The sequence below is a fragment of the uncultured Paracoccus sp. genome (assembly GCF_947487305.1).
GTDB lineage: Bacteria > Pseudomonadota > Alphaproteobacteria > Rhodobacterales > Rhodobacteraceae > Paracoccus.
In genome coordinates, this window is sequence record NZ_CANKWH010000019.1 from 1 (window position 1) to 53,360 (window position 53,360).

A 53,360-nucleotide genomic window follows, 5' to 3' on the forward strand; every position below is an offset into this window, starting at 1 on the left:
GATATCAGCGCGTCTCATGGCCCAACATGACACGCCAGGAAACCAATGGGAATCCTATGTCAGGTGGAGAACACTAGTGGCTTCTGCAGTCTGCGCGAGGGTCCGTTATCTCGGTGTTGCTGCGGCTGCCTTGCGGCACCGACTTCTGACGGCTCTTGACTGACCGCTTTCTCGATTTCGCTGCGCTTGCCATGCCGCACCGCCGTCAGGCCGCTTCCCGCCCGACCTGCTGGTTGATCGCGCAATTCATAGATCATCGTTTCGTCCTCACAGACGATGGCGCGCGGCGAGGTCGCGCGCGTCGTTGTGATGATCCAGCATGGCGCGAAAATATTCGTGGCGGTCGCCACGCCGATCCGGATCGAACCGGGCACGGGGATTGATCTTACTGGACGCCGCACGGATCACGGTCCGGTGGCTGGCGCTGACCGGGACATTCAGGCGGCAATAGGCGGAAAAGCTGTGCATGGCTGTTCTCCGTTATAGGGTGATGCCGGGTTTCAGATTGCCGTCCCGGTCGAGCCAGCCTTGTGCGTCGGCGCAGGGAATGCAGATGCAGGTGCCTGCTGTATCGCCGGGCAGGATGATCGGGGCGAGATAGGCCATCGGATTAACGCTGCCGCATTTGCGGCAGGTCAGGGTGGCGAGGGGAAGGGGGCCGCTCATGCGGCCACCTCCTGTTCGCTGAGGTCCGCTGGCGCGGTGCGCATCAGCCAGTCGGCGGCTTTCTGGGCCTCGGTTGCGGCCTTGAAAATGAACCGTTTGTCGTCCTTGAGGCACCGCAACCAGCTTTCGACATAGGCGGCTGTCTGCCCGAAATCCGGCGTCACGCCGATCTGGGCGCAGACCATGGCGCTGCCGATTTCGGCAACCAGTTCCTCGAAAGCGCGATCAGTGCGCCCGTTGAACCGGCTGAAACGGTCCAGCCGATGCACAGCACCCGTGGCGTGACAGGCTTCATGGGCCAGGGTGGCGTAATATCCGGCGGCGTCATGAAACGTCGCGACGGGCGGCATGTGGATGAAATCACCCGCCACATCATAGAAGGCTTCCGGCCGCTCGCTGCTGCGCCGCGCGATCCCGCTCGCCTCAAAGAAGGCGTCAAGTGCCGGATCGGTTTCGGTGCCGAGATCGCGCGGGGCCTCGATGGGCTTGGCCTGAAAGTCTTCGGGCAAGCCGTCGATTTGGTCAGCATTGAAGACGCGATAGGCTTTGGCATAGCCGATGGTCTTTTCTTCGCCGGTCTCGGCATCAGTGCGATCAACGGTGCCATACTTCACGACCGTTGCGGATTTCTCGCCCTTGCGGACCTGCGCGCCTGCCTCCTGCGCCTGACGATAGGTAAACCAATGGGCGCTGCGATAGCCCTGTTCAGCGGCCCGCGCCCAGAGCATCAGGATATTGATACCACGATAAAACTCGCCGGTGCTGCGGCGGGGAAAGGGAATGCCGCCCTGATCGCCCGTCCATGGCTTCCGCCAGACCGGGGTGCCATCCTCGATGCTGGCAATGATCTGGTCTGTGACATGCTGGTAAACATCGAACTGGGCCATCATGCGCCCTCCTGAACGGGGCGCTCCACGGCGCTGACGTCGATGCCGCAATCGTCGCAGGTCGTATCGTCAAAGACGTTGGAGAGTTTCCACTCTTGCGTCTCGACATTCCAGCTGGCGCAGGCGTCGGCCAGAATGTTCTGGCCTCCGCAATGCGGGCAATGAATGGTGATGGGGTGATCGGGTTCAGGCGCGGGCATGGTCAGCCTCCACGGTGAACAGGACGGATTCGCCTTCGACGCGATAGTCTATCTTGCGCAGCAGCACCTGTTCCAGCGCCTCACGCGGCACGCCGGGATAGGTCGCGGCGATCACGTCCAGCAGCTGCGGACGATCTTCCTCGAAATGGTAGCCGTTGATCGCCCATGCGATCAGGCCGGGGGTGTGAACGAGGGATGACGATCCCAAGCGATATTCAGCCATTTGTGGCCTCCTTTTTTTTTGCGACGATCCCGCCTTGGTCTTTGCCGTGGTCGGGGTGCCCATAATCGGGCGGGGTTTCTGGCGAGGACGCGGAACGCGCGCCTCTCCTGAAACCCTGCCTCCCGGCGAGGGCAGGAGGGGGACCCGATCAAGGGTCGGCGGTAGGGGCGAGGGGAGGGGGATCACCCGGCCTGCACGGAGCGCGCAGCGCGAAGGAAGGCCGGGGACACCCCTCGCCCCGTGAAGCCGCCGCGCCCTTGAACGGGGGAACCGGCGGTTCCCATGACGGCTGCGGAACGCGGCCCTGCCAAAGCCGGGGCGTTCGGCATCGCCCGAATCCCCCGGCTGGCGTCGCCCGTGGCACACGGGCCTCCATCGATCTTCCTGGCCGCAGGCCGTCGCGTGAGCGACTGGATGGAACGGCAAAGGGGCGGCTTGCGCCGCCCCTGTCGTTCACTCCTGGTCGTCGTCCCGTTTCGGGAAGGCGACCATATCGACGCCGGGGAACATGTTGTGGCGGACCTGGATGGAGGTGATGTCGCCGGCGGCGTTGCGGTTGATGAAGAGGACACCGCAGCTGTCCCAGAAGTTCTTGCCGTCTTTCTCGCCGGTTTTCACGCGGAGCTTCATGCTTTCGTTGGCCATTTGGTTTTCCTTTCCTGCTTGGCGTTTCGATGAAATTTCTGGGACGGGGCAGGAAGAGCGCCGGTCAATGGCGAATTTGCCTCGCGAGGAATGGCCGAGAGGCCAGGGGAAATTCGTCGTTGAAGGCCGCAGGCCGTCCGACGCGCTGCCCTGTCATATTTCATCGATGAGAAACGCCTTCGCTGGAAAGGACCGGGGAGGCCACGACAGCAAGCGACCGCGGAACCCGTGAGCGAGAAAGACGGCAAGAACGGGACCGCCTACCCGTCTCTGGTTCAACCGCAATGCTGCTAGCGTCACTGCGCCGGACTACGACCGCCACAACCTGTTCCTGTAGGAGAGATTTTGGCGCATCCGAACAGACGGACCGGGATTAGCAGGATCGGCGCAAGCTGCCTCATGATCCGGTTGTGACCGCGACGGCCGAAGGCCAGCCCGCGTCAGCGGCCGTAACCCGAATGGGCCAAGCCAGTCAGGACAGGGCGCCCAGGACCGGCGCGCGAGGATCTGGCTCGGGACGAGACAGACCGCAGGCGCCGCAGCCGGGCGCATCGCCCTGACTGGCTTGGGTCGCGCCTTCGCGACGAGGACGCGGTGCCCGCTTGCGGGTAGACGCCACTATTGATCTTGAATCATTTGACAACTGGATCGTTGACCAATGACCCCTGCGTCTACGAAACTCCTATCCGCGACCCAAGAAATTATGCGTTGCGTGTTATATGCTCAGGATGTTATAAATGGCGAAGAAACGAGTCGAACACAGCGTAGTCTTCATCACAAACTTCATGACCGAGATTGACGCGGCGATAGCAAGCCTCTCGCCTGAATGCTGCGCCGGCTACGCCTTGGTCCTGGACGAGCTTATCTGCATGACACCACCAAAGCTGCTAAAACCGGATCATCATTGTGGATCACTTGAGAATTACAGGGTGAACACATTCAAGCTTCCCGGTTGTCCTGATTGGCGGTTGGTTGAGTCTCGGTTGGTGCAACCATCCATGTCGGTAATTCACGGACCGATCAGATGGGTTGCGAAGGCGGATGTGGCAGCGATGGGTTTGGCACGGCGGCATCTGACTTCCTCGTAGGAGAAATAAAATTGAGCAGCAATGTGAAGATTGAGAAAGCGATCACTGGACTGCGGGACCTCGCGGAATTGGTGGAAAGCAAGGCGCGAAGTGCGAAGAAAGCGGGCTTTACCAAGGGAGTGGTGCTGGATCGAGAAGAAGCACTGGATCGGCTAAAGAAGGCAAACCCGCAAGGTGCAGCTTTGCTGGAAAAGTCTCACCTGAAGTATGATGTCGCGAAAACCCTGCGGGCATTGCGTCGTCATATGGACTTCAGTCAAGAGCAGGTCGCAGAGGAATCAGGCATGCGCCAAGAGGCAATTTCCCGGATTGAATCGCCGACGGGATCAATGCCAACCTTGGAGAGCCTCAAACGCTATGCCGAGGCCTGCGGTGCGACTTGTCAGATCGAGATTTCGGTGGACGGATTCAGCAGCAAGATCAAGTTGGCCTGATGTTTCCGGCGAGTTGTTCATGGTGGTTTCAGCTAGCCACGGCATTAGGGACACTGGTGTTAGCTGTTCCTGTGTTCAAGCTGGACCTTGATCGTGCGCGTCTTCTGACGCTAAAAGGGCTGTTTTCCAACAGGAAACGCCAGCGAGATGACAATTCCCCGCCGCCCATTGGGCTGAGCGGTAACAATGCACAACATCCGAGAAAACCATTGATAACTGCAAGTGTCGACGAGGTGACAGATCATCTCGCCCGCACCAAGGAACGAGCGGTAGCAGGTCAGCAAGCCAAAGTCGATAATTGGACAGCGTTTCAGCGACTATGTCTCATTTTGGGGTATTTACTGGTCTTTCTTGGCAGCTTCGGAGCACTATTTACGGCACCGCCCACGGGATAGAGACGGAGCGGCTTCTGACGATGACCCTCCCCATGGGCAGCGAAATCCAGCTTGCGGCGGGCGAGGGCCAGCGCGTTCTTCACGCGCTGGCCGCGTTGGCGCAGACGCCGGTTGGCGCGCATGTCACGATACGGGCGCTGCGCACGACAGATGGCGAAGAGCTGTGGCGATCGCCGGTCGCGGGGCTACGCTGATGGCCGCACCCCCAAAACCCGCTGACCAACTGACCGGCCCGCGCAAGCTCGGACCCTATGCTGATCGGGACCTCGATTGTCAGGAAAGCCTTGAGGCCAGATTCCTTGCTTTGGTCGACCAGGCGGAAGCAGTCGGATGGGTCAGGACCGAGATCTATGATGCGCTGATCGAGTTGATCGAAAACCATGCCATTGGCGATCACACGCTGGAGGCCGACATTGATGCGGTGCAGCGAGCTATTCGCGACCGGCGCTGACGCGCCGGCGGCGCGTCTCGGCGCGAAGCGCACGGGCCTGGCCAGTCCCCGGCCCAGAGCCGGGGCCGGCCGGGGCAACCTGGGGCAGCATCCAGGCAAAAAGAGACCCCGCGCGAGGCGGGGCCAGTTGAACCTTCGTCGCAGAAGGAATTCTTTGTTTTGAGCCTTCATTGCGGAGTGGCCGTACAGCCACTCAGGAAATTAGTAGGCGTACTGCGAGTAGAGCAGAATGCCGACGATGATGGCACCGTAAATCATGGTCTCCTCCTCTATGATGCCGGGCAAGATCGCCGCGACTTCCTGTGTCTGATGTTGCCATGGTCGGGCATCATTTCAACTTTGGGACGGCTATAGGCACCGAGGACGAAAGCCGACGAAAATGTGACTGTTCGAGAGCCGAGGGTTTAATATCGACAGTAATCCGCACGATATTAAAAAGAATAATTGAAACATTACTGACATCCGATCTGAAGGTCATATGGATTTCGTGATGAAAGCGCCACACAGGGTGAGTTTCGATCACCCGTTTCAACGTATCTAATCATCTTTATTCGGCTCAATCCCGTTCGCGCCCATGGGGGTCGATGATCCAGCCAGTGCCATCGCGCCGGATGGCGGCATCCGCCCCGTGCTGCCGAATGAACGCCCGATCAGCGTCAACGCCGCGCGCATCGTGCAGATCGGCGGCACGGTGGCCGCTCGGGCGCTTGCACCAGGCACCAACAGAGGCGTGGCAGGACGGGCAGGGCACAGCCAGAACCGGATGCCGGTATGCGGTGAAATCGACCGCTGAACTGTCGCCAAAGCTGTCCCAGATCGCCTGTGCCAGCACGCGGTCGGCGCTTGCCCGACTCTGATCCTTGTTCAGATCAGCAGAGGCATGAAGGGCGGCAAAAGCCGCCCGGCGCTCGGCCTCGGAATGGGCGGGGATGGCACCTGCAACATCGCTGGCGCGCAGGATGGTCATGATCATGGCTGGCCGCCGATGCTGATGCTATGGCCGCGCGCATTGACCGGCTTTGGTGTGAAGGTCAGGGCGTCGATGCTGCACCGGCCCACACGCAGATCATGCAGGAAATCCAGCAGATAGACCGGATCGGCGGGGTAGGGTGCGCCGTCCCACGCGGCCCGGACTTTCCGGCGCATCCAGGGCGGCATAGCGTCGATTTCGCGGCGGGCCTGCCGCCATCGCTCCGCACGCCATTTCCGCGTGCGGGATTCGCTGACCGCCCAGCTTTCCGCTCGGGCCTGCATCACATCGTCAGGGCTGCGCTGGCCGGCGGCGATTTCTGCCGCGAAGAGCGGCATGGCCTCGCGTTCGGCCTTCTGCTTGCGGACAAGGGCGGCGCGCTTGCGGGCGGTATCGGTGAAGGGGTGGCGGGTTGATTTGATGAGGCGCATGGCTCAGCCTCCATCGACATATTTGGTTGGCAGGCGCTCGATCTCGGCCCTGATCCGGCGCAGATCGGCGATTTCCTCCTGATCGCCTGCCGCCTCGGCGCGGGCCAGATCATCGGCCAGCCAGGACAGATTGTCTTTGCGGGTCGCGTCCGGGCAGCCAAGGGCGTGACCGACGCGGTATCCGCCACCACAGCAGCAGGACAGTCCGTGCCATGCCTTTTCCTTCTGATAGTCGCTCTGCTTGAATTCATCGGTCATTGGTCGATCCTCCGTGATGGCACGGGGCGCGCGTCTTGCGCGCGCCCCGCCTTGGTCACTCCATGCCTTCGGGCAGCCAAGCGGCGATCCGGGCGTCCTGTGCTTCGGTGACACCGCGCGCGGCACGGATCACCGGATCTCTGAACAGGGCTTCCAGCATTTCGGCCTTCTCAGACTTTTTCAGCTTGGCAAAGGTGGTGGCGGTCGGATGCTCTTCTTTCAGGTCCAGCAGATCGCGCCACAGATCATTGAGATAGGGGCCTCCCACGCGGCTGAAGAAATTCGCCGCCGTGGGGGTCCAGACCTCGCGGATCGCGGGCTTCGTGTCCTTGTCGATCAAAGCGCGCAATTCATCGGAACCGCCGCGATAATGGGCCGCAAGATAGCGGGCCAACTCGCCGCGAATGTGATCCTCGCCTTTCTTGCGGAAAGCGCGAAAGGATTTGGCAAGGTCTTTGCCATACATATCGGGCGGCGCGTTGGTGGTCAGGCGTTCGTCCAAGCCATAGCCTTCCGCTGCCGTGGTCGGCCAATTCGGCACGTCCTCAGTCGAAAGCCCAAGCGGGTTGCGCCATTGCAGATCATGGCTCAACTGATAGGCCAAGAGCGCGATCAGCAGATCGGGATCGCGCAAGACGGCGTGTTGCCGTGCGCCCTTCGCCACGCGGTTCAGATCCTCGCGCAGCGCATTGCTGATGGGCGATTTCGGCTCGGCATCAGCGGCGCTACCGGTCTGCCCGCGCAGGGCGGCATGGCCGGTCAGAACCTCCGCCGCGATGGCGGCTTCCCGATCCTCGGGCCGGACAAAGGCCGCTTGCACGGTCAGTTGTCCGTCGCGAGCCACAAAGATGAACAGCCCGGCATGGTCGCGCTGCGTGTCGGTGAACTCACCGGCAGAGATCGCTTCCAGCGCATCCAGTTCGGCCTGACCAGCTTCATCCAGCGCGTCGGCTTCCGCCAGTTCGGCCAGTTCGTCATAGCGGCTGGCCTGTTCCTCGGTCAGTTCGCCCTCGACGCGATAGATGCGGTCCAGCTTCGACGTGACCTCATAGGGGATATACTGGTCGTCGCTCGTCTCGACCCATTTCCAGCCATGGCCGAGCATTTCGGCGTCCATGGCCAGTTTTTCGGCATAGAGCCGGTCCAGCAGATCGGCATCGGCCAGAAAGACCTGATCCGCGAAAAGATCGCGGGTCAGTTCACCGCCCGCGCCCTCATAGGCATCCAGTCCGACATAGATCGCGCGGCGATCATCCTTGCCGATGGCGTCCGGTTGCAATGCCTGTTTCAGCCGCCAGTCGGACACATCCTGACCCCGCACCCGGTCCAGCACCTCCAGTGCAAGGCCTTCGCTTTGCGCCACGGTGAAGCAAGCCGCCGCGCCGAGGGTGATTTCACCGGCTTTCAGCGCGTCCAGCACCGGGGCGGGAAGGGCAGCAAGGGCGAGGCGGCGATAGACATGCTGTTCTGTCTGGCCGAATACGCGGGCGATTGCCGGGACGGTGCTGCCGCTTTCGGCCATCCGTCCATAGGCACGGATTTCGTCGGCGGGATGCAGGGCCTCGCGGGCGGTGTTTTCGATACTGGCCCATGCGCGGGCGGTGGCCTCGTCGGGCGCGATCCGCACCGGGATTTCGGCCAGCCCGATGGACGCCATGTCCTCGGGCGGGATTTCCGTCATGGCCAGCAGGCGACGCCCACCGGCGACGATGCCAACCTTGCCGTCCTCGTCCAGATGACCGGCAAGGTTCTGGATCAGTCCCGCGACCTTGATGCTTTCCGCCAAGAGGCGCAGGCCATCCCAATCGGAGCCTTTCCGGGTGCGGGGGTTCATGGGTGAGATATAGAGGCGATCCATCAGGAAATACTGGATCGGGGCCTTGTCGATAGCACTCTGTTTCATGGTGTATATCCTTGTTTGCGACATTGGTTTTGTGGTATCGGTGCCCCGGCCCGTATGGGCCGAGGCGAGGGGTCAGATGACCCCGTGCTGGATCAGGAAGGCGCGGCCGATCTTCGCGGAATGTCCGCCCTTCCTGATGAGCGCCCACGCTTCGGTGACGCGCTGTTCAAGCCATTCGTTCGTTCTTCTCACCTCCTTTCACGCTGTGATGGGGGGGGACGTTGGCCGCCCCTCCCCTTTGGCCCGCTCGACAGGCCAGCCCCGGCCCGACCGGAGCAAATCGGGCCGGATTTCGCGGATCAGTATTCAGAGGGCAGAAGGATGGTCAGAACGCGGGTGGTCCGGTCCAGATTGGCCGGATCGCTGGACCCGTATTCACAAGCCTCGTCATAGAGATCGATCTTGAAATAGATGCGGGTGCCGTCGACGGTCAGCGCCGCAAAGTCCCGCGCGCCGAAGGGGTCATTGTCCTCGGTAAAGTCAGTGAACATCGACACGGACAGCAGGCAGAGGTTGACAAAAACGGGGCCTTTTGCCTGAATACCGGGGGTCAGCATGACACGCGCTTCCATCCCCGCCCGCATCCTGATCAGCAGGCCAAGCCGCATCTGATCGTTCTGCTTGGCGATGGTGGCGGTTTCCTCGGTCGGAAAATCGCGGGCCTTGCCGACCGTGTGACAGTTCGGGCATTGGCAGGGCTGATCAACAGCCTCAAACCGATGCGAACAGGCGGCACAGACATAGACCGGCTTGGTATCCACAAGCATGGCATTTCCTCTTTGCGACGGGCGGCGAGGTCTTTGCCCCCTTCCGCCAATGGGCGGACCTTCCTGCTCTGTTTTCTGAAAGGCCCATGCCTTTCGGAAAGCAGAGCGGGGAGGGCGCAGCCCTGCCCGCGGCCCTGGGGCTGACTGTCACGGGGTCGGAAAGGCGGGTGGTGCGGCCCGCAGGCGCAGCCGAGGACACGGCCCGCCTAGACAACGACGCGCGGCACGCGCGGCGCTTGCCCCTTGACCGGCAGACGCAGGGATGCGTGGCGGACGAAACAAACAGAAAGGTCGTCGGGGCGGGGGTGAGCCGGGCTTGCCCGGTCGATCCCGCGACCCGGCTTCAGATGATCATCATGGGCCGAGCCCTGGCGCGGTCCTCCAATGGATCTTCTTCAGTTCAGTGGGGCACCCCGGCAGGTTGCCCACAGGCTGACGCTCGATCCTTGACGTCTCGCTGTCAGCCTGCAAGCCCCTGCGCTGCGCTTCGGGCTGGACAACCTGCCGACAGCGGTGCGCCAGTACGACGTGAACATATGGTTCGGTGGGCCATGCCTCGGCTACTCGGCAAATGCCTAACCAAAGGTCGTTTCACAATGTAGGAATTTCATATATGAATCAGCTATTAAGTCGCCAAGAACGGCATCGCGACCTGCCTTGCTGAAGCAATTCAACCTTAGGGACACCACGTTGCGTCTGACATATCTCTGTGCGATTGCGGCTATTATAGCGCCATTTTCAGCATCTGCTCTCTCTTGGCGCGATGCCATCGAAGCGAATGAGCGGCGTGTTGAAGAACTTTGGCAACTCGCAGAAAGCCGCGGATTGCCAGGTCGTCATGTCGGCAATCTATACAATGAATGGCACGCGAAAGAACACACATGCTCGATCCTAGGCAGGATGTTGGGGAAGGCAGATCTCATAACTGAAATCGAACAGTCAACAGAAACTGACGTCTCCCAAACAACCGATCATGAAACCGGGATCGCAGCACAATCGCTTAGCAATTGGACTTATATCGCCAAAAGGTTGTTGGAGGACAATAAGGCCGAGAGAATTCGAGAGTGGAATCTTGACTGCGTTGGACACCTAGGAATACCAAACGATGCGTATATTGGCGAGGAAAATACCCAGACGTTTTATAGTGTACAGGGCGAGACGCTGCGAATCATGGGTGATGTAGAAGCTGGTTTCAGTGATCAAATAAAAGCAGTCATACGAGCAAACCCAAATATAAAAACTGTGGCCCTCGGAAGCGGCGGTGGGAGTGTTGCAGAGGCGATTGAGACCGGCCTTTTTATTCGCGAAAACGGCTTAAGCACAACTCTTTGGAACAATTGCTACTCTGCTTGCACAATCGTTTACATAGGTGGGGTAAAGCGTGATATATGGTCACCATATCCGGACCTATCCTTCCATCAAATCAGCAGAAACGGTGCTGCGATCCCTTTTGACGATCCCGCTTATTATCGGCTAGCTGCCTATGCGACTGTAATGGGTGTTGATATGCAGACATTTATTGGCCTGACGATGAGCGCCCCACCTTCAAGCTTCACCACGCCACATGTCGATGATCTTTGTGCTGCCAAGATTGCTACATGGGTTCAGCGCCGCTGCTGGTAAACCGATAGTTGGCGGGAGATCATGACATGGGTAGAATTGCTATCGGCATCGCACCTAACCGCTCGAATCCACCCTATGCCGGCACCGGCAACGCCGGCATGTCATCCTCCTGTGCGGGCCAGATCCACGCCGGATAGACGCCTTCCCCGGCGATCTCGACCAGTTCGCGTTCGAGTTCGGGTTCGAGTGCTTGCGACGGACAGTAAAGCGCAGTTGGCGGCGAGGTATCGAGAATGACGGCATTGGCGATCGGGGCGTCCTGGCGCATGTTGTACCGCAGGCTTTTGGAGAAATGGCGATCGCGCATGGCATCGATAAGACGCAGCTCGCGATCATGGTCGAAGGGAATCCATTGTGCGGTGACAGGCATGACGGCGATCTGCCGGATCTCGGCATAATTGCCGCGCATATTGAAGGTGGCGATGACGATGGAATGCGCCCCGTCCACGGCTTCCACGTCGCGGATCTTGTCACCGGCGATCTTGTCGAAGCGGGCGCACAAGTCCTCATCCATGAAAAAGGCCATGTCGGGCAGGTGCTTGAACCGAATCCTCCGGCCATATTGGGACGGCTCCATGTCCTTCAGCTCGGCCACAAGGACGCCAAGAGGCATGGGCTTGCCCTTGACCGGCTGAAGGTGATGCAGGAAGCGCCGACGCGCGGCGGCTAGTTCGTCCTTCTTCTCGGCGGAAAACATGGGCGGCACGAACAGGACCGAGGACAGCGGCATGGATTTTGCGTTGGCGCGCTCGGCCGCGGCGGTCAGCTCGCGGTGAACGATCCACCAGGACCTGCGCGCAGAGGCCGGTCGCCACATGGTCAGGCCGGCGGCATCCCAGAGGAAATGCAGCAAGCCAAGCAGGCTCAGCTTGTTCGGGCTGGCCTCGGCCACGGTCGCTTCATGATCGCCGGCATCCGGCGCTACGCCGCGCCGGCCACGAACCGATAGCGGGAAATCCAGCTTGAGGGTGGTTTCGCCGTTGTCATCGGTGGTGATGGCCTTGCCCTCGACCTGGCCGAGACCGGATAATTCTGGCGGCGTGCCGAAGCTGTCGCAGGACGGGTCATGTGCATGGCCGGTGCCGGGCATCCGCTTCAGGTAATACTCGCCCTGGATCTTGGCGACATACATGAGCGGAGATGCTGGCGAACAGAGACAGGCGTGCCTGGACTTGGACTGATGCGCCGTCGCGAGGATGCCTTGCCAGTTCGGCGATGCGGAATCGAAGGTTTCAGATCCGAGCTGATAGCGGCTGGCGGGGACGGCAATATCGGCTGAACGCATAAAGATCACCTTTCGATAATCACTGACCTCGGAAATTGCAAAAATCTAACTGGATGTGTATATACCCATCATACATGAGAGGATATACACATGGCAATCCTGATCAGAGGAGACGAGATCGACGCATTGGTCGAGAAATACTGCGCCATGACGGGCCAGAGCAACAAGAGCGAGGCGGTACGCAGCGCGCTGGCGGCACAGATCGAGGCGCTGGCAGCGAAGGAAAGCCTGGCGGACCGCGTTGCGAAGATCCAGCGGCAGGCGGCTGACGGTGGGTTCGTCGCCCCGAAAGGCTCCGACAAGGCCTTCATGGATGAGATGTGGGGCGAGGACTGATGTTTCTCGATGCCAGCGCACTGGTCGCGGTGCTGCTGCGGGAATCGGACGGCATCGCGCTTCTCAAGGCGATGGAGGCCGCGCGCGGCAAGCTGCGGTTCTCGCCGGTGGTGCGGATGGAAGCGGTGCTGGCGCTGGTGCGCGCGCGGATCGAGACGCGCGGCAAGGGGCCGGCCACTGCCGCCGACTACGCCGATGCGACCGGGCTGGTCGATCAGCTGCTGGAAGCCCTTGAAGCGCAGGAAATGCCGATCACCAGCGAGATCGGCAAGGAGGCGATCGCCGCGCTGGCGATCTATGGCAAGCAGGTCGGTCATGCGGCGCAGCTGAACATGGGCGATGCGCTGTCCTATGCTTGCGCGAAGGCCGAAGCGGTTTCGCTGCTCTACAAGGGGCGGGATTTCAGCGAAACGGATCTGGCATAGCAAGTCGGATAAGCACCGACCTAAGAGGCAAATCCGGTTGATCAAGACGCGGGCGGGTGCAGGCGCGGGTCCAATGCGAATGGCTCTTGCTGAATGTCATCCAGCGGAAGGCCACCTAGCCGAGCCTCGAATACCAAGTTCCAACTGTGCTGGGATACGACACTTGGCACCAATATCCCATCATGAGCACGCAGCAATCGGCTTCCATGCAATTGTTGACCGGCACTAGGAACACCCGGACGCAACCAGTTGGCATTAGGCAAAGCCTTCGCGTCGACGACGTAGAGCATCGCGGCATCCACCCGCGCCGAAGTTAGGACGTGTGGTTCGGTGTCAAGAACCTCAAAACCTTTATGAACTGCTACCTCAAGAATAGCGACAGCTGGATCAATCGCGCAATATACTACAGGTAGACCCTTGCTGCTCCATCTTCCTCCTACACGAAAACTGCCAGCACCACTTGCCCAAGTACCCGCATAACGCTGATGATCCAAGCGCCATAGTCTGAGTTCACCCGAACCTAACGGAACTGGCAGCGTATTCACGTATAAACACCATACTCGATCCGAGTAAGATATTCCTCGATAACTTCTTGCCCCGCCGCCGTGCTAAACAAGTCAATCGGCCGACGCTGATCTAGACCAATAGCCGGTAGCGCCATCCATCCTAATGCTTCTTCTTTTGAGCCAAAGACTTCCGAGGCCGACGCCATCGTTTCCGCAAATTTCCATATGCGGTTACTGAGTTCGACCCCAAGTTTAACGTCAGGGCCGCCAACGTACTGATAGAAGGATTCCCGGCTTACTCCAACAGCGACACTCAGCAGATCTTCTTTTTCTATGAGGAAGGGGAGTTCTCCTACCAAGATACGCAGCGCAACTGCCGGCAGACCGAGCGCGATCATGTCGTGTACGTCAAGTCGACTGTTAATGTGTCGACCAAACACCTTTTCGCCACCGAGCAAATTTATCGCGTTTCCTAAAACTCCGCCTGCGTCAACATCCCTGTTCGTGATCGTATGCTGCCCGCCAATGTCCGACGCATCATTACTACCTTCAGCGAGTGACTGTGCACGCAGGGTGGCCAAATTTCCGTTCCCTTAAGTGTAAAACGGGTATGATAGTCGGCTGGAGGCGCTCTGGCGCTGTTCCGGCACGGTTTGTTACGCTGCTGGAGCAGCCTAACGCTAGAGAAACAATTCGTCCAGCCATGTGTTCTTGTGGTCTGCGATCTGTGCCAATACCCATCTGAGCGAGACTTGCGGGTCGCCACGGCCATGGCTTTGCCTTAGGGGCCGAAGGAATCACGGATCACTGGAGTAATTGCGGGGCAGTCGCTGGCGTAACCGTACTCACATTTGTTGGGGCGGAAAAATTGTCATGTACGAGCAAGCCTATAAACGCTCCTGATGCGGATGAGATCGAGGCCACGAAAGTGTCGTCAAGTCAGATGAATGGCCCGTCCGCGCACAGGTCTCTTAGATGCTAACTTCATTCACAAAAGCCTGGATCGGTGCCGCCCCCGCTTCGACCCTCTTTTAAGAAAAGGACCGCCCGAGGGCGGCCCAAGTGAACCTTCGTCGCAGAAGGAAACCCTGAAAAGCGGGATCGGTGATCCCCTTTCGTTCTCGCGCAAAATAGCCAACGCAGCGAACTGCGTCAATCGCATTGCCAGATGGCACGGTCCTGGACCGGCGCGGTGCTGCGCAGCAGCTCGCGCGTCCGGGCACGGGCCTCTTCCTCGGCCTGCGCGGGACGGCGGGCAGCGTCCTTCTGCTTCGCGAAGGGATCGCCATGCAGACCCAAGAACACCGGCGCAGCTGCAGTATAGGACTGCTCGAACACCTCAAGCGAAAGGCTGTTGCCGTTGATGACGCGCCCGGCGATGCCGCGTGTGCTGATCTGGATATAGGCCATGTGGAAGGTGCTGCGCGACAGTTCGATCGCCTCAACCCAGATATGCCGTGCCGGGTCAAAGCCCTAGATCTCCAGTGCATCGGCCAGCGCCAGAACCATGCCACCGGCACCGGCGGCGGGTTCTGACACAGTGATGAAGCCCTGCGCCTCAATCTGGCCAGCGGTATCGCCAAGGCTTATTTCAGCCATCAGGCGGCTGACCTCATAGGGCGTGAAAAACTGCCCGAGGCCGGCATCGAGCGCGCCAATCTCGGCCGCAACCTGGCCAATGAAGTCGATGCCGCCGCCAGCAATGGCCTCGATGGCGGTGGCCATCATTTCGGGCATGCGCCGCACATCGTCCTTGTTCGGAAACCTGCCGACGCAGGCCATATAGTCCGCTTCAAGCCGGTCCCGCTGATCGGCGAAGGGCGAGGCGCGCTTGGCCAGCGCGCAATAGGCAATTTCGCAGAAGAGGCGAAAGATCTCGGTGCGGGTTTTCGACCGGTCGAACTGATCGAGGGCGCGCAGGAATGCGGTCACGCCGGGATGGGCCATGTCAAGAACCTTGTGGGGATGGGGCAGGGCGCCGCGCCGTCAGGCGCGGCGCGCGGGCATCACTGATCGCGCGATGCGCTCAGGGCCAGCATGATCGTGGGCCTGTTGGCGGCCACATCATTGCTGATCTGATCATAGGGCTTCGACCAATCGACCGGCGTTTGCAGAAGTGCGTCCATGATCGCGAAAGCACCTTTCCGGGTGGGGCGATCGCCGCCCCGACCGCCGCCGATGCTCATGCCGGATGCGACATGAACGACCTTCCAGCGTTTGTGCTGCTTGAAAACGCCAAGCCCAGACCGGCAATAGGCGGTCACTGTCTGGTCGCCATAGATACTGTTCGGGATGGTGATCATCTGTTGTGCATGGGTCATGACATTGATCCTTGAATGTCAGGGATTGCGGGTGCCGCCGCGCCATCGGGCACGGCGCTGCCGGGTCAGATGCGGATCCAATCGCGGGACATGATGTTGCTGATGGAATAGCGCCCGCCGTTCTCGGTGCTGATGAACACCGTCCGGTTGCTGCGCCCCCATTTTTCTTTTGTGACGCGGAAGGTCTGCAACTCGGCGCCATCCGAAAACCGCAAGGGCGTTGACAGGCGGATCACGTCACCGGCTTTCAGGCGGCGGTTCGTGCGTGCGGCATAGTCGCGGCAGCGTAGCCGCCATGCGAGGGCAAAATCGGCATTGGTCGGTGACAAGAGGTCCAGTAGCTTCGCCGGGGCCTCGGCCTGATTGGGTCCGCTGGTTTCGTCCATGTCCTTATAGCCCCACTCGCCCTTGCTGGTTGTGGTCAGGAACACGGCGGCGAAGGTATAGCCGCCCGTAGCGTCGGTCTCGAAATGCCCGGTCGGGTCGCGCCCGGTATCCAGCCGACCAACAGCAGGTTCAGCGCGGATCGCCGCATACCAGACCGAGCCCTTGCGGCTGATCAGGACGGGATAACCCCGTCCTTTCTCGCTGTCCCAGGTGCAGAGCCGGGCGATTTCATCGCGGATGCAGGCGGGGGTGTCGGGATAGATGAGCCAGCCCATATCAGCCCCTCCGCGTGTCGAGGGCGAACAGGATCAGGTCACGCAGTTCTTCCAGCGGATGCACATCAGCATCATCCATACGTGCGGCAGGATCATTCTGATCGGGGATTTCATCCAGTATGCGCTGTGCCAGCAGGTCGACCAGATCGGGCAGGCGGGTATTGGCATAAGCGTGTGACAGGTCGCGGTATTCGACCAGTTCGCCGGTCAGGTCCACGATCCGGGCGAGGGTTTCGCCGATCTCGCCCCAAGGGGCATCATGGACAATCTGCCATTCTTCGGCGTCCCGGTGAAACCCATAGACCGACCAGAAATCATGCTCGCCGGGATCGCAGACTTCGATACTGCCACCCATGTCGCGGACGGGGGACAGGCGGAAGCCTGAGAAGGCAAAGATGGTCGTGCCGCACGGCAGCCCGTTGAAATGCTGCGCCAGCGCGGCTTGGTCAATCTGCTGACCAGCCCGGCGATACCGAACGGCGCTAACCCATTTGCCAGCATCGGCTGCCTTCGCGCGCAGATCGTCCAGCGTGAAGGTGCCGAGATAGTCCCCGGTCACATCGAACGCGGCCCAGAGATTGAGCCAGCGGCCTTCGTTACGGGTCAGGCCATCAAAATTGTGAAACATGGTCATCTTCCATTTTGCGACGGTCCCGCCTTGGTCGTTGCCTTGTGCGGGGTGCCCATCATCGGGCGGGGTTTCTGGCGAGGTCGCGGGGACCGCGCGCCTCTCCTGAAACCCTGCCTCCCGGCGAGGGCAGGAGGGGGACCCGATCAGGGGTCGGCCGTAGGGGCGAGGGGAGGGGGATCACCCGGCCTGCACGGAGCGCGCCGCGCGAAGGAAGGCCGGGGACACCCCTTGCCCCGTCAAGCGGACGCGCCCTTGAACGGGGGAACCGGCGGTTCCCATGACGGCTGCGGAACGCGGCCAAACAAAAGCCGGGGCGTTCGGTTTTGTCCGAATCCCCCGGCTGGCGTGGCCCGCGATATGCGGGCCTCCATCGATCTTCATGGCCGTCCGGAAATGCTTGTCCCGTGATCAGAAGTTGCTGATGATCATTCGATGACACCGACCCGACAATTCATCCTTGCCGCACTCTTCATCGCCACGGCTTCGACAGCCGCCCTCGCGCAGACGCGCGTGGTGGATGGCGATACCTTCGATCTCGACGGGCTTCGCATCAGAATCAATGGGATAGATGCCCCGGAATTTGGGCAGCGCTGTGGCGATTGGGATTGCGGCCAGGCGGCGCTGGAACATCTCGACGCGCTGATCTCGGCAGGCACGGTCAGTTGCGAGGCGCTGGACCAGGACAAATACGGGCGCACAATTGCGCGCTGTGACGTCGAGGGGCAGGATCTCGGTGACGCCATGATCGCGGCGGGCCTGGCCCGCGCCTTCACGCGCTATTCAGATGATTATGTCGGTGCAGAGGAAACCGCTCGGGTCGCGGCGGTCGGGATCTGGCAGGGTGATTACGAGACGCCTTGGGATTTCCGGGAACGGAAATGGGCCGAAGCCGCGCAGAAGGCGCCGGAGGGCTGTCCGATCAAGGGGAATATTTCGTCGGGTGGCAAGATTTACCACGCGCCATGGTCGCCGTGGTATGGAAAGACCCGGATCAATGTCTCAAAGGGCGAACGCTGGTTCTGCTCCGAGAATGAGGCGATCGCAGCGGGCTGGCGAGCTCCGGTCTGGCGGTGAACATTGTTTTTGAAATTGTCTTTCAAAGCATAGAGGACGAGCAGATGACGAGACCCAGTATAAGTTCCAGCCTGCTTGCAGCGAGCCTTGTTGTATTGGGCGCATGCGCCCCCGCCCCTGCGCCAGTCGGTTACCAGTATCTGTCCACCCCGACACTTTGGGGGGAATTATCGCGCGCGAGTGACACGAAGGAAATTATGCTGATCGAGTCGGAGCTGGCTGTCAGGGGGCAAACACGATCGCCCGACGGCACGGAATATATAGGACGTCGTACAGCTGGGACCGTTGGCAGGACAACCTATAGTCGCATGGTTGATAATATGGCTGCTGGTTCAGGAGCATCGCCGAGCAACGACAAAGATTGCTCTGATTTTTCGTCAGGTGCAGCCGCACAGCGCTTCTTCATCGCCGAAGGCGGCCCGACAAGAGATCCACATAGGCTGGATGGCGATGGCGATGGCAACGCCTGTGACTGGGGGAGGTCCCTCAGCTCAAGCGTGTCGAATTATCGGCGCTACACGACATTACAGAACAGAGCAATAAGGCCGTCATATACCCCGCGCAGGCAAAGCTCTTCCACCTGCTATACTGGCCCGAGGGGCGGTACATACACGATCACGGCGAGCGGCAATAAAAACTATAGCGGTTGCTAGATCTGAGCGCTGACTAAGCGATTAGCCCCGCCCGAAGAACACCGGATATGGCACATGTAGGCGGAACGCAGATGCGCCCGCATTGTCGTTGCGTCGGCCGGTGACGTCGGTTGCGTGGCGCGGCCCAGCTGGGCGGAACCCGACTAACCAGATATCGACTGCTTGACCCCAATGTGACAGAGCCGAACGCAGGGGCGACGATGCGGGTGATGTGGATGATCCGCGCGGACAACGTTGCGCTTGACGACTCACCCCGTGTGATCGCGCAGAATTTCTCGGCGCGTGATTCCAGCTCACAAGTCACGACGTCAGCCCGGTGGAAATCCTGTCAGGTTCGCGCAGGGCCTGCCTTGGCCGTCCGGAGATCAGTGGATCGTCGGCCGGGTGATTGGTCTCGCCGCGCGCATCTGCCGTCGGGCCCGGCTGCAGGACAGGACCGCCTCATGGATCTCGGTTTCCATGATCCGGGTCAGGTCACGCATATGTCTGAAGGTTGCCTCGAGTTAGTTGCGGTCACCGGCTGTGGGATCTCGCGCGACGAGGTCCGAGATGCCCGCCATCATCGCGCGCAGTTCGCCCAGATGCCCGACAGCCTCATGGGCCCGCTCGGGCAGATCGATGGCATCCTGCCCGTTGAAGATCCCCTCGACAAATCCATCCAGCTCCTCACGGCGCACGCGGGCAAACTGGCCCAGATTTGCGGCAGTAGCATCTCTTGGCAGCCGGGTGAGCCGAAACGGCTGGCTGCGCTTCTGATGTCGGGTCAGGTCGTTCCACAATCCCTGCACCAGAACGTCAAGGAGTTCGTTGAGCTCGTCCATGCTCTCGAAGCTGGGGAACGCACCGCCCCACAATCCCTTGATGACCGGCAAGGGTGAAACCGACATCGCCGGCGTGGCGATGCTGCCGAGAAATCGCGTGCGCACCTCGTGAAACGGCACCGGGCATGCATGCCTTCGCAGCACGGCCCGAGCGACCTTCTCCAATGCTCCCGTGGCACTCGTCTTCATGGCGGCCCCGAACAGTTCGGCCAGACTCGTCGCCGGGCGACGGCGGATCACCAATTGATAGGCGCGCACCGGCCAGAATCGCAATGCCAGAATCTCGCGCAATCCCGCCCGGCAGATTGATCATGTTCCTGCTATGTTCTATGCTCGATAGCAAGCCAATCAGGGAGTAATGTCGTGGAGACCACAAGCTTCGCCCTGCCCGCCACGCCCCGGCAGATTGCCTATGCACGCTCGCTGGCACTGCGGAACCAGACCCTCCTGCTCTGGGAGGTCCAGCAAGACCGCCGGACCATCAGCGCATGGATCGAGGCCCAGGCCGGGCGGAAGCCTGTACCCCGGGACAATCGGCCCTCCTCGAAGCAGGTTGCCTTCGCCGAGCGCCTCGCCCGGATCAAGCAACGCGCCGTTCCTGACGAATGCTTCCGCGACAAGGGGCTGATGTCTAAATGGATCGACGGGAACAAGTGACACCAACAGTGGCCAGCTGTGCCCGCCCCGCGGGACGAAATAGCCTGATCGAGGCGGGTCGCGTGATGCGAATGGCGCCGTGCCCAATCATCAGCCGGCCGAATCCATCCTGCGGCACCGATTCAGGAAAGTCATTGGACGCGGTGTCGGTGCCGCAGGCAACCTGCCACCATGCATGAGCCCGTCCATCTGACCCGCTGTGATCCGCTGTGCAACATGGCACGGTTCTACCGGCTGGAGATCGCCCCCGATCTCTTCGGCGGAGCGGTTCTGCTGCGGCAATGGGGCCGGATCGGGACCGAGGGTCAGGGCCGGCGCGACTGGTATTCCGAAGCTGGGGCCGCCCGCGCTGCCTGCGATGGCTGGATCAGGCGGAAGTGCGCCCGGGGCTACCAGACCGGTGGCGAGTAACGGCCTCACACCTTTGCCAACGGGCCACAGTCCCGATCGAGCTTCCATCGCCTGAGCGCCATGAGACTGCCCTGCAGGTTCAGTTGCCCACGCTGTGCGCTGCGGGTCAGAACCCGCAACATGGCGCCGGGCTTTCGCACCGGATTGACGGTGCGGAAGCGATTGGCATCGACGATCAGCACGACCAGGGCCGCGGCGAGATTGCCCATGGTTTCGGCCGCCTCCTCCCAGGCAGAGGGATGAATGCCGAGATCGGGCAGGATCGCGATCGCCGCCCTGATGAACGCCCGCTCGGTCAGCATGCCATCCCCTCGGTGAGCCATATCGAGGCATAACCGCATGTCATCGGAGGCCATCAGGTAGAGCTGGTCGGCACTGTAGGTTTCGGGCGCTTCGGGCCTGCAGCGGGTTTCTGGAGGAACAGACTGCTTTCCCGTGCCGCTTTCTGCCGCCGGCGCGTGATCCGCAAGGCCGCTCATGGTTCTCGGCCGTGCCTCGGGCAGCCGTCTTGCACTGGAGCCGCCAGAAGAGACAGATATCTTTAGGATTGTCTTTTGTATCGCCGGAACCCCGGCTTCCGCCACGCCGGAAGAATCTGCGCGACATGCCCGCGCTTCGGAGAGCCTTTCGCAGACACGCTGGATCTCCTCTAGGTGGGCCTCGAGGCCGGCGATCGTCCGAAACGACGCGTAGCGCCGTGGCCAGCCGGAATAGGATCTGAGCGCCTCGGTCACTGCCGGATGCTTCGGGTCCGTTTCGAGCATCTCCTCGATCCTGCGCCGCAGATCGCGCTTCAGGGCCGAACATTCGAGACGCAGGGACTGGAACCGGCGCCCTTCCGTCCGCCGCAGGGCATCGATCTCCATCAGCTCAGCGATCCGGCCGATGAGCGGGGCAAGGTTGAGACCGAGACGGCGGCCGCCCGCGAGCTCAACGCCGGACCGGTGGCCATCGGCCGCGGTATCGATCGCCAGGAGCCCAATGGCTTCCAGCTGGCGTTCATGGGCGCGCAGCGCGCGATCGGTGATACCGAGTTCGGCGGCCAGATCCTGTTGCGCGCGAAAGCACACGGGATCGCGGCCGGGATCGGTCCAGTCCTTGACGGCGGTCGAACGCATCATTCGCAGAAGAGCCTCACGGCGGGCAAAGCCAATGCCAAAGGCGAGGCAGGCATGGCGCTCGATCAATTCGACCAGGTGGTTGAAGCTCAGGCCGTCCGGCAAGACCGGCCGTGACACTCTGGCTGTGGCGGTGTCTGCGTCGCTGATGATCATCTTGCTGCTCCCGTCAGGATCAGGCGCAGGAGGTCCGGGCAGATCTTCTCTGGTCGCGCAGGCGCGTTTTGCTTGATCTGCGTGTCGGGAGGGGCTACACTAAATCCTGTCGTCTATGCTTTTCAGGTTTGCAGACCTGATTGCGTGATCCCCCCCGCCGGGTTCCCCGCGCGGGGGTTTCATTTTTCGGGCTCTGGTTGGTGCTCTCGCTCTGTTCTGTCTTTACTGTGCGGTGAAGGGTTCGGCAGCATGGCGGCAGGAGATGCAGATCTTGCAGCTTGGGACTGCTGCCGTGTCTAATAGCGAACCACCTCGAAACCATGCGTGCCAAAGGTGTCGGTCCATTCGACGCCAACCCCGCGATAGCGGCCGGCCGCGATGCAGGGCCCATCGGGGTGCAGGTTGGTGTCGAGCCAGGCCGGCGCAGCGGTGATGCTGAAGCCTGCCCAACTGAAATCACCCTGCAGACCATAGCTCCCGAGCCGGGTCATGGCCTTCTGTCGGTGGCAGACATCGCGATCGCCGTTGCTGGTCGTGCCGGCAAAGGCGTACCAGTCGATGTCATAGACCCGGATCGACCGAACGACATCGAAAGCCGGGTCGGCAATGTCGACGTCGGCGGCCGGGCTGCCGGCGATATTGACCGCCAGGTCCCGCCCAGACCGGCCCTCCGGCATCTCGCTCTGCGCAGGAGGGGCTGTTGCGGCAATAGACCAGATGCGATCAGCCGGTGATTGAGTTCCAAAACTTGCCCGCATCGGACAACGCCAGATCTGCAGGGGTGGCTCAATCGGCCAAGGGGTGATCCGACGGACAAACTCGGCGCGGGCGGCAGTGCATTCGACTGAGCTGGGCCAACCCCCGGACAGGCACAGCAGGATGGCGCAATCGATCGGATAGGACTGTGCCGGGCCGGTTGTCGGAATGGTCAAGAGGCCCGCCAGGGCAGCAGCGACCGCGCTGCGCGTGTAGGTAATCCGATTCATGTCATTATACCTATTTGCAGTGCAACTAGGTATAATGACTACGCCAACTATTCGCCGGTAGCAACTGGTGATTGTGTGTAATGGCTTGCCTCTACCGCCCCTGACAGGCGAAAGAAGAAGTTCGACGGTACAGAAATCTGAGAAATCTCGCCGGTGTTCCAGCGATAGTGGGCCCGCGTAACGTCGTCCTCCACGGTCGTATGGGTCAGGGTCGCTTCGCGCCTCGTCGTTTGATCATGGGGCTCCATCTCGCCGCTCCGCTGCTAATCAACTTCAGGTTTTAGTCACTCGCCTCACAGCTGAGCTTTCTAAGGGGACAAAGTCACGATACAATACGAACAACGGCGAAACGATACGAAATCGGGGCGCGTAAGAAGTTGTTAAAAAACGGCAAATATTTCATTGCACCGCCGAAGGACGGTGGTGATTTCAAGGAGCTTTTCAGATTCGCCGCTGCGGCTGGAGCAGGTCGACCGGTCACGAAAGACGGATTTCCGGATGGCCCCTGGACCGCAGAACTTCTTGCTGAGGCGATTTCACGGATAGACGCAAACCGGACCGGTATCGACCTGCGAACCATCCAGCTCTGGTTCCAGGCAAACGAGAAGGGCATCAGCTCGGCAAACATTCGTTGGCTCGCAAGGGTATTTGGCTGTGATGATCCGGGCGCAACCAGCGAATGGCAGGTCGAACTGAGCGCCGCGCAAGCACGGTTGACGACAAGGAGACGAGAACGGAAGGACCCGACAGACAGTATTCAGCTGCCGAGCCCAGATATCATCCGATCTGTTCCCGCCGATCAGGAGACAAGACCTCCCGATACATCATGGTCGGATACAGACCCGACACGCTCGGCGCAGCGGTTGAGCCTGGTGACGATGTCCGAGGCAATCTTCACGCGCGGCTCGCCACTGAATCTGCCTGCAACGGTGTTCGGGGGCGCCGTAGCACTTGGATTCCTCTCATATTTCCTGCGGGTTCACAACGTCACCTACACCTTGGCGACTGGTGACGAAAAACAGGTTGGGTTCCTCTGGGCACCGAACTGGACATTCCTGTTCATGGTCAGTTTGCCCTTGTTCTTCACCTTTGTGATAAATCTCCTGATCTACTGGAAGGAAGACGGTCGACCGACGCTCGTCGGGCCAGCAAACAGGACCGAAGGCGAACGCACCTGGGAGCGCAATGTCGAGGCTTCCTCATATACCTTCTGGGTCGTCCTCATCATCTGCTTGCTGTTCGCGGGGATCCTGCAATGGATCAGTGTGCGGTTGATACCGTTGGTGACCGGGACAGGAAATTATCCAATGGATTGGGGACTGATCGCCATTGTTCGGCCCGATCTTATTTCGTCAACCGAAGCGATTGTCTTCACGGGTCTCGCCTACCTTTATATGAGCATCTGTTTCTACATCCTATTCTCTGGATTTATCCTGCTCTACTCGATCGTCGATGATTTCATCTTTTCTTCGCGGATGATCGACACCAATTCCGGGATTCGCCATCAGGACAACATCCAAGTGGCTGGGATGAGGATCATCATCGGAATCTTTCGATGTGCCGTTTTGGGAATCGTGGTTTCCATATGCATGAAGCTTCAAAGCGCCTATCTGGCGTCGAATGGGACCAGCATTTCGTCCTGGCTGGTCAACGACATGATCTCTGTCCTGTCCGGGCGGCAAACCGCAGGTTTCGAGGTGAGCTATAGCGTGCCGACACATTACAGCAGCCTCGTCGTTGTGCTGGCGAGCTGCGTGGTCTTCTTCTTTTGCGCTGTTCGAATGACAACTTTCGCAGATTTCCAGGCGCCACTGCGGAGGATGGGTGTGATCATCGTTGTGCTGGTCGCCGGCTATTTGCTCATCGGTGCCTTCCCAGGCTTCTCGATCCCATTGATCGCGGCAGCAATCCTCGCCTTTTTCAGCCTGCTGTCCCCGGGGTTTCCCAATGGCCGCCCGACCAAGCAGAGAGACAACCAAAGTGTTTCATAGTTGGTTGGATCGGTGGGATGAATGGCGGGCCAAGCAGGGTAATGAGGTCAAAGAGCCGACGTCTTACGAGCTCGACGCGGAGCGGGCGTTTCCGGGCGCGGGTAGTTTGTCGGGAGTTGACGATTTCTGCGCCCTATCCGAATTGGCGATGGCTGATCGTTCCTTCTATGATCCACCAAACGGCGATCGCGGGGACTTCCTCAGAAAGAATGAGTGGCTTACATTTTCATCGGACCTTTCGACCGACATCGAGGTCAATAATCAGGTCTGGGTAAAGATTACGGAAGGAAAGCCGAGAGATCGAGCGGTTGTCGTCTTCCACCATTGGAATGCCAGGAAGTGGAACAGCCCACTTGCCAGGTTTCTTGCGAAACGCGGTTTCACGGTCGCCGAAATTTGCATGCCATATCATTTCCAGCGCAGTCGACCTGGATCGCTCTATGCCGACTACATGCTTAGCGCAAACCTTGGTCGAACGTTACAGTCCGTGCGGCAATCCGTGTGGGATGGCCGAAAGCTGATATCCTGGTTGAAGAGTGACGGGTTCGGCGAAATATCGGTGCTCGGCCTGAGCCTGGGCTCATGGAGCGCGGGCCTGGTCGCTGCTCATGACGGTGCCGTATCGAAGGCTGCACTTTTCCTGACAGGGGAAAGTCTGGCGGACATGGTTTGGACGGGTCGTGCGACCGAGGCGATCCGAGCTAGCCTGGCGCCAAAGATCGGGCTCTGCGAGTTTCGAAGGGCATGGGCACCACTTGATCTGGGGAACTACGCTGGTTCCCTGGCACGGCGCGAACTGGATCTTCTCCTGGTGTTGGCCAAGCGAGATCGAGTGGTGCTGCCGGAGTTCGCGCGACAATTTATTCACCAGCTGCGGGACGCCGGAGCGCGGCCGAGCGTCCGAGAGTTGAATTGCGGCCATTACTCGCTGGCATTGCCCCCTTATAATTTGCTGGCAGGCGCAAGCTTGTATCGGTTTCTGAATCCCCGCATTTGATCGGTCTCGGACGGCGGCACGGTCACTCGGATCCGCTGCGCCGGCAACTGCGGACCCTTCCGCGGCGCCCTACCGCGGCGCCGAGATTTGATCGAGGGCGCCTGCCGCCGACGGAAATCAGAGGTCAAGCTCTTGAAGTTTATCGGAGAAGAACCTCGCCTCCTCGAAGACGCGCTGCCATTCCTGATCATAGCAGCGAAAAAACTGCTCAACCTCGCGGAAGTAGCGGTGAAAGTCGTCTTCGATCTCTTTCGCGTACTCTGCCAACAGGGCGGGGTCGTCAAATCCATCGGGAGGGATGGGCGGGAAGCAGATCTCCTGAGCTGAGGCGGACGGCCCGATCACCAGCCAAGTCAGGACCAGGATGTTGGGCACTGATCGCGTTGTCATGGCTTGTAAATCCCTGACCAAAGGTCGTAAAAAAAATCTGAACGATCGGGGAGGAAATGTCAATTTACCTCCTTGCAAAGCAGATACGTAATTTGATAGTCTGGTGCTGACGTGCCAGACTGATTTTGGAGCGCGTCGGATGCCCAACCAGTTACAGGTTAGCAACGAGGTGCTCACCCTTGACATGTGCAGAGAAAAATTGCGGGACGGTTGGGAGCTTCACGTCGTATGCGCCGAAGACCCCGTGCCGGCCCAGAACACGGTTCGAGGATCCTGGTATCTGGTTGCTTTTGAACCGGAAACGGCTCGTTGGGGCGTTGTCGTGGCGCAGCGAGACCTCTATCGGGAAAGGCGTCGCGCCCAAAGCCTCGGGCAAAAGCTCGACCCATCGGATTACGCTTACAGGGAAATCAAGACCACGACAGGGTTGTTCAACGCGCAGACAGAGCTTGGAATTTCTGCGGCCGTCATCCCTGGCGCGAAGGGCCTTATCATGGTCGCTCGGCTGTAAGCCGTACACGCCACCGGCATCACGCGTCCAGCGGCAGCCTCAGCGCGATCATGGGGGTTTCTTCCGGCACTTACTTGTTCCCGTTGCGAGATGTGCCCTCATCGCAACCGTTCTGGCTCTGCCCGCGACCACACAAGCCGACGTCATCCGCTTCGGCGCCGCGTCCAACGGCGCGACGCCCAGCATCGACCCCCGCCAGCGTGCCGTTTATCGCTACGATCGGCGCGGCGCGCTGATCCTGCCGCCGGAACCGGAAGGCGCACCGCCGGACGAGCTGGCACCGGCGGGCAGATCCACCTCCGGCCAGATGAACTTCACCGCGGGAGAGATCCCGGTCGGCAGCTATCCGACGGCGCTGGCGGGGGTGCGGGCGACGGCCGCGCGCTACCAGAACCACCCGGCGATCACGGCGGCCGGCTTGAGCCGCGGCGAGTGGATGGCGCTGTTCCAGGCGATGATCTGGCAGGAATCCCGCTTCAATCCGGCGGCGGTGAGCCCCAAGGGGGCGCAGGGCTTGGCGCAGCTGATGCCCGGCACCGCAGCGCGGCTTGGGGTAAACCCGCGCGACCCGATGCAGAATCTCGATGGCGGGGCGCGCTACCTGCTCACCCAGCTCGGCACCTTCCGCTCTCCGATTCTGGCGCTGGCGGCCTATAACGCCGGCCCCGGCGCCGTGCGCAAATATGGCGGTGTGCCGCCCTACCCGGAAACCCGGACCTACGTGCGGCGCATCCTGTCCCATCACGCAAGGCTGATGGCGTCCCGATGAGGGGGTGGCGCATCTGATACCGGCCGGGGCGGTCCAAGGTATTGGGGACCGGTCCGCCCCGGCCTTCGATCCACGAAACCAGAAAGGAATCGCAGATGCGAATTCTTATCACGACGCCTTGGGCAGAGACAAAGGCCGCCATCCCGTCCCGGTGGAGATCGGGGAGAGGGGTCACCGTCCTGCTCCTGGCCATCCTGTTCCTTTCGGCCAACCACGCCCTGGCCCAGACAAGCGGCAGCGGCGGTGGCGTGCAATTCTCGAAGATCGACACGCTCGGCACCAGCTTCCTGACCTGGCTCAAGGGCAATCCGATCACCCTCTTCTTCACCGTGGCGCTGATCGTGACCGGACTTCTGGCGGCCTTCAACCGCATCAGCTGGATGTGGGTGCTGATGATCTGCATCGGCGCGTTCTTTGCCTTCGGCGCGAGCAATATCGTCAACCAGCTGAAAGCGGTGTTCACCTGATGAGCGAGCGCACGCCGGTCATTCTCGGCCTTTCGCGGCAGGCCAGCCTTGCCGGCCTGCCCATGCCCTATACGCTGGCGGTCGGGGCGCTGGTGATGCTGCCCTTCATTTGGTTCAAATGGATGCCCTGGCTCATGACCGGCCTTCTGTGGTACCCGGCCGCCCGCATCGCCACCATCATCAACCCCCATGGCCACCGAGTCCTGGCCGTCATCCTTCGGCGCACGCCGCCGCGCCTGGCTGCAAGGCGGGCGAAGCGGGTGCGGCGCCATGTTTAACGCCCGCGACCTGAACGAGCTGAGCGAACGGGCCCGCGCGGTCCTGCCGGCCGACCTGAAGCTCTATCGGCACCTGCCCTATGTGCTGGAGATCGATGACGAGACGATCCGCACCCGCGAGAACGGGCTGATGATGGCGCTGGAAGTGACCGGCATCGACGGCACGACCAGTTCGGACGGCGATATCCGCGAATTGCGGCGGGCGTTTGCACATGTCCTCGACGGATTGGACGAACGCTTCACCATCTATCTCCACCGGATGATGCGCCCGGCCGCCCTCGGGCTGTCGCCGATCCGCGGCGACGGCTTTGCGGCGGATGTCGATCGGGCCTGGCAGGCGCATCTCGAGCGCAGGAACCTGCACGAGTTCGTGCTGGTGCTGACGGTCGTCCGCAACCAGGTGCGGCCCTTGCGGGTGCCGCTCTTCGGGACGGCGGCCAGCCGTCTCTTCGACAAGAATACCGCCCGGCGGCTGCACGAGCTGCGCGAGGTCGTGTCGATCATCGAGACCAGCCTTGCGGTCGGTACGCGCCGGCTGAAGATCGGCGATGGCAGCCTGCTGGGCTTCCTCGCGGCCATCAACACTGCGGTCCTGCGCAAGGACTATCGCGGCGCGCGCACCCTGATCGCCGAGGATCTGTCCCATATCGCCCTGGCCTTCGATCCGGCCCGGGGATCGATGACGGTCGAGGAAGGCTTCGACCGGCCGCGATACGCGGCGACGCTGGCGATCTGGAAATACAGCGAGACCACCTGGCCGGGCATGCTCGATGCGCTCGACACCTCCATTGACACGGTGATCTGCCATTCCTTCACCCCGGTTGCCAATCACAGGATATCCGGGCGGGTGAAGCGCCGGGTCAACCAGATCCGTGCCGCCGGCGACCTGGTGCCGACAATCGAGGCACAGCTGCTGCAGGCGGCCGATGATGTGGAGACCGGGAAACTCGGGATCGGCGCCCATCAGCTCTCGATCACGATCTTCGCGGACAGCCAGGCCGCGCTGGACGCCCGCGTCGCCCATATCCGCGGCATCGCCGAGCGGATGAAGGTGACGCTGACGCGCACCATGCGCGCCCAGGAGGCGACCTTCTTTGCCCAGCATCCGGGCAACCAGGATTACCAATGCTTCGAGATGGCCGTCAGCACGGTGACTTTCGCCGACATGGCATCGCTGCATATGGAGGATGCCGGCACGCCCGCCTCCGGCCTGCCCTGGCAGACACCGATCACGGTGCTGGAGACGGCGGGCGGTTCTGCCCATCGCTTCAGCTGGCACCGGCCCGGCAAGCCGGCGCCTGCCGATCCGACGCTTGGCCATACGCTGGTCCTCGGTCCCTCCGATGCCGGCAAATCGACGACGATGGCGTTTCTGGCCAGCCAGGCGATGCGGGCCGGCATCCGTCTCATCCTCTTTGACAAGGACAAGGCCCTGCGCCCGGTGGTGACCGCGCTTGGCGGCTCCTATGCCGAGATCCTTGCCGGCCAACCGACCGGGCTGAGCCCGCTTCTGACCGAAACCGGCCCGCGCGGCGAGGCCTGGCAGATGGACTGGCTCTCCACCCTGGTCGAGCGGGGCGGTGCGCCGCTGACGCCGCAGCAATCCGAGGCGCTCAAATCCGCCATCCGGCAGAACGGGCAGGCCCCGGCCGAACTTCGCGACTTCCGGCATTTCCAGGACCTGATCGGCGATGTGAATGATGGCCGCAACCTGGCCATGCGGATCGGCGAATGGGGACCGGCGGGCCGCTACGCCTGGGTCTTCGGCGCGGCCGAGCGGCCAATCGTCGACTTCGAGGGGGCGGGGACCGTGCTCGGGATCGATCTGACGGAAATCCTCGACCTGCCGGTCGAGCGCATGGCGGTGCTGAGCTATATCTTCCGGCGTCTCGACCTCATGTTCGAGGATCACCGGCCGACCCTGGTGCTGATCGACGAGGCCAGCCGGGTGATGGACGATGACTATTTCTCGCGGCGGGTGCCGAAATGGCTGCCGACCGTGCGGAAACAGAACGTGGTGATGGTCCTGATGACGCAGTTCCCGAGCCAGATCCGGGACAGCAAGGCGAAATCGATCCTCGAGGGCCTGCCGAACCGGATGCTGTTTCCGAACAGCCGGGCGACGGAACGGGATTATGACGGGTACAACCTCACCGAGAACCAGCTGAGCTTCCTGCTCAACGGATCGCGCGGTGCGCGCGAGGTGCTCTGGGCCGGCCCGACCGGTGCGACGGTGCTGAATGCGGATCTGTCTGCATTGGGACCGCTGCTGGCCGCGCTTGGCAGCGATACTGCCGCGAAACAGGCCTTTGGCGAGAATTACGCAACGAGACCGGATTTCTGGAGGAGGGATTAGATGACCAAGGCAATGATCCTGCTCATGGCCACCCTGCCGCTCATGGCAGGTTGCGGCGAGACGCCGATCAGGAAGAGCAATTGCTGGTCCAGCATGGCCCTGCTTCCCTCTGAGGATTGCGATTTCCGCGATGTTCCTCACGCGAAGTAATCGGACCGGCAGGCGGGCAACCCGCCTCGCGATGGCGGCCAGCCTGGCCGCGGCACCGCTCGCGGTGCTGGCCCAGGGTGTGCCCGATATCGACGCCAAGGGCATTCTCGCCATCATCCTGCAACTCGACACCGGCCATGAGACCAGGACGGCGGAGATCGAGGAAACCGCGCGGCAGACGGAACTGCTTGCGCGGGAAGAGGAACAGCTGGCGGCACTCGAGGACACACTGGACCTGCTGACCGGCATCAGCGCGTTTATTCCGGGCCTTGAAGAGGGTGGCGGCGCAGGCAGCGCCGATGCGGCCTCGAGGGTCTATGGGATCCCGGACAACAACCCCTATGCCGACCGGATCATGGGCGATGCGCCGGTGACGATCGAGCAGATGATCGCGGAGACGGCGATCCGGTTCGGCGGGCATCCGGCGCTTGGCCGTGCCGGGATCAACGCGGTGGAGTTCCGCTGCTGGTTCCAGGCGCTGGTGAAGCAGGAATCGAATTTCTCCATCGGCGCGAAAAGCCCGAAGGCCGCCTTCGGGCTCACGCAGATCATCCCCGGCACGGCGCAATATCTCGGCATCTATCCGGCCTATTACGACGATCCGAGCCTGCAACTGGACGGCGGCGCGCGATACCTGCTCGAACAGTTGGGCAAGTTTGGGCGGATGGAACTGGCACTTGCCGCCTATAATGCTGGCCCCGGGGCCGTCCAGAAATACAATGGCATCCCCCCCTATAAGGAAACACAGGATTATGTGCGCAAGATCAGCGGCACTTACAGCCGCTATGCCGCGCGCATGGGCGGGGCGGCCGATGCCCTCGGCACGCTCGATCCCAGGGACATGGCGATTGCCGAAGCCTCGAACCTGTCGGATGCCGGGACGCATTATGCCGCCTGGTCAATGGAAACGATGACCGCCTCGGCCACGCGGCTCCGCTCGATCCTGAGCCAGATCGAGGGCACGCAGTCGGTCAAGGAAGCGATGGATCTGAACACCTATGCGCGGGGCGAGGTCGCGCGGATGGGCAATATCCTGATCCGGCTGATGGCGACGCGCTCGAAGATCGAGGCAGCGCGGAATGCGCTCAAGACCCAGGCCTATATCGAGGACGAGAAATATTTGCAGGTGAGGTTGGAACCATGATCTTGAAGGTGATGAAACTTGGCCTGACCGTGCTGATGATCATGGCCGCGCCGACGGCCTTCGGCCAGGGCGTGCCGACGATCGATGTGACCAGTATCGCGAAACTGCAGGAGATGATCGCCGAGCAGAAGCTTCAGTTGCGCGAACAGATCGCGCAGAATGTGAAGCTGGACGAACAGACGCTGAAACTGGTCGAGCAGATCAGAACGCTGGAGGCGCAGCTTGACGCGCTGCGCAACGGGTTGAGCCTGGCCGATCTCGGCCTCGATCCCGCCAGTTTCCTCAGCGATATCCTGCCCGATTTCTCGGACCTGTCGAAATCGCTCGATGCGGCCAAGGCGGGAAACTGGTCCGGCGTGCTGGCGAATGCCAGCCAGATCGGCGGCAGCAGTGTCAGCGGCTATGTGGACAAGACGTTTGCGCAATCCGGCATCGAACGCAGCGATGTGGATGCGCTGGCGAGTAGCGACGATCCTTCCGCGGCGCGGATCGGCAACCAGGCCAATGTCGGCGCTTTCCTGTCGGTGGCGGCGGAAAGCTCATCGCAGGCGGCACGGGAAAGCCTGACGCGGATGGACGGGTTCATGCAGCAGATCGGCGACACGACGAACCTGAAGGAAGCCATTGATCTCAACACGCGCGTGACCGGCGAACTCGGCATCGCACTGGCAAATATCTGGGCGATGGAGGCGGTGCAGACCGTCAGCCTCGGCGAGGCCGGGATCATGGATGCCGCGACTGCCGCCGATGAAGAGAAATACCTGACCATCAAACTGCCGAAGGATTGAGATGAAGAAGCGCATCATCCTGGGCGGAACCGCCGTCCTTGCCGTTCTGGCCGCGGTGGCGGTGGCCCAGATGCAGCCGGGCGATCACCCCGCGCCGGATGGCCTGGTCACTGAGGCCGAGGACAATCCCTTCGCCGGGCTGCACGAGATGTTCAACGAGCCCGGACCCGATCTCGGCATGACGGAGGAGCAAGTGCAGGCCGAGGACGATTACCTGCATATTTCGCCGCCGGCGGATGAGGCCGACGATGTGCCCGAGGCGCTGACCGAGAACGTGCCTTACGAGACCTGCGACAAGGTGCCGGAAGCAAAGACGCAAGAATTCTTCAGGGGAACGCCGGACGCCTATGCCAATCGCATGTTCTACGATTTTGCGCGCTATGAGCGGGTATCGACGACGAAAGACTGCACCTGCGCCGGCAAAGTCGCGCCTTTCGATACGGTGCAAGAGATCAGGGATCAGATCACGGCGGAACAGGGCGAGGACTGGAACCGTCTCATCATCGGTGGTGACTACGAAACAGCAGGCAACAAACTGCGCGATCAGGTCGAGGTCATGTGCGGAGGCAAGTTCTGATGGGCATTGTCACCGATATCCTGACCACCATCGACACCAGCGTCATGACGGCCGGCGAACGCTTCTTCGAGGCCACCGCCGCCGGGATGCTGCCGGTGATGACCATCGCGACCACGATCCTGCTTATCCTGGTCGGCATGAACATGGCGCTCGGGGTCTACCAGATGACGGCGCGGGACTCGCTCCAGCTCACGGTGCGGATCGTCATGGTCTATCTCTTCGCTTTCAGCTGGTCGAATTTCGGAGCCGTCTATGACGCCTTTGCCACGGCCAGCGGCGACATGGCCATGCGCTTCTTCGACATTGCCGCGACCACGGGCGAAAGCAGCACTTACGAGGCTATGGATAAGTTTGCCTCTCAGATGGCCGACACCGCGGATGGTGTCGCCAAGGCAAATGGCTCCATTCTGCGCGGTGTCCTCGGTGCCTTCTTCTTCGCGCTGCTGTCGCTGCTGATGGGCATCTATGTGCTGATCGTCGGCTTCGCGAAGATCATGCTGGCCTTCCTGATCGGGATTGCGCCCATCGCCATGGTGGCAACGATCTTCGAGCGGACCAAGAACTTGTTCGAGGCCTGGCTCAGCAGCTTCGTCGGCTATCTGATGTATCCGATCGCGGCGTCTTCGGTCATTGCCACCATCGTGGCCGTGGCAAGGCAACAGTTTGTTCGACAAGAGAATGTCGACACGATCAGCCAGATCATCGGCTTCCTGGTCGTCGTCTTTGTCGGCATCTTCGCGCTGAAGGCCATCCCCTCGGCGGCAGCAAACATCACCGGGCATTTCCACCTGGCCAATATCACGCCGCAGGCGCTGCGCCTCGGACAGGGCGGGCTCGGAGTCGCGGCGCAGAACCTGCCCGGCGCCTCGACGATCCGTGATGCGGCGACCATAGCCAGCGCGATCCGCACGGGCAGCGCCGATGATCCGAGGCTGCAGGCCCAGGGGCGCGACCGCGAGCTGCGCGAGCGCGGTGCGGCGATCCGGCAGAAATTCAACGACATCCGCCTGCTGCGCGGCGGCAAGGACTGAGCAGACAAGGCCAAGAGCCAAATTCACGAGGTGAGATCATGACAGACCGCCTGTCTGAACAGAGGACGATTCTCGAAAGCGAGTTGATTTTCGGGGCCAGGCGCAGCCTGCGCACGGCCTGGGGGGTGGCGGGTTTCACCAGCCTGATCGCTGTGGGCGAGCTGACCGCCCTGGTCATGCTGCTGCCGCTGAAGGAGATCCAAGCCTACCTGACCATCGTGGACCGCGACACCGGCATTGCCGAACGCGCGGTCGAGATCGAGAACGCGAGCATCGAACAGGCCGATGCGGTCAAGCAGAGCCTCGTCTTCAATTACGTCATGGATCGCGAGACCTATGACGCCAATGACAATGAGCGGCGCATCCTGAAGGTCTATCGCCAGTCGGCGGGCCTCGCGCAGCAGGGGCTTCGCGCGCTCTGGACCGAGGGCAATGCGGATTACCCACCTGACCTTTATGGGGCGACGGGCAAGATTTCGATCGAGGTGTTGAGCGTCAACCCGATCGATGAGGATACGGCGCAGCTGCGCTTCACCAAGACGCTGAGCCGGCCGGGCGAGGATGACCGGATCGGGAATTTCTACGCGACCGTCACCTACAGTTTCGTGCCGACACAGCAATCGGCGGTCGAGCTGGTCTGGGAAAACCCCTTCGGCTTCACCGTGACGGATTACCGGGTGAGTGCCGAATCTCTCGAAGCCCAGCAGGACGGAGGCAAGTGATGCTGAAATCGACCTATGGCGCGGTCGCTCTGGTGGCAGCTCTGGCCCTGCCGGGCCTCGCCCAGGCAGAAGCCCGGCCGCAATCGGGCGCGCTCGATCATCGCGTGACCTATGCCACCTACCAGGAGGGGCAGGTCTATACGGTCGCGACCCGCCTGCGCAACGTCACCCTGATCGAGCTTGGCGCTGGCGAGCGCATCCAGTCCATCGCCATCGGCGACAGCGAAAGCTTCCAGGTCGACAAGCTGGAAGGCGCCAATGTCTTCACCGTGAAGCCGGTGATCCAGGGGGCGGCGACCAATATGACCGTGGAGACCAACCGGAGGTTCTATTTTGTGAACCTGGTCGAGACCGGCCGCGGCACGCCGAGCTGGTCGGTCAAGTTCACCGTGCCGGGCGAGGGCGGTGGCCCGCGCACGGCGGGTGCCGCCGCGAGGGTGGCGGCCGCGACCCTGCCGCCGATGCGCTATGCGGTCACGCGCAGGGTGAATGGCGCGAGTTTCGCGCCGACCGGCGTCTCCGATGACGGCAACAGGACGTATTTCCAGATCCCGCCCGGCGCGCCGATGCCAAGCGTCTTCCGGGTCGATGGCAAGGGTCTCGAATATGCGGTCAACAGCACGACGAAGGGCACCGTCATCACCGTGGCCGGCCGCTCGGAACGCTGGGTGCTGCGTTACGGCGATCACTCTGTCTGCGTGACCGGCAGGGTCGCGCGGGCCGGGTCGTAAGGAGGCCACGATGGCGAAGGGGAGCGATGAGAGCGGCATCGAGGAGCGGTTGCAGCGCCTTCAGCGCAAGCCCGGACGAATGAACCGCTGGAAGCCCTGGGCGATCGGCGCCGGCACCTTCACCGCCGGTGCGGCGCTCGCCAGCTACGCCTTCCTGAGCGCGACCGATGCACCGCCGCAAGGGACGTCGCTGAACCTGCCCACCTCGCAGGTGACGGATTTCCAGGACGGCAGCGGCCTCGACGGCTTCACCATCACCCGGCCACGTCCCGAGCCGCCGGTGCCGGAAGCCCCGGCCGCGCGCAGGGAAACGGTGGAAGTCGTCGACCAGGCCCGGATCGACGACCTGGCGGCTGAACTCGAAGGGTTGCAGTCGAAGCTGACCGAGGGCGAGACGGCCCGCGACGCGCTTCTGGCGGAACTGGACGAGATGAAGGGCGATGCGGCGCGGAAGGATGAGGCACTTGCCGAGGCCGAACGCACAAACCTGCGGCTGCAATCGCAGCTCGAGACCCGGGACCAGCTCTCCGGCCAGGAAGAGGCCGCGGCCGCGCTGGCCGCAGAGCGCCGGGCGGCCTATGAGGCGCGCCGGGCGGAAGAGGAAGCACGCCGGCAGGCCCAGATCGCCTCGCCGATGGTGGCCTGGCGCGCCAGCGGCGACTCTGCGGCAGCGGCGGGCGGCGAGTCCCTGGGTGATGGGGCCGGCGAGGACTTCCTCCGCGCCGGGGCGAACAAGGCCCGGGTGACGCAGAGCGAGGTCATCGGCAGCCCGTCGAACACCATCATCCACGGCACGCTGATCGAGGCGACGCTGGAAACCGCGATCAGCAGCCAGTTGCCCGGCAATGTCGCGGCCAATGTCAGCTATGATGTCTGGTCCATGGACATGAGCCAGGTGCTGATCCCGCGTGGCTCGAAGCTCTATGGCCGCTATGATGCGCAGATCGAGCGCGGACAGCGCCGGGTGATGATTGCCTGGGACCGGCTGGTCACCTCCGATGGGCAATCGGTCCAGCTTGAAGGCTATGGCACGGACCGGATCGGCCGGGCCGGCATGACCGGCAAGGTCAACAATCACACCCTGGCCCGGTTCGGATCGGCCGCGGCCGTGTCGATCATCGGCGCGCTGCCGGAGATTGCCGTCGCCAGGATAGAGGAGAAGGACGGCAGCGAGACCACGCGCGATACGGTCGAGAGCATCGGCCAGGGTGCATCTGACGCCCTCGATAACGTCATGGCGGACTATCTCGACATTCCGGCGACGATCTCGGTCGATCAGGGCGCCGTGGTCATGGTCCGGGTGAATGCGGATCTCGAGATGTTCTGATGGCCGGCTATCTCGATCATTACCTGCAGCGCCTCGATCGGGTCCTGGGCGATCCCCGGGTGATCGAGCTGGCGATCAATGGCGATGCCGGGCTCTGGATCGAGAAAGCCGGCGCCGCCCATATGAGCCGCTTCGACGGGATCAGCATGAGCCCATCCGATGTGACCGACCTGGCCCGGCAGATCGCCAATGCCGCCGAGCAACCGCTGACGGCGGCCTCGCCGATGATCTCCACCACCGTGCCCTATGGCGGGGCGACGCTGCGGGTGCAGGCGATCATCGCCCCGGCAGCCTTCGGCGGGACGATCCTGTCGTTCAGGGTGTTCCGGCAGCGCCGGCCCTCCGAGGCGCCGAAGAGATTCGGCTTCCTCCGCCCGCAGGGCATCTCGCTCGAAACCGAACGGCTGGAGAAGATCGACAAGATCCAGTGCCTCGCGGCCGGCCTCGGGCTGGGCGGCGATGCTGATGCGCTCCTCAAGGCCTGCATCGATCTGAAGCTGAACCTGATCCTCTCCGGCCCGACCTCGGCCGGCAAGACCGAACTCGCACGCCGGCTGATCTGGATGATCCCCGATACCGAACGCCTGGTGCTGATCGAGGATTCGGCCGAGGCCCTGCCGCATCAGCCAAACCATGTCAGCCTGATCGCCGCGCGCGATGAAGCCTCACCGCGCTCTGCCGACAAGCTCTTGCAGGCCACCCTTCGGCTGAGACCAGACAGGATCATCCTGGGCGAGGTGCGCGGCGGCGAAGCCGCCACCTTCCTTGGCGCCATCAATACCGGCCATGAGGGCAGCTTCACCACGCTGCATGCGGCCAGCGGTCGCAAGGCCATGGACAAGATGGCGCTCCTCGTCATGAACACCGGCACCCAGCTGAGCTACCGCGAGATCCTGCGCTACCTGCGTGGCTCCATCGATGCGGTGATCCAGACCGGCCGCGACGGAGAAACCCGCGGCATCATGGAAGTCTATGTCCCGGCACTGGACCAGGACCTTCTCCGATGAGAACAGATCACCCTTCCTTTCCCCGGCAACAAAAAGGAGCATTGCCATGACACAGGCCTATTACCGCATCACCGTCCCCATCGAGGGCAGCGACGGCAAGACCCGCTTCCGCCCGGTCGGAACCCTGTTTGCGCAACGCGAAGACGCCAAAAGCGCCTTCAAGATCAAGCTCGACTTCCCCGTAGGCGCCACGGAACTCGTGGTCTTCGATCCAAAACAGGTCAGCGACGACAGTCCCGTCGAGTGAAAAAGCCGGGGCTTGCGCAAGGGACCCCTGAACAACTGCCACGAGAGCGTCTCGCGCGATCGCGGGAGGCCGGTGATCGGAGCGCGACGGCGCCATCAGGTGTCGCGTCTCTCGGGGTGGGTGTGGTCTTGCGGCGCTCGAGTTCGCGCTCTGCGCCGCGACCTGATTTGAAGGAGTGAGAGATGGACAAGGAGACCGAAGACCTGGCCCGGCGTCAGCGGGAGGCATTGGCCGAGGGGCGCGCGGCGGAAGAGGCAGGGGAGCCTGTCATCTACATTCATGGCCGCCCCTATGCGGACCCTGCCAATGGCCCCTCCGCATCCAGGGCAGGGGCTCGCCCGACGGCAAGCCCCGCGGCGCGCGATGCCGACGATGAGCGCCTGAGGGACATCCAGATCGACAATGCATCGATGATGATGACGCTGGTTGAAAGCACCGCTGAAAACATGGCCTTCATCCGCGAGAATCTCTCGCAGCTGGCCGAACCGGATCGCGGGGCCATCGCGGCGGCATATGGCCGGATCGTCGCCGAGGCCGCCAGGGACCATCGGCACAGCGTTGCTCCAAGGACGCATGATCTGGACATGGATCTGTAGGAGGCAGGCAGATGAAGCGGACCTTCCTTGTCCTGCCCTTCGGCATCCTCGGCGGCGCCCTCATCGGCCTCATGCTTGGGGGCATGTGGGTCCAGCATCAACTCGGCGCCAATGCCGCCTCTGCCGACATGTTTATTCTGGTGAAACATTTTCCGGGCTTGTCACGCAGCCTGACCCAGCCCTGGCTGACGGGCTATCAGATCGCCGCGGCGGGCCTGGTCGCGACCCTGCTCTTCACGCTGGCGCTGTCCTTCACCGAGACGCTGACCCAATATGGCAAGGCCCATTTCCAGTCTCCGGCCGAGATCAGGAAGAACGGCCTCCTGCGCGAGATCGGCGGCGGCCTGGTCTTTGCCCGGCTCAGGCCCCACGGGATCCTCGGCCGCATCCTCGGCAGGTCACGCTTCATCGCCTCGGGTTGGGACAAGTTCCCGCATTGCCTGGTTGTCGCGCCGACGCGGGCGGGCAAGGGTGTCGGCTATGTCATTCCGAACACGCTCCTGTTTCCCGGCAGCTGCGTCATCCTCGATGTGAAGGGGGAGATCTTCGAGGCCACCTCCCGCCACCGCCAGCGCCAAGGTGACGAGATCTTCTACTTCGCCCCCTTCGACTTCGAGCATGCCTCGCATCGCTACAACCCGCTCGAACGCATCGCCGCGCTGGCCAACCCTGATCAGCAGTTCACCGAGCTGAGCAAGCTGGCCAGCTATTTCCTGACCACCAGCGAGAAGGGCGGGGCGGCGGATTTTATCACCGGCGCAAGGGAGCTGTTCGTGGCCGGCGGGATGCTGGCGATCGAGCGCGGAATGCCCTCCATCGGCGAGATCACCCGCATCCTCTTCGGCGGGGCCGACAAGTCCGAGGTCTACCTGGCCCGGGCCGACGAGCTGCGTCACCGCCAGGCCCGGGGGACCTTCGTCGAATTCAGCGGCTATGCCGATCGCACGCTCTCCTCCTATATCTCGGTCCTGAAGGGCGCCGGCCTCGGGCTCTGGCTGAACCCGCAGGTCGACCGTGTCACCAGCGGTAGCGATGTCAGCTGGCAGCGCATCCGCATGAAACCGCAGACGGTCTATATCGTCGTCAACAGCGACGACATCGTCACCCTCGCGCCGCTGATGCGGCTGCTCTTCGGCGAGTTGATCGCCACCTTGCGGTCGTCCCTGCCGAACCCCAAGACAGAGCCCTGGCCGGTGCAGATCATCCTCGACGAGTTCGACCAGCTGGGCCGGATGCCGATCGTCGTGCAATCGCTGAAGCAGCTGGCCGGCCATGGCGGGCGTGTCTCGATCATCACCCAATCCATTCCCGGTCTCGACACCCTCTATGGCGAGAATGACCGACTGTCGCTGGAATCCGGCGCTGGCATGAAGTTCTTCATCAGTCCGAACGAGAAAAAGACCGCCGCCGAGGTCTCCGAGGCCCTGGGCAAGACGACCCGCCTGTCCGTCAGCGACAGCCTGTCCTCTGACGGCCGCGGATTCCGGCGGCGGTCGGTGTCGCGCCGGAACGAAGAGCGGCCGCTGATGAGCCCGGATGAGGTCCGGAAACTCGACGCCTCCAGGGTCATCCTGATCCCCGAGCGCCAGAACCCGATCCTGGCGGATCGTATCGTCTATTACCGGGATCGGTACTTCTCGAAGATCATGGCGGCACAGTCCGGGTCGCTGCCCTATCCTGACGAGCGGCACCAGATCAGGTCGATGCGTGACGCGATCGAGAAACTGCAAGGCCAGGTGGCGCAGTTCCAGCCGCTGGCCTATGCGCCGCCGGCCGGCATCACCGCCAAGGCGGTCATCGCCGAGGCGGAGGCAGCCCGGCCGACCATGACCGAAGCCGAGGCGCAGGAGACCCTGCGCCCATCCGACGAAGAAGCCATCAGGAAGGCGTCGGATTTCCGGAAGAAGATAAAGGCGAAGTTTCCTCAAGCGTGACGTTCGGGCACAATACCGCCCTGCGGGGTCGTACCATTCTTGTCCTGTGCCAGAGATGAACATAAAGCCAGGTCGGCCCCATTCCTGACTTTCGTGACGTCACGCCGCCGCACTGCGGCATTCGCCGAACCGGTCATTCGTACATCATGCAGTAATTCTCTGACTGAGAACACTCAGTGAGGGGTAGTCCGGTCACCCCCTCAGGATCGAACGCCCGGCGTATTGAGCCATCTCGCCCAGCATTTCCTCAATCCGGATCAGCTGGTTGTACTTGGCCAAACGGTCTGAACGGGCCAGCGAGCCGGTCTTGATCTGGCCGCAATTGGTGGCCACCGCCAGATCGGCGATGGTGGCATCCTCGGTCTCGCCCGAGCGGTGGCTCATCACACTGGTATAGCCGGCACGATCGGCCATGCGCACCGCGTCCAGCGTTTCGGACAGGGTGCCGATCTGGTTCACCTTGACCAGCAAGCTGTTACCGCAACCCCACGCGATGCCATCGGCCAGACGCTCGGGGTTGGTGACAAACAGGTCGTCGCCCACCAGCTGAACCTTGCCTCCCAGTTTGTCGGTCAACAGTTTCCAGCCGTCCCAGTCATCTTCGGCGCAGCCATCCTCGATCGACAGGATCGGATAGTCGGCGCAAAGCGCGGCCAGATACTCGACATTCTCGCCCGAGGTCAGGGTTTTCCCCTCGCCGGCCATCTCATACTTGCCGTTCTTGAAATATTCGGTCGAGGCGCAGTCCAGCGCCAGCATGATATCGTCGCCGGGCTTGTAGCCGGCCTTCTCGACCGCCTTCAGGATGAAATCCAGCGCGTCGCGGGTGCTGGAGAGGTTCGGCGCAAAGCCGCCCTCGTCGCCGATGCCGGTCGACAGACCCGAGGCCGAGAGTTCCTTTTTCAGCGTATGGAAGACCTCGGACCCCATGCGCACGGCCTCGCGGATGTTCTCCGCGGAAACCGGCATGATCATGAATTCCTGGATGTCGATGGGGTTGTCGGCATGTTCGCCGCCATTGATGATGTTCATCATCGGCACTGGCAGCACATGCGCGCCGGTCCCGCCGACATAGCGGTAGAGCGGCTGGCCCGTGGCCATCGCTGCCGCCTTGGCCACCGCCAGCGACACGCCCAGAATGGCATTGGCGCCAAGCCGGCCCTTGTTCGGGGTGCGGTCCAGTTCGCACATCATGCGGTCGATGGCGAGTTGCTCGGTTGCATCCTCGCCGATCAGGTTCTCGGTGATCTCCCCATTGACCGAGGCCACCGCATCCTGCACCCCCTTGCCCATGTAGCGCGACTTGTCGCCGTCACGCTTTTCGACCGCCTCATGAGCACCCGTCGATGCACCCGAGGGCACGGCGGCCCGGCCAAGCGTGCCATCTTCCAGCGTCACATCGACCTCGACGGTCGGGTTGCCACGGCTGTCGAGGATCTCACGAGCGAAAATATCGATGATGGCGGTCATGAAGATGTTCCTTTCGTCGGAGGCGTCAAGAGAATGTCGCGACGCGGATGTTGTTGGTGCTTCCGGATTGGCCGAAGGGTACGCCGGACAGGATGACGAGGCTGTCACCGGAACTTGCCGACAGAAGCGGGCGGCTTTCGCGCAGGGCGGTCTCGACCATGCTGTCATAGTCATTGACCGAATTTTCGGTCAGCGCCTGAGCACCCCAGAGCAGCGCCATCCGCCGACCGACATGCGGGTCGCGGGTCAGGACGATCAGTGGCAAGAATGGTCTGCGGGCGGAAATCCGGGCGGCGGTGCTGCCGCTCCGCGAATAGGCGACCACGGCGGACGCGCCGAGCGCGAATGCCAGCATTGCGCCATGATCGGCAATCGCGTCGGCGGGTGTTGCTGCTGCTTCGCGCGATGCGGCGATGACGCGGGCGTAATGGGCATGGGCCTCGGTGCTGCGGATGATGCGCTCCATCACCGCGACGGCCTCGGCCGGATAGGCACCAGCAGCGCTCTCGGCTGACAGCATCACCGCATCGGCGCCGTCATAGATTGCGGTGGCCACATCCGATGCCTCGGCCCGGGTCGGTGCGGGCGAGGCGGTCATGGATTCCAGCATCTGCGTTGCCACGATCACCGGGCGGCTTTCCCGACGACAGAGCGCGATCAGCTCTTTTTGGCGGGCTGGCACCTCCTCGGGCGGAATCTCGACGCCCAGATCGCCACGCGCGATCATGATCGCGTCGGACTTGGCCACGATGGCGTCGATATCTTCCAGCGCCGAGGGCTTTTCGATCTTCGCGACCAGTCCGGCGCGACCGTCGATGATCCGCGTGATTTCATCCAGATCGCTGGCCTTCTGCACAAAGGAGAGCGCCACCCAATCGACGCCATGCGCCAGCCCGAATTCCAGATCGCGGCGGTCCTTCTCGGTCAGGACCGGCAGGTCCAGTACCGTATCGGGCAGGTTGACGCCCTTGCGGTCGCTGATCTTGCCGCCTTCCAGCACCTCGGCCTCGATCCGGTCGGGTGCCACCCGGCGCGCAGCCAGCCGGACCCGCCCGTCGTCGATGAAGAGGCGGTGGCTGGGCTGAAGTGCCGCGAAGATCTCGGGATGCGGCAGAGGCAGGTCGCCATCGCTTTCGCCGGGCGCGAAGGTGACCATTTGTCCACGTTCCAGTTTCCGAGGGCCGCCGCCCAGCTTGCCCAACCGGATCTTCGGGCCCTGCAGGTCTTGCAGGATGCCAATGGGGACGCCCGCCTCTGCCTCCAATGCGCGGATGGCGGCTATGACACCGGCATGGGTCTCATGTTCGCCATGGCTGAAATTCAGGCGGAAGGTATCGACGCCGTTCTGGAAAAGCTGGCGCAACATCTCGGGTGTTGCGCTAGCGGGGCCGACGGTCGCCACGATCCTGGCGCGTCTGTCTCGCATCATGAGATATTCCTTTCGGGGTTCAGGCAATCAGGATCGCTCTGAAATCGTTGACATTGGTCAGAGTCGGGCCAGTGCGGATCAATGCGTCGATCCCATCGAACAGGCTGTAGCTGTCATGATCGTCCAGAAAATCGCGCGGTTTAAGGCCGAGATTCTCGGCCTTAAACAGCGTATCCGGGGCGATGATCGCGCCTGCGGCATCTTCGGTGCCATCGATGCCATCGGTATCGGCGGCCAGCGCATGGATGCCGGGATGGCCGTCTAGTGTGACCGCGAGGCTCAGCAGGAATTCGGTATTGCGGCCACCACGCCCCGGCTTCCTGTCGCCGATGGTCACAGTGGTTTCGCCGCCCGACAGCAGCACAGCGGGCGGCTTGATCGGCGTTCCATGGGCAGCAGCGGCGCGGGCGATGCCCGCCATGGCGATGCCAAGCTGGGATGCCTCGCCTTCCAAAGCATCGCCCAGAAGCAGGGGGGTGACGCCTGCCTTGCGCGCCACCTCGGCGGCAGCTTTCAGCGACATCTGCGGGGCGGCGATCATGCGGAAATCGGACGTGAAATCGGGCTGCAACTCGACCGGGCGCAGCAGGAGTTCGCGCGCGGCATCCGGCAGGTTCGGCCCCAGCTTGGTGACCAGATGCGACAGATCCTCGCCCGCTGTCGGATCGGGCACGGTTGGACCCGAGGCAATTGCGGCCGGATCGTCCCCCGGCACGTCCGAGATTGCCAGCGTCACCAGCCGCGCCGGGGCAGTTGCCCGTGCCAGCCCGCCACCCTTGATCAAGGACAGGCGGCGGCGAACCTTGTTCATATCTTCGATGGTCAGGCCAGAGGCCAGCAGCAGCCGGTTGACCTGCATCTTCTCAGTCAGCGTCAGCGGCGGCACCGGCAGGGTCATCAGCGCCGAGCCTCCGCCCGAGATCAGCGCCAGAACCAGATCATCCGGCCCCGCCGATTGCACGAGCGCAAGGATTTCGGTGGCGGCCTCGTGCCCGGCCGCATCCGGAACCGGATGCGAAGCCTCGCGCACCATAATCCGTTCGGTCGGCACGGCATGGCCGTAGCGGGTGACGACCACGCCCGTCAGATCGACATCGGGCCAGGCGCGTTCGACGGCGCGCGCCATTGCGGCGGCGGATTTGCCTGCCCCCACCACGATGCAGCGGCCTGCGGGTTTCTCGGGCAGTTGCCGGGCGAGGACGGCGGCGGGGTCAGCCGCCGCAATCGCCGCATTCAGCATCCGCTTTAGCAGGTCTTTTGCGTCCTCCTCCCTCATGGCGGACCTCAGATATTCTCGCCGCGGATCGCCTCGACGACGGCATCCGTGACCTGTTGCGTATTGGCGTTGCCACCGACATCGGGGGTCAGCACGCCATCGGCGCAGACCTTTTCCACCGCGCGCATCAGCCGGTCGGCGGCGGCGGGCTCGCCCAGATGTTCAAGCATCTGCGCGGCAGTCCAGAAGGTCGCGACCGGGTTGGCGATGCCCTTTCCGGTGATGTCGAAGGCCGAGCCGTGGATCGGCTCGAACATCGAAGGGAACCGCTTCTCCGGGTCGATATTGCCTGTCGGGGCGACGCCAAGGCTGCCCGCCAGCGCGCCCGCCAGATCGGAGAGAATGTCGGCATGCAGGTTGGTGGCGACGATGGTGTCCAGGCTTTGCGGGTTTTTGACCATGCGTACGGTCATCGCGTCGACCAGCATCTTGTCCCAGGTCACATCCGGGTACTCCCTCGACACTTCTGCCGCGATCTCGTCCCACATGACCATGCCGAAGCGTTGCGCGTTCGACTTTGTTACCACCGTCAGCAGCTTGCGCGGCCGCGATTGCGCAAGTTTGAAGGCATAACGCATGATCCGGGCCACGCCGACACGGGTAAAGATGGAGACCTCGGTGCCGACCTCCTCGGGCAGGCCTTTATGGGCGCGACCGCCATGACCGGAATATTCGCCCTCCGAGTTCTCGCGAACGATCACCCAGTCCAGATCGCCGGGGCCAACGCCCGCAAGCGGCGACTGAATGCCCGGCAGGATCTTGGTCGGGCGGACGTTCGCATATTGGTCGAAGCCCTGGCAGATCGGCAGGCGCAGGCCCCACAGCGTGATGTGGTCGGGCACATCAGGCGCCCCGACCGCGCCGAAGAAGATGGCGTCGAAGGCTTTCAGCTTTTCCGGCCCATCCTCGGGCATCAGCGCGCCGGTTTTCTTGTAGCGGTCCGAGCTCCAGTCGAATTCGGTCACGTCGAACTGGAAGCTGCCGTCGCGGCGGGCCAGTGCCTCCAGCGCCTGCAGGCCGGCGGCGATGACTTCGGGGCCGATGCCGTCGGCCGGGATGGATGCGATCTTGTAGGTCTTCATAGCTTTCTCCTCATTCGCTTGATGAGGTTAACTTGCTTCCGGCCGGGCGATTCCTCAATTTGCGTAGAATTATATACAAAAATAAGATAATCTGGTTGCGGAGGAAATTATGGATATCCAACAGATCAGATGTTTCCTGGCCGTGGCCGAGGAATTGCATTTCGGCCGCGCGGCGCAGGCGATGGACATGCTACCTGCTTCGCTGAGTCGGCAGATCCGGCTCTTGGAAAACCGTTTCGAGACGCGGCTGTTCCTACGCACCACTCGCAATGTCGCGCTGACTGAGGCCGGCATGGCGATCCTTGATGACGCACGCGCCCTTGTCTCCCAAGCCGAACTCTTTGATCAGCGTATCCGCGCAGTCAGACGCAGTGAGACTGCGGTGCTGAAGGTCGGCGCCATCGACAGTGCCGCGGCCGGGCTGATGCCGCAGCTCCTGCAACTTTTGCGGGCGCAGCGCCCGGAGATCGAGGTGCAACTGGTTGAGCAGAAGACCATTCACCTGTTGCCACGCATTCTCAGCGGCAGTCTTGATATCGCCTTCTGTCGGCCACCCGATATCCGCGATCCCAATATCCACTTCCAGACATTGTTCTTTGAGACTGCAGTTGTCGCACTGCCCGGAGGTCATACCCTGGCGGATCGCGCCGAGTTGACGGTACAGGATATCGCCGATGAGCCGCTGATAGTTCCCGACCGCCGCTCGCGCCCGCATTCGCATGACCTGACCATCAAGCTGTTCACCGATGCCGGGCTGACGGCACGAATCGCGCAGATCGCCGAAGAAAAGCACACCATCGTCAATCTGGTGGCGACCGGCACCGGCTTAGCAATCGTGCCGCGGTGGGCATCCCGCATCGCGATTCCGGGCCTCAGTTTCGTGCCCTTGGTGCTGCCCGAGGGCACGACGCGTGGTAAGCTGATCCTCGCTGCCGCGTGGGCACGCGGCACCCGCGACGATCAGCGTGACGCGTTGCTGGCTGTGCTGGACGAGAACCTGCAGGCGATCGAAGCGAGCGCGTGACACCAACACCTGCCGATTATTATCACGAAAATTAATATAATTTTTGGCAAATTTATTGCCGGTCATCTCCCGCGTATTCCGGTTCCGATCTGTGCCCTTCCGCAGGGCCAGAACCGGAAACCTGGGAGGAAACCATGGACCCTGCAAACATTACGCTTCTATTACTCCTCTTCGCGATCATCATGTTCGTATGGGAGCGCGTGCCGCTGGCCGTCACGGCGATGATTGTCTGCGTCAGCCTTGTCCTGACCGGTGTATTGGACGCGGGCGAGGCGTTCGACGGCTTTGTTAACAGCAATGTCATCCTGTTCGTCGACATGTTCATCATCGGCGGTGCGCTGTTCCAGACCGGCATGGCGGCCGAGATCGGCGGGCTGGTCACGCGCTTTGCCCGGACCGAACGGCAGTTGGTTGTCGCGATCATGCTGATCACCGGGCTGATGTCGGGTGTTCTGTCGAATACCGGCACGGCTGCGGTGCTGATCCCGGTAGTGATCGGCATCGCAGCCAAATCCGGCTTCGCACGCTCGCGCCTGCTGCTGCCTATTGTCTTCGCCGCTGCAATGGGTGGCAATCTCAGCCTCATCGGCGCACCCGGCAACATGATTGCGCAGGCGGCTCTGCAGGAACAGGGGCTAAGCTTCGGTTTCTTCGAATACGGTCTCGTCGGCCTGCCGATCCTGCTGGTCGGTATCCTGTTCGTCGCCACCATCGGCTTCCGGCTGCTGCCCGATCACAAGACCGAGGAAATGGCCGCAGACAGCCTGCATCCTGTTGGTGCGCCAGTTCCGCAGTGGAAAAAGAACGCTTCGCTGATTGTGCTGGTCCTTACCATCCTTGGCATGATCTTCGAAGCGCAGATCGGTATCCGCCTGCACATCACCGGCGCCATCGGGGCCATCGCGCTGATCCTCTTGGGCGTCATCAGCGAGGACGAGGCCTATCAATCCATCGACGCCAAGACCATCTTCCTCTTCGGCGGCATCCTGTCGCTGGCGACCGCAATGGAAAAGACTGGGGCTGGACAGGTCATCGCCGAAGCGGTGCTGGGCCTCACCGGTCCGGAAACGCCGATGTTCGTCTTCCTGCTGGTCATCTTCCTGCTGGCGGTGGTCATGACAAACTTCATGTCCAACACCGCGACGACCGCGCTGCTGGTGCCGATCAGCCTGTCGATCTCGACCCAGATCGGCGCCGATCCTCGCGCCGTGCTGATGGCGACGGTGATCGGCGGCTCGCTGGCCTACGCCACGCCCATCGGGATGCCCGCCAATGTCATGGTTTTGGGGCCGGGCAAGTATACGTTCATGGATTACACAAAGGCTGGCCTGCCGCTGATCGTGGTTTCGACCGTCGTCGCCATGATCCTGCTGCCGATCCTGTTCCCGTTCTTCCCGTAGGGCAGAGCGGTACAGAAACCGATGTGGGCTCGCGAGGAAGTTCGCGGGCTCCAACGTATTCGCCGAGACAAGCCAAGTCCCGCTGCCGGCGATAGGCTCATAGTTCTGGCAGAATCCTATAGGAATCGGAGCAGCGCCGGCTCTGCAAGGACGGCCCAAACCTGACCTTCACAACGGGACAAAATGCCGCGGCGTGGCCCGTCGAACCTGCCATTCGTCGCAGGCGCGAAAACGGGCACACGCTGAAGCCATGCGATGCGGGATGTTTCTATCGATTAGCACATACTGATGACCAGCCGGCTAGTCCGAGGAATTCCTGGCATGTGGAACAGTCCGGCACAATCCACGGATGCGCTGGCATGGCAGACGAGCCTCCAGAATCTGACCGCCTGCCAGCCATGTTGAATTGCCAATTTCTTCACCCCGCATCAGGCTCGTCAGCCCCGCCTGCACTCGGTTCGTAGTTCAGCGACCGGAACCACATGATCAGATCCATGAAACGGTCTGGGCGCTTGTAGGGACCGTCATGCGTAACGCCGTCCATGCGGACCAGCATTGCGTTGCCGGAACATTTCGCGACCTGCTCTGACATCATCGCCCATTGCACCAGCGTGTCGGTTCCCTGCACAACCAGCGTCGGCACATTGATTTGCGCAAGATCGTCGCAGGTCAGCGGCGCGCCCGGTGCCATGCCGCCATAGATCGGCAGGGTGCGACCGTTTTCCTTCCAGTATGTTGGAAATGGTTCTGGCTCTTCTCCTGCTGAGCCCTCAGGCATCCGGAACACCGACTCGATGATGCGCAACGCGGCGGATTCGGTGTCGCCAGCCTCCAACGCGGCGATCATCGGGCCAACCGTCGCACCGAACTGTGAGCGTGCGGCATCAGCGCCCGGAACCTCGTCGATCAGCCTGTCTACGTCCGGTTCGAAATGCACCATCGAGCGGAACAGATCGGGCCGCTGCAAAGCGGCATAGGTCGCGATCTCGCCGCTATAGGACCACGTCACAAGATCGACCGGCCCGGAACCCAAACCCTCGATGAAGGCGATCAGGTCGGCGATATGAGTCCCGCGCGTAAAACCCATCCCATCATCCGGCCAGTCGGCGGTCCCGAAATAGCGTTGGGTATAGGCGACAAAGCGACCCTCCTTTGCGATACGGTCGGCATAACCTTCCCAGACCCGCGCATCCGAGATTGCGCCGTGGACAAACACGATCGGTGTGCCTTCGCCCTGTTCGATATAGGTCAGTTCTGCCCCGTCCACCTGCATAGTTCCGGTTTCAATCGCCTGAGCCGCCGTCAACCCCATCGCAATGGCGGCGGCTGTTGTGAATGTGACCTTCTTCATAACTCCGTCTCCTTTCCTTGATTCGCCAAATTCGGTCGTCAGTTCGGTGAGTCTCGGACGGGGGACGTCACGACAGCGTCACGCACCCCGTCACGCGACAGCGCTTGCGGTGAATTTCCGGCTTTTCTTCATGTTTTTTCGAGGTCTAGCCGTTCTTGTGCTAGAATACCCATCAGGGGGTTGCAGGGACGATGCCGATCCTTCGCTTATCATTTCTGGGCGAACCACGCCTTCAAGGCCAGTACGGCCAGGTGCTGGCCACGCCGGGGCCGAAGGCGCTGGCACTGCTCGGCTGTCTGGCAACGGCACCAGACCTGCGGGCGGGCCGCACGAGGCTGGTCGAGTTGCTTTGGGCCGAGGCATCCTCCACGCCCGCAGCTCGTCACGCTTTGCGTCAATGTCTTGTGAGGTTGAGATCGCAGCTTGGCGATGCCGCAAAGGTGCTGATCGCCGATGAGAACGCCGTCTGGCTGAACCCTGATCTGGTGTCGCTCGATCTCGCCGAGATCCGATCGGCGCTGCAAACCGGCGCGCACAAGGCGATCCCGGAACTGTCACTGATGGTTCGCGGTCGGTTCTGCGCCGGGCTGGATGTCGGGATTGCCGAGTTCGAGGCGTGGCTGCGTGATCGGCAACGGGAATACGACCAGCTTTGTGCTGAACTGCATGGCAAGGCGGCCGCAATCCTCGCCGAGCGTGGCAAAGGACCGGCAGCCATTGCCGCCGCGCGACGACGGCTTGAATGCGAGCCGTTTCAAGATGATGCCCATGCGGCCTTGATCGCGCTTTGCATCGCCTTTGGCCGCCGACAAGAAGCCGCGACCGCACATAAGGACTGCCACGACCTTTTCGCCAGGGAACTTGGCGCCGCTCCGGCGCCACAGGTCGACCGGGCGCTCAGTTCGTCGGTGTATACCTGCCATGTGCCCCTGTCGATGCCGGCGCGCGTCGTGCCAACGTCGCACCGGCCAGTGCTTGGCGCTTTCTCAGCCGGTCTTGCTGCGGCCATCACCTTGTTTCAGGTCCTTGGCCCGTGGGGCAGTTACCAGCCGTCCGAACCGGATCGAAAGCCGATGTCGATCTGGGTCAGTCCAGCCTCGGCCGCATCCATTCAAGACAGCAGATTCACCGCGTCACCCGTCAATTTGCCAGAGGACAGTATTGATGCATCAAGTCAGACCGCCGCGCGCCAAATGCTTGAAGGGGAAACCGACTATGCGATGCTCTATCCCGCAGGATGCTAGCCATCGCCGGCGTGCTGTCGCAACGGCGGGGCTTGCGATCTTGATGGCCAACTTGCCGTACTTGCCGGCAAACGCCCAATCCGTTGCGGGCGAGGGCACCTTCGCGGCGAATTTCGTCGGATACGCTGCAAATGAGGTCGAACCGATTGAGACCGGAACTGGCCGAATTTTTGGGCTGGTCGATTCGACCCTGACCGCAATGAACGCCGATAACGCCGCGTTCCTGCACAACCAGACCGGCAGATGTCTGGGCACGTGGACCGTGGATGAAACGGCCAAGACCTTTGAAGAACTGGTGAACTGTACCTACACCGATGCAGATGGCGATCAGATCTTCGAAAGCGCGACCTTCGACAGACAGCCACTGGACGCACCCCATGTCGGGACGGGACGCTGGCTGGGCGGCACCGGCAAATACGAAGGGCTGACCGGACTTTTCGAGATACGCACCCGCACCCTGCGATCCGCACGCGAAGGTCTGGTTCAATATGTCGGAACGAAGCAGGGGCAGTATAGCCTTCCGGCGCGGGAGTGAACTCACAAAGCGCCGGTGGAATGCTTCGTCTTCAAAAACTGAAAGTGGCAAATTGGAACTGATTGAGAAAGGACCATCCGATGACACAGTTGAAACGCTTCATGATCGAGCGCGACATTCCGGCGATTGGCCAAATGTCAGCTGCCGAGCTCTGCGCCGCCGCCAGCGCGTCAAACCAGGCGCTGGAACAGATTGGCACGGGCATCCAGTGGGTCCAAAGCTACGTGGCCCGCGACAAGACCTTTTGCATCTATCTGGCCGACAGCGAGGCAGCGATCCGAAAGCATTCGGAACTGTCGGGCATCCCGGTCGGCGCGATCACGGAGGTCCCGCAGGTGATCGATCCGCTCACGGCCAAGAGCTGATCCTGTCTTGGACGCCCCGGGGATCGGTCGTCTTGTCGGTATAGGAACGGAAGATCGCGTCCTTTGCCGGACCCTCCGGTCGGCGCAAAGATCGACACCTCCCCGCTGGCCGTCCGGCATCGTGGGAAGCGGCAGAACGGAGGTGGGAATTGACGCAGGTCGAAACAGGTCATTACCGCCTCTTCTGGGAGAAGATGTCCGGGGCAATGGTGATCGAGCTCTTGCTGGAAGAGATGCAGATCCCCTTTGAGCGCGTCGCGATCGACATGGCCGCCGGCGCGCACCAGTCGGCGGCATATCTGGCGGTGAACCCGACCGGGCAGGTTCCTGTCCTCGCACTCCCGTCAGGTGAGGTCATCGGCGAGACCGCCGCGATTATCATCGCCCTGGGCGAACGCCACCCGGATAAGCTGCTGGTTCCCAGGCCCGACCACCCCGACAGGGCGACGTTCCTGCGCTGGCTCATCTACATGGCCGCAAGCCCCTACATGACCTTCGTCCAGTTCAACCATCCCGAGCGCTTTCTGGACGACCCGGGAACCCATCCGGCTCTCATCGACAATGCGCGCGCGCGGTTGCGCGACCAGTTCACAGCGCTCGACCGGGCGATCGTCGGCGCTCCGTTCTTTCTGACCGACGGGATCAGCGCTCTGGACCTCTATGCTTACATGCTGATCGAGTTCTTCGGCGACGATCCCGTCGCGCTGGCTGGCAAGCCCCGTCTGGCGCGCGTTCACGGAGCGGTCGCGACGCGGAGCAGCGTCGCGCGCGTGCGCCAGCGTCATGGGAGATGATCTGAATGTGGCAAGGGCAACGCCCTTGTTCGCGAGCCCCGGGTTCTGCTGATGGACGAACCGACCTCGGCGCTTGACCTCAACCGGCAGATCGAGGTGCTTTCACTGGTCTCGGCGCTGGCCGTTGAACGCGACATGGCAGTGCTGATCGCAATTCACGACCTGAACCACACCTTGCGCTTCTGCAGCGACGTGATCGTGATTGTCGATGGCCGGATGCACTCGGCTGGGAAGCCGGGTGACATCATCACACCCGCCTTTCTGCGGGAGGTCTACGGGGTGGAGGCGCGTGTCGAGCACTGTTCGAAAGGTCTGCCCTGTTGATTTTCACTCAGAAGTGAGCCGGCATTTCCATCGAGAAGTGAGCCACCTCTGACTATGGATTTCCGTTCAT

General features: G+C 62.0%; 65 protein-coding genes. 36 read left to right on the forward strand and 29 right to left on the reverse strand.

Features of this window, described 5'->3' with window-relative positions; genetic code table 11:
• Positions 1-59: 59 nt before the first annotated feature.
• The 7 genes from Q1A36_RS17575 to Q1A36_RS17605 form a co-directional block, all read right to left on the reverse strand.
• On the reverse strand, positions 60-257 hold the full coding sequence (locus Q1A36_RS17575) for a hypothetical protein (RefSeq protein WP_299846854.1): 198 nt from the start codon (positions 255-257) through the stop codon (positions 60-62).
• Positions 258-267: 10 nt separating this feature from the next.
• Positions 268-468, reverse strand: a complete 201-nt coding sequence (locus Q1A36_RS17580) for a hypothetical protein (protein ID WP_101462241.1) — start codon at positions 466-468, stop codon at positions 268-270.
• A 12-nt stretch (positions 469-480) separates the two neighbouring features.
• Positions 481-666: a hypothetical protein gene (locus Q1A36_RS17585; protein ID WP_299846857.1), complete on the reverse strand. Its 186-nt coding sequence runs from the start codon at positions 664-666 to the stop codon at positions 481-483.
• Positions 663-1,553, reverse strand: a complete 891-nt coding sequence (locus tag Q1A36_RS17590; RefSeq protein WP_299846858.1) for a zincin-like metallopeptidase domain-containing protein — start codon at positions 1,551-1,553, stop codon at positions 663-665. The genes Q1A36_RS17585 and Q1A36_RS17590 overlap by 4 nt, the downstream gene beginning before the upstream one ends.
• Complete coding sequence (locus Q1A36_RS17595) at positions 1,553-1,753, reverse strand: hypothetical protein (RefSeq protein ID WP_299846859.1); 201 nt, start codon at positions 1,751-1,753, stop codon at positions 1,553-1,555. Before Q1A36_RS17595 ends, Q1A36_RS17590 begins: the two co-directional genes overlap by 1 nt.
• The gene (locus Q1A36_RS17600) at positions 1,740-1,976 is read right to left on the reverse strand and encodes a hypothetical protein (protein ID WP_299846860.1); all 237 of its coding nucleotides are present in this window, start codon (positions 1,974-1,976) and stop codon (positions 1,740-1,742) included. Before Q1A36_RS17600 ends, Q1A36_RS17595 begins: the two co-directional genes overlap by 14 nt.
• Before the next feature lie 453 nt (positions 1,977-2,429).
• Positions 2,430-2,621: a hypothetical protein gene (locus Q1A36_RS17605; protein ID WP_299846861.1), complete on the reverse strand. Its 192-nt coding sequence runs from the start codon at positions 2,619-2,621 to the stop codon at positions 2,430-2,432.
• A gap of 1,024 nt (positions 2,622-3,645) precedes the next feature.
• Between Q1A36_RS17605 and Q1A36_RS17610 the strand changes: the two genes are divergently transcribed.
• From Q1A36_RS17610 to Q1A36_RS17620, 3 genes are all read left to right on the forward strand, one after another.
• Positions 3,646-4,143, forward strand: a complete 498-nt coding sequence (locus Q1A36_RS17610; RefSeq protein ID WP_299846862.1) for a helix-turn-helix transcriptional regulator — start codon at positions 3,646-3,648, stop codon at positions 4,141-4,143.
• A 427-nt stretch (positions 4,144-4,570) separates the two neighbouring features.
• A complete protein-coding gene (locus tag Q1A36_RS17615) occupies positions 4,571-4,732 on the forward strand; it encodes a hypothetical protein (RefSeq protein ID WP_299846863.1) in 162 nt (53 codons plus the stop codon).
• Positions 4,702-4,989 carry a hypothetical protein gene (locus Q1A36_RS17620; RefSeq protein WP_299846864.1) on the forward strand — a complete coding sequence of 96 codons (288 nt, stop codon included), beginning with the start codon at positions 4,702-4,704 and terminating at the stop codon, positions 4,987-4,989. Before Q1A36_RS17615 ends, Q1A36_RS17620 begins: the two co-directional genes overlap by 31 nt.
• A gap of 556 nt (positions 4,990-5,545) precedes the next feature.
• Here Q1A36_RS17620 and Q1A36_RS17625 read toward each other — a convergent pair.
• The 5 genes from Q1A36_RS17625 to Q1A36_RS17645 all read right to left on the reverse strand — a co-directional run bounded on the left by Q1A36_RS17625 (position 5,546) and on the right by Q1A36_RS17645 (position 9,318).
• Positions 5,546-5,962: a hypothetical protein gene (locus Q1A36_RS17625; protein WP_299846865.1), complete on the reverse strand. Its 417-nt coding sequence runs from the start codon at positions 5,960-5,962 to the stop codon at positions 5,546-5,548.
• The gene (locus Q1A36_RS17630) at positions 5,959-6,390 is read right to left on the reverse strand and encodes a hypothetical protein (protein WP_299846866.1); all 432 of its coding nucleotides are present in this window, start codon (positions 6,388-6,390) and stop codon (positions 5,959-5,961) included. The genes Q1A36_RS17625 and Q1A36_RS17630 overlap by 4 nt, the downstream gene beginning before the upstream one ends.
• 3 nt (positions 6,391-6,393) lie before the next feature.
• Complete coding sequence (locus Q1A36_RS17635; RefSeq protein WP_299846867.1) at positions 6,394-6,648, reverse strand: hypothetical protein; 255 nt, start codon at positions 6,646-6,648, stop codon at positions 6,394-6,396.
• A gap of 55 nt (positions 6,649-6,703) precedes the next feature.
• Positions 6,704-8,551, reverse strand: coding sequence for a ParB N-terminal domain-containing protein (locus tag Q1A36_RS17640; RefSeq protein WP_299846868.1), 1,848 nt, complete (start codon positions 8,549-8,551; stop codon positions 6,704-6,706).
• Positions 8,552-8,850: 299 nt separating this feature from the next.
• Positions 8,851-9,318: a DUF3768 domain-containing protein gene (locus Q1A36_RS17645; protein ID WP_299846869.1), complete on the reverse strand. Its 468-nt coding sequence runs from the start codon at positions 9,316-9,318 to the stop codon at positions 8,851-8,853.
• A gap of 657 nt (positions 9,319-9,975) precedes the next feature.
• Between Q1A36_RS17645 and Q1A36_RS17650 the strand changes: the two genes are divergently transcribed.
• Positions 9,976-10,941, forward strand: coding sequence for a hypothetical protein (locus tag Q1A36_RS17650; RefSeq protein ID WP_299846870.1), 966 nt, complete (start codon positions 9,976-9,978; stop codon positions 10,939-10,941).
• Positions 10,942-11,014: 73 nt separating this feature from the next.
• On the opposite strand, the gene Q1A36_RS17655 is transcribed toward Q1A36_RS17650, so the two are convergent.
• Positions 11,015-12,226: a DUF1173 family protein gene (locus Q1A36_RS17655; RefSeq protein WP_299846871.1), complete on the reverse strand. Its 1,212-nt coding sequence runs from the start codon at positions 12,224-12,226 to the stop codon at positions 11,015-11,017.
• Between the two features lie 90 nt (positions 12,227-12,316).
• On the opposite strand from Q1A36_RS17655, the gene Q1A36_RS17660 reads away from it, so the two are divergent.
• Together Q1A36_RS17660 and Q1A36_RS17665 are read left to right on the forward strand one after the other, a co-directional pair.
• Entirely contained in the window at positions 12,317-12,562 is a 246-nt protein-coding gene (locus Q1A36_RS17660) for a type II toxin-antitoxin system VapB family antitoxin (protein WP_299846872.1), read from the forward strand.
• Positions 12,562-12,987 carry a type II toxin-antitoxin system VapC family toxin gene (locus Q1A36_RS17665; RefSeq protein WP_299846873.1) on the forward strand — a complete coding sequence of 142 codons (426 nt, stop codon included), beginning with the start codon at positions 12,562-12,564 and terminating at the stop codon, positions 12,985-12,987. The genes Q1A36_RS17660 and Q1A36_RS17665 overlap by 1 nt, the downstream gene beginning before the upstream one ends.
• A gap of 41 nt (positions 12,988-13,028) precedes the next feature.
• On the opposite strand, the gene Q1A36_RS17670 is transcribed toward Q1A36_RS17665, so the two are convergent.
• From Q1A36_RS17670 to Q1A36_RS17700, 7 genes are all read right to left on the reverse strand, one after another.
• The gene (locus Q1A36_RS17670) at positions 13,029-13,532 is read right to left on the reverse strand and encodes an RES domain-containing protein (protein ID WP_299846874.1); all 504 of its coding nucleotides are present in this window, start codon (positions 13,530-13,532) and stop codon (positions 13,029-13,031) included.
• Entirely contained in the window at positions 13,529-14,074 is a 546-nt protein-coding gene (locus Q1A36_RS17675; protein WP_299846875.1) for an antitoxin Xre/MbcA/ParS toxin-binding domain-containing protein, read from the reverse strand. Before Q1A36_RS17675 ends, Q1A36_RS17670 begins: the two co-directional genes overlap by 4 nt.
• 571 nt (positions 14,075-14,645) lie before the next feature.
• Positions 14,646-14,903 carry a hypothetical protein gene (locus Q1A36_RS17680; RefSeq protein WP_299846876.1) on the reverse strand — a complete coding sequence of 86 codons (258 nt, stop codon included), beginning with the start codon at positions 14,901-14,903 and terminating at the stop codon, positions 14,646-14,648.
• A gap of 63 nt (positions 14,904-14,966) precedes the next feature.
• A complete protein-coding gene (locus Q1A36_RS17685; protein ID WP_299846877.1) occupies positions 14,967-15,440 on the reverse strand; it encodes an N-6 DNA methylase in 474 nt (157 codons plus the stop codon).
• Positions 15,441-15,499: 59 nt separating this feature from the next.
• Entirely contained in the window at positions 15,500-15,796 is a 297-nt protein-coding gene (locus tag Q1A36_RS17690) for a hypothetical protein (RefSeq protein ID WP_299846878.1), read from the reverse strand.
• An 83-nt stretch (positions 15,797-15,879) separates the two neighbouring features.
• Positions 15,880-16,476 (reverse strand): hypothetical protein, encoded by a 597-nt coding sequence (locus Q1A36_RS17695; RefSeq protein ID WP_299846880.1) that lies wholly within the window; start codon positions 16,474-16,476, stop codon positions 15,880-15,882.
• A 1-nt stretch (position 16,477) separates the two neighbouring features.
• Entirely contained in the window at positions 16,478-17,104 is a 627-nt protein-coding gene (locus Q1A36_RS17700) for a hypothetical protein (RefSeq protein ID WP_299846882.1), read from the reverse strand.
• 516 nt (positions 17,105-17,620) lie between these two features.
• Here Q1A36_RS17700 and Q1A36_RS17705 point away from each other — a divergent pair.
• Positions 17,621-18,181 (forward strand): thermonuclease family protein, encoded by a 561-nt coding sequence (locus Q1A36_RS17705; RefSeq protein WP_299846884.1) that lies wholly within the window; start codon positions 17,621-17,623, stop codon positions 18,179-18,181.
• Positions 18,182-18,501: 320 nt separating this feature from the next.
• On the forward strand, positions 18,502-18,834 hold the full coding sequence (locus tag Q1A36_RS21490) for an excalibur calcium-binding domain-containing protein (RefSeq protein WP_366141605.1): 333 nt from the start codon (positions 18,502-18,504) through the stop codon (positions 18,832-18,834).
• Positions 18,835-19,337: 503 nt separating this feature from the next.
• On the opposite strand, the gene Q1A36_RS17710 is transcribed toward Q1A36_RS21490, so the two are convergent.
• Positions 19,338-19,946 (reverse strand): hypothetical protein, encoded by a 609-nt coding sequence (locus Q1A36_RS17710; protein WP_299846886.1) that lies wholly within the window; start codon positions 19,944-19,946, stop codon positions 19,338-19,340.
• 72 nt (positions 19,947-20,018) lie between these two features.
• Here Q1A36_RS17710 and Q1A36_RS17715 point away from each other — a divergent pair, with 72 nt between their 5' ends.
• Both Q1A36_RS17715 and Q1A36_RS17720 read left to right on the forward strand, forming a co-directional pair.
• On the forward strand, positions 20,019-20,312 hold the full coding sequence (locus Q1A36_RS17715) for a hypothetical protein (protein WP_299846888.1): 294 nt from the start codon (positions 20,019-20,021) through the stop codon (positions 20,310-20,312).
• A 171-nt stretch (positions 20,313-20,483) separates the two neighbouring features.
• On the forward strand, positions 20,484-20,723 hold the full coding sequence (locus tag Q1A36_RS17720; RefSeq protein ID WP_299846890.1) for a WGR domain-containing protein: 240 nt from the start codon (positions 20,484-20,486) through the stop codon (positions 20,721-20,723).
• A gap of 5 nt (positions 20,724-20,728) precedes the next feature.
• On the opposite strand, the gene repC is transcribed toward Q1A36_RS17720, so the two are convergent.
• Both repC and Q1A36_RS17730 read right to left on the reverse strand, forming a co-directional pair.
• A complete protein-coding gene (gene repC / locus Q1A36_RS17725) occupies positions 20,729-21,997 on the reverse strand; it encodes a replication initiation protein RepC (protein ID WP_299846892.1) in 1,269 nt (422 codons plus the stop codon).
• A gap of 296 nt (positions 21,998-22,293) precedes the next feature.
• Positions 22,294-22,674, reverse strand: coding sequence for a hypothetical protein (locus Q1A36_RS17730; protein ID WP_299846894.1), 381 nt, complete (start codon positions 22,672-22,674; stop codon positions 22,294-22,296).
• Between the two features lie 686 nt (positions 22,675-23,360).
• Here Q1A36_RS17730 and Q1A36_RS17735 point away from each other — a divergent pair.
• Positions 23,361-24,974 (forward strand): hypothetical protein, encoded by a 1,614-nt coding sequence (locus tag Q1A36_RS17735; RefSeq protein WP_299846896.1) that lies wholly within the window; start codon positions 23,361-23,363, stop codon positions 24,972-24,974.
• Positions 24,931-25,971: a dienelactone hydrolase-related enzyme gene (locus tag Q1A36_RS17740; protein WP_299846898.1), complete on the forward strand. Its 1,041-nt coding sequence runs from the start codon at positions 24,931-24,933 to the stop codon at positions 25,969-25,971. The genes Q1A36_RS17735 and Q1A36_RS17740 overlap by 44 nt, the downstream gene beginning before the upstream one ends.
• 117 nt (positions 25,972-26,088) lie before the next feature.
• On the opposite strand, the gene Q1A36_RS17745 is transcribed toward Q1A36_RS17740, so the two are convergent.
• Positions 26,089-26,346 (reverse strand): hypothetical protein, encoded by a 258-nt coding sequence (locus Q1A36_RS17745; RefSeq protein ID WP_299846900.1) that lies wholly within the window; start codon positions 26,344-26,346, stop codon positions 26,089-26,091.
• A gap of 154 nt (positions 26,347-26,500) precedes the next feature.
• On the opposite strand from Q1A36_RS17745, the gene Q1A36_RS17750 reads away from it, so the two are divergent.
• The 17 genes from Q1A36_RS17750 (at position 26,501) to Q1A36_RS17830 (ending at position 40,996) form a co-directional block, all read left to right on the forward strand.
• Positions 26,501-26,872, forward strand: a complete 372-nt coding sequence (locus tag Q1A36_RS17750) for a hypothetical protein (RefSeq protein ID WP_299846902.1) — start codon at positions 26,501-26,503, stop codon at positions 26,870-26,872.
• 307 nt (positions 26,873-27,179) lie between these two features.
• Positions 27,180-27,641, forward strand: coding sequence for a lytic transglycosylase domain-containing protein (locus tag Q1A36_RS17755; protein ID WP_299846904.1), 462 nt, complete (start codon positions 27,180-27,182; stop codon positions 27,639-27,641).
• Between the two features lie 95 nt (positions 27,642-27,736).
• Entirely contained in the window at positions 27,737-28,108 is a 372-nt protein-coding gene (locus Q1A36_RS17760) for a TrbC/VirB2 family protein (protein WP_299846906.1), read from the forward strand.
• On the forward strand, positions 28,108-28,386 hold the full coding sequence (locus Q1A36_RS17765) for a VirB3 family type IV secretion system protein (protein ID WP_299846908.1): 279 nt from the start codon (positions 28,108-28,110) through the stop codon (positions 28,384-28,386). Before Q1A36_RS17760 ends, Q1A36_RS17765 begins: the two co-directional genes overlap by 1 nt.
• Positions 28,379-30,742, forward strand: a complete 2,364-nt coding sequence (locus Q1A36_RS17770) for a type IV secretion system protein B4 (protein WP_299846909.1) — start codon at positions 28,379-28,381, stop codon at positions 30,740-30,742. Before Q1A36_RS17765 ends, Q1A36_RS17770 begins: the two co-directional genes overlap by 8 nt.
• Positions 30,743-30,892: a hypothetical protein gene (locus Q1A36_RS17775; RefSeq protein WP_299846911.1), complete on the forward strand. Its 150-nt coding sequence runs from the start codon at positions 30,743-30,745 to the stop codon at positions 30,890-30,892.
• Between the two features lie 31 nt (positions 30,893-30,923).
• Positions 30,924-32,036, forward strand: a complete 1,113-nt coding sequence (locus tag Q1A36_RS17780; RefSeq protein WP_299846913.1) for a transglycosylase SLT domain-containing protein — start codon at positions 30,924-30,926, stop codon at positions 32,034-32,036.
• Positions 32,037-32,047: 11 nt separating this feature from the next.
• Positions 32,048-32,824 (forward strand): type IV secretion system protein, encoded by a 777-nt coding sequence (locus tag Q1A36_RS17785; protein ID WP_299846915.1) that lies wholly within the window; start codon positions 32,048-32,050, stop codon positions 32,822-32,824.
• Position 32,825: 1 nt separating this feature from the next.
• Complete coding sequence (locus Q1A36_RS17790; protein ID WP_299846917.1) at positions 32,826-33,401, forward strand: hypothetical protein; 576 nt, start codon at positions 32,826-32,828, stop codon at positions 33,399-33,401.
• Positions 33,401-34,432 (forward strand): type IV secretion system protein, encoded by a 1,032-nt coding sequence (locus Q1A36_RS17795; RefSeq protein WP_299846919.1) that lies wholly within the window; start codon positions 33,401-33,403, stop codon positions 34,430-34,432. Before Q1A36_RS17790 ends, Q1A36_RS17795 begins: the two co-directional genes overlap by 1 nt.
• Positions 34,433-34,470: 38 nt before the next feature.
• Entirely contained in the window at positions 34,471-35,154 is a 684-nt protein-coding gene (locus tag Q1A36_RS17800) for a virB8 family protein (protein ID WP_299846921.1), read from the forward strand.
• Positions 35,154-35,885, forward strand: a complete 732-nt coding sequence (locus tag Q1A36_RS17805; protein ID WP_299846923.1) for a TrbG/VirB9 family P-type conjugative transfer protein — start codon at positions 35,154-35,156, stop codon at positions 35,883-35,885. The genes Q1A36_RS17800 and Q1A36_RS17805 overlap by 1 nt, the downstream gene beginning before the upstream one ends.
• 10 nt (positions 35,886-35,895) lie before the next feature.
• Complete coding sequence (locus Q1A36_RS17810) at positions 35,896-37,212, forward strand: TrbI/VirB10 family protein (protein ID WP_299846925.1); 1,317 nt, start codon at positions 35,896-35,898, stop codon at positions 37,210-37,212.
• Entirely contained in the window at positions 37,212-38,219 is a 1,008-nt protein-coding gene (locus tag Q1A36_RS17815; RefSeq protein ID WP_299846927.1) for an ATPase, T2SS/T4P/T4SS family, read from the forward strand. The genes Q1A36_RS17810 and Q1A36_RS17815 overlap by 1 nt, the downstream gene beginning before the upstream one ends.
• Before the next feature lie 46 nt (positions 38,220-38,265).
• On the forward strand, positions 38,266-38,466 hold the full coding sequence (locus Q1A36_RS17820) for a hypothetical protein (protein WP_299846929.1): 201 nt from the start codon (positions 38,266-38,268) through the stop codon (positions 38,464-38,466).
• Between the two features lie 182 nt (positions 38,467-38,648).
• On the forward strand, positions 38,649-39,062 hold the full coding sequence (locus tag Q1A36_RS17825; RefSeq protein ID WP_299846931.1) for a hypothetical protein: 414 nt from the start codon (positions 38,649-38,651) through the stop codon (positions 39,060-39,062).
• Positions 39,063-39,073: 11 nt separating this feature from the next.
• A complete protein-coding gene (locus Q1A36_RS17830; RefSeq protein WP_299846933.1) occupies positions 39,074-40,996 on the forward strand; it encodes a type IV secretory system conjugative DNA transfer family protein in 1,923 nt (640 codons plus the stop codon).
• Positions 40,997-41,188: 192 nt separating this feature from the next.
• Here Q1A36_RS17830 and eno read toward each other — a convergent pair whose 3' ends face one another.
• From eno to Q1A36_RS17850, 4 genes are read right to left on the reverse strand one after another with little or no spacing between them, the layout of a single operon-like run.
• Positions 41,189-42,466 (reverse strand): phosphopyruvate hydratase, encoded by a 1,278-nt coding sequence (gene eno, locus Q1A36_RS17835; protein WP_299846935.1) that lies wholly within the window; start codon positions 42,464-42,466, stop codon positions 41,189-41,191.
• A 25-nt stretch (positions 42,467-42,491) separates the two neighbouring features.
• Positions 42,492-43,892 carry a pyruvate kinase gene (gene pyk / locus Q1A36_RS17840; protein ID WP_299846937.1) on the reverse strand — a complete coding sequence of 467 codons (1,401 nt, stop codon included), beginning with the start codon at positions 43,890-43,892 and terminating at the stop codon, positions 42,492-42,494.
• A gap of 22 nt (positions 43,893-43,914) precedes the next feature.
• Positions 43,915-45,135, reverse strand: coding sequence for a glycerate kinase (locus Q1A36_RS17845; RefSeq protein ID WP_299846939.1), 1,221 nt, complete (start codon positions 45,133-45,135; stop codon positions 43,915-43,917).
• Between the two features lie 44 nt (positions 45,136-45,179).
• A complete protein-coding gene (locus Q1A36_RS17850; RefSeq protein ID WP_299846941.1) occupies positions 45,180-46,253 on the reverse strand; it encodes a tartrate dehydrogenase in 1,074 nt (357 codons plus the stop codon).
• 109 nt (positions 46,254-46,362) lie between these two features.
• Here Q1A36_RS17850 and Q1A36_RS17855 point away from each other — a divergent pair, with 109 nt between their 5' ends.
• Together Q1A36_RS17855 and Q1A36_RS17860 are read left to right on the forward strand one after the other, a co-directional pair.
• Positions 46,363-47,277: a LysR family transcriptional regulator gene (locus tag Q1A36_RS17855; RefSeq protein WP_299846943.1), complete on the forward strand. Its 915-nt coding sequence runs from the start codon at positions 46,363-46,365 to the stop codon at positions 47,275-47,277.
• Positions 47,278-47,411: 134 nt separating this feature from the next.
• Complete coding sequence (locus Q1A36_RS17860; protein ID WP_299846945.1) at positions 47,412-48,677, forward strand: SLC13 family permease; 1,266 nt, start codon at positions 47,412-47,414, stop codon at positions 48,675-48,677.
• 418 nt (positions 48,678-49,095) lie between these two features.
• On the opposite strand, the gene Q1A36_RS17865 is transcribed toward Q1A36_RS17860, so the two are convergent.
• Positions 49,096-50,028 carry an alpha/beta hydrolase gene (locus Q1A36_RS17865; protein ID WP_101754943.1) on the reverse strand — a complete coding sequence of 311 codons (933 nt, stop codon included), beginning with the start codon at positions 50,026-50,028 and terminating at the stop codon, positions 49,096-49,098.
• Positions 50,029-50,219: 191 nt separating this feature from the next.
• On the opposite strand from Q1A36_RS17865, the gene Q1A36_RS17870 reads away from it, so the two are divergent.
• From Q1A36_RS17870 to Q1A36_RS17890, 5 genes are all read left to right on the forward strand, one after another.
• On the forward strand, positions 50,220-51,272 hold the full coding sequence (locus Q1A36_RS17870; RefSeq protein WP_101754942.1) for a BTAD domain-containing putative transcriptional regulator: 1,053 nt from the start codon (positions 50,220-50,222) through the stop codon (positions 51,270-51,272).
• Positions 51,273-51,315: 43 nt separating this feature from the next.
• Complete coding sequence (locus tag Q1A36_RS17875; RefSeq protein ID WP_157936054.1) at positions 51,316-51,807, forward strand: hypothetical protein; 492 nt, start codon at positions 51,316-51,318, stop codon at positions 51,805-51,807.
• Positions 51,808-51,908: 101 nt separating this feature from the next.
• A complete protein-coding gene (locus Q1A36_RS17880) occupies positions 51,909-52,172 on the forward strand; it encodes a nickel-binding protein (RefSeq protein WP_299846951.1) in 264 nt (87 codons plus the stop codon).
• A 149-nt stretch (positions 52,173-52,321) separates the two neighbouring features.
• Positions 52,322-52,966 (forward strand): glutathione S-transferase family protein, encoded by a 645-nt coding sequence (locus tag Q1A36_RS17885; RefSeq protein WP_299846953.1) that lies wholly within the window; start codon positions 52,322-52,324, stop codon positions 52,964-52,966.
• A 51-nt stretch (positions 52,967-53,017) separates the two neighbouring features.
• Positions 53,018-53,290 carry an ABC transporter ATP-binding protein gene (locus tag Q1A36_RS17890; RefSeq protein ID WP_299846955.1) on the forward strand — a complete coding sequence of 91 codons (273 nt, stop codon included), beginning with the start codon at positions 53,018-53,020 and terminating at the stop codon, positions 53,288-53,290.
• The last annotated feature ends 70 nt before the right edge of the window (positions 53,291-53,360 follow it).

Bases quoted from the DNA above. Each gene is read 5' to 3' on its own strand.
- Q1A36_RS17790 (WP_299846917.1), top strand. From the start codon at position 32,826: ATGAAGAAGCGCATCATCCTGGGCGGAACCGCCGTCCTTGCCGTTCTG.
- Q1A36_RS17805 (WP_299846923.1), top strand. From the start codon at position 35,154: ATGCTGAAATCGACCTATGGCGCGGTCGCTCTGGTGGCAGCTCTGGCC.
- Q1A36_RS17820 (WP_299846929.1), top strand. From the start codon at position 38,266: ATGACACAGGCCTATTACCGCATCACCGTCCCCATCGAGGGCAGCGAC.
- Q1A36_RS17795 (WP_299846919.1), top strand. From the start codon at position 33,401: ATGGGCATTGTCACCGATATCCTGACCACCATCGACACCAGCGTCATG.
- Q1A36_RS17875 (WP_157936054.1), top strand. From the start codon at position 51,316: ATGGCCAACTTGCCGTACTTGCCGGCAAACGCCCAATCCGTTGCGGGC.
- Q1A36_RS21490 (WP_366141605.1), top strand. From the start codon at position 18,502: ATGGCTGCTGGTTCAGGAGCATCGCCGAGCAACGACAAAGATTGCTCT.
- pyk (WP_299846937.1), bottom strand. From the start codon at position 43,892: ATGCGAGACAGACGCGCCAGGATCGTGGCGACCGTCGGCCCCGCTAGC.
- repC (WP_299846892.1), bottom strand. From the start codon at position 21,997: ATGATCATCAGCGACGCAGACACCGCCACAGCCAGAGTGTCACGGCCG.
- Q1A36_RS17740 (WP_299846898.1), top strand. From the start codon at position 24,931: ATGGCCGCCCGACCAAGCAGAGAGACAACCAAAGTGTTTCATAGTTGG.
- Q1A36_RS17685 (WP_299846877.1), bottom strand. From the start codon at position 15,440: ATGGCCCATCCCGGCGTGACCGCATTCCTGCGCGCCCTCGATCAGTTC.
- Q1A36_RS17660 (WP_299846872.1), top strand. From the start codon at position 12,317: ATGGCAATCCTGATCAGAGGAGACGAGATCGACGCATTGGTCGAGAAA.
- Q1A36_RS17720 (WP_299846890.1), top strand. From the start codon at position 20,484: ATGCATGAGCCCGTCCATCTGACCCGCTGTGATCCGCTGTGCAACATG.
- Q1A36_RS17665 (WP_299846873.1), top strand. From the start codon at position 12,562: ATGTTTCTCGATGCCAGCGCACTGGTCGCGGTGCTGCTGCGGGAATCG.
- Q1A36_RS17595 (WP_299846859.1), bottom strand. From the start codon at position 1,753: ATGCCCGCGCCTGAACCCGATCACCCCATCACCATTCATTGCCCGCAT.
- Q1A36_RS17610 (WP_299846862.1), top strand. From the start codon at position 3,646: ATGGGTTGCGAAGGCGGATGTGGCAGCGATGGGTTTGGCACGGCGGCA.
- Q1A36_RS17890 (WP_299846955.1), top strand. From the start codon at position 53,018: ATGGACGAACCGACCTCGGCGCTTGACCTCAACCGGCAGATCGAGGTG.
- Q1A36_RS17600 (WP_299846860.1), bottom strand. From the start codon at position 1,976: ATGGCTGAATATCGCTTGGGATCGTCATCCCTCGTTCACACCCCCGGC.
- Q1A36_RS17870 (WP_101754942.1), top strand. From the start codon at position 50,220: ATGCCGATCCTTCGCTTATCATTTCTGGGCGAACCACGCCTTCAAGGC.
- Q1A36_RS17605 (WP_299846861.1), bottom strand. From the start codon at position 2,621: ATGGCCAACGAAAGCATGAAGCTCCGCGTGAAAACCGGCGAGAAAGAC.
- Q1A36_RS17830 (WP_299846933.1), top strand. From the start codon at position 39,074: ATGAAGCGGACCTTCCTTGTCCTGCCCTTCGGCATCCTCGGCGGCGCC.
- Q1A36_RS17760 (WP_299846906.1), top strand. From the start codon at position 27,737: ATGCGAATTCTTATCACGACGCCTTGGGCAGAGACAAAGGCCGCCATC.
- Q1A36_RS17645 (WP_299846869.1), bottom strand. From the start codon at position 9,318: ATGCTTGTGGATACCAAGCCGGTCTATGTCTGTGCCGCCTGTTCGCAT.
- Q1A36_RS17855 (WP_299846943.1), top strand. From the start codon at position 46,363: ATGGATATCCAACAGATCAGATGTTTCCTGGCCGTGGCCGAGGAATTG.
- Q1A36_RS17585 (WP_299846857.1), bottom strand. From the start codon at position 666: ATGAGCGGCCCCCTTCCCCTCGCCACCCTGACCTGCCGCAAATGCGGC.
- Q1A36_RS17785 (WP_299846915.1), top strand. From the start codon at position 32,048: ATGAAACTTGGCCTGACCGTGCTGATGATCATGGCCGCGCCGACGGCC.
- Q1A36_RS17625 (WP_299846865.1), bottom strand. From the start codon at position 5,962: ATGATCATGACCATCCTGCGCGCCAGCGATGTTGCAGGTGCCATCCCC.
- Q1A36_RS17655 (WP_299846871.1), bottom strand. From the start codon at position 12,226: ATGCGTTCAGCCGATATTGCCGTCCCCGCCAGCCGCTATCAGCTCGGA.
- Q1A36_RS17765 (WP_299846908.1), top strand. From the start codon at position 28,108: ATGAGCGAGCGCACGCCGGTCATTCTCGGCCTTTCGCGGCAGGCCAGC.
- Q1A36_RS17575 (WP_299846854.1), bottom strand. From the start codon at position 257: ATGATCTATGAATTGCGCGATCAACCAGCAGGTCGGGCGGGAAGCGGC.
- Q1A36_RS17780 (WP_299846913.1), top strand. From the start codon at position 30,924: ATGGCGGCCAGCCTGGCCGCGGCACCGCTCGCGGTGCTGGCCCAGGGT.
- Q1A36_RS17730 (WP_299846894.1), bottom strand. From the start codon at position 22,674: ATGCCGGAGGGCCGGTCTGGGCGGGACCTGGCGGTCAATATCGCCGGC.
- Q1A36_RS17695 (WP_299846880.1), bottom strand. From the start codon at position 16,476: ATGGGCTGGCTCATCTATCCCGACACCCCCGCCTGCATCCGCGATGAA.
- Q1A36_RS17700 (WP_299846882.1), bottom strand. From the start codon at position 17,104: ATGTTTCACAATTTTGATGGCCTGACCCGTAACGAAGGCCGCTGGCTC.
- Q1A36_RS17640 (WP_299846868.1), bottom strand. From the start codon at position 8,551: ATGAAACAGAGTGCTATCGACAAGGCCCCGATCCAGTATTTCCTGATG.
- Q1A36_RS17750 (WP_299846902.1), top strand. From the start codon at position 26,501: ATGCCCAACCAGTTACAGGTTAGCAACGAGGTGCTCACCCTTGACATG.
- Q1A36_RS17630 (WP_299846866.1), bottom strand. From the start codon at position 6,390: ATGCGCCTCATCAAATCAACCCGCCACCCCTTCACCGATACCGCCCGC.
- Q1A36_RS17580 (WP_101462241.1), bottom strand. From the start codon at position 468: ATGCACAGCTTTTCCGCCTATTGCCGCCTGAATGTCCCGGTCAGCGCC.
- eno (WP_299846935.1), bottom strand. From the start codon at position 42,466: ATGACCGCCATCATCGATATTTTCGCTCGTGAGATCCTCGACAGCCGT.
- Q1A36_RS17635 (WP_299846867.1), bottom strand. From the start codon at position 6,648: ATGACCGATGAATTCAAGCAGAGCGACTATCAGAAGGAAAAGGCATGG.
- Q1A36_RS17615 (WP_299846863.1), top strand. From the start codon at position 4,571: ATGGGCAGCGAAATCCAGCTTGCGGCGGGCGAGGGCCAGCGCGTTCTT.
- Q1A36_RS17800 (WP_299846921.1), top strand. From the start codon at position 34,471: ATGACAGACCGCCTGTCTGAACAGAGGACGATTCTCGAAAGCGAGTTG.
- Q1A36_RS17860 (WP_299846945.1), top strand. From the start codon at position 47,412: ATGGACCCTGCAAACATTACGCTTCTATTACTCCTCTTCGCGATCATC.
- Q1A36_RS17590 (WP_299846858.1), bottom strand. From the start codon at position 1,553: ATGGCCCAGTTCGATGTTTACCAGCATGTCACAGACCAGATCATTGCC.
- Q1A36_RS17825 (WP_299846931.1), top strand. From the start codon at position 38,649: ATGGACAAGGAGACCGAAGACCTGGCCCGGCGTCAGCGGGAGGCATTG.
- Q1A36_RS17680 (WP_299846876.1), bottom strand. From the start codon at position 14,903: ATGGCCTATATCCAGATCAGCACACGCGGCATCGCCGGGCGCGTCATC.
- Q1A36_RS17850 (WP_299846941.1), bottom strand. From the start codon at position 46,253: ATGAAGACCTACAAGATCGCATCCATCCCGGCCGACGGCATCGGCCCC.
- Q1A36_RS17810 (WP_299846925.1), top strand. From the start codon at position 35,896: ATGGCGAAGGGGAGCGATGAGAGCGGCATCGAGGAGCGGTTGCAGCGC.
- Q1A36_RS17865 (WP_101754943.1), bottom strand. From the start codon at position 50,028: ATGAAGAAGGTCACATTCACAACAGCCGCCGCCATTGCGATGGGGTTG.
- Q1A36_RS17815 (WP_299846927.1), top strand. From the start codon at position 37,212: ATGGCCGGCTATCTCGATCATTACCTGCAGCGCCTCGATCGGGTCCTG.
- Q1A36_RS17690 (WP_299846878.1), bottom strand. From the start codon at position 15,796: ATGATCACCATCCCGAACAGTATCTATGGCGACCAGACAGTGACCGCC.
- Q1A36_RS17755 (WP_299846904.1), top strand. From the start codon at position 27,180: ATGAACTTCACCGCGGGAGAGATCCCGGTCGGCAGCTATCCGACGGCG.
- Q1A36_RS17775 (WP_299846911.1), top strand. From the start codon at position 30,743: ATGACCAAGGCAATGATCCTGCTCATGGCCACCCTGCCGCTCATGGCA.
- Q1A36_RS17770 (WP_299846909.1), top strand. From the start codon at position 28,379: ATGTTTAACGCCCGCGACCTGAACGAGCTGAGCGAACGGGCCCGCGCG.
- Q1A36_RS17845 (WP_299846939.1), bottom strand. From the start codon at position 45,135: ATGCTGAATGCGGCGATTGCGGCGGCTGACCCCGCCGCCGTCCTCGCC.
- Q1A36_RS17880 (WP_299846951.1), top strand. From the start codon at position 51,909: ATGATCGAGCGCGACATTCCGGCGATTGGCCAAATGTCAGCTGCCGAG.